This is a genomic window from Mesorhizobium sp. 131-2-1, assembly GCF_016756535.1.
Taxonomy (GTDB): Bacteria; Pseudomonadota; Alphaproteobacteria; order Rhizobiales; family Rhizobiaceae; genus Mesorhizobium.
Map to the genome: position 1 here is coordinate 1669042 of NZ_AP023247.1, position 56131 is coordinate 1725172.

A 56131-nucleotide genomic window follows, 5' to 3' on the forward strand; every position below is an offset into this window, starting at 1 on the left:
CGCACGCGCCGCCCGCACGCTGCGGATCGAGCATCTGCTCGACCGCAAGACCGACCGGCTGTCCGGCGGCGAGATGCAGCGCGTCTCCATCGGCCGGGCCATCGTGCGCAAGCCGCGCGTGTTCCTGATGGACGAGCCGCTGTCCGCGCTCGACGCGAAGCTGCGCGAGGCGCTGCGTACGGAACTCAAGAACCTGCAGATGCAGCTCGGCGCCACCTTCCTGTTCGTCACCCACGACCAGATCGAGGCGATGTCGATGGGTGACAAGGTCGGCGTGCTCAACCATGGCCGCATCGTCCAGACCGGTACGCCGCAGGAGATCTACAACAATCCGCGAGACACCTATGTGGCGAGCTTCGTCGGCTCGCCGCCGATGAACCTTATGGACGGCAAGCTGGTCGATAACCGGGCGGTGATGGCGCCAATGAGTTTCGAGCTGCCGCTTGCGGGGGGAGCCAAGACCGGCAATGCGGCCGACGGTCGCCCGCTCGTCTTCGGCATCCGTCCCGAGGACGTCTATCTGGAGAGCGGCGCGCCGGTCGAGGCACGCGTCCACGACGTCGAGAATCACGGCGTCGAAAAGATCGTAACGCTGAGGGTCGGCGACGCGATGCTGAGAGCCACCGTGCCGGCAAGGACCGCCGTCGAGATCGAGCAGCCGGTGCGCTTTGCCTGGAATCCGGACAAGGTGGTGATGTTCGACAAGGGCAGCGGCGTGAGCCTTAGGCACGCCGGTTAGACGGCCCCGTCAAGTTGCGCCTGGACTGGCGCATCGGCGCCTTTGCCAGGCTATTTCGGCAGGTAGGTCTGGTAGGGCGTGTCGTTGATCAGGAGGATCACGCACTCCGTGTCCGACAGAGGCAGGCATCGTCATGCATCTCATCGGCCTTCTGGGTCCAGTACGACCCGGGCGGCAACTTGACCTTGGTCGCTTCGCCGCCCTGCATTTGCCAGTGCGCCCACAGCCCCTTGATGACCACGGCGCGATAGTCGGCGGTGTGCGCATGGACCGGCGCGCGCCAGTTGCCGGGAACTTTCAGCAACGTGCCGGCCGGCCCCTTCGCCCGTTCGCCCCATAGCGGGCCGAGGCGCTGCGGCTGGTCAGGCGCTTCGACGACATAAGGGATCTTGTCGGCCGGCAGGTAGCTGTCTTCGAGAGCGAAGGCTCGTCCGGGAAGGACGGCGAGCGCGGCGAGCACAAGCGGTGCGAGACGATTGGCCATGGCGGTTTCCTCCGCCGGCCAGCTTATGCGGCCTCCGCCGGCCGGGAATGGCCCGTCGTCCAAAAGATTTGGCAATTCCTCCAGTCCGATGGGGCCTGCCGCCGCGACGTCAGGCGTGGTCGTCGCTGTCGCCTGTATTGCGCAGATGGCTCGGCGCGATCCCCATGACGCGCTTGAAGGCGCGGCTGAAGGAGGCTTCGGAATCGTAGCCCAGCTTCGCCGCGGCCACTGAAACGCGCATGCCGTCGCGGGCCAGCCATTGCCGCGCCTGGTGCATGCGTACGCTGAGCACATATTTGGCCGGCGTCTCTCCGACCACGCTGGCGAAGCGCTGGGCGAAGGCGGATCGCGATGCTCCCATCATGCGGGCCAGCGACTCGACCGTCCAGTCGCGGTCCGGCTGCAGGTGGATGGCGGCAAGCACCTTGCCGACATCGGGATTGCGGACGGCGGCGATCCAGCCGGTGGCGTCGCCGCAGCCGTTCTCCACCCAGGAGCGGATGATGGTGGCGGCAAGCACATCGGCAAGGCGGGCGAGGATACCGCCGGAGCCGACTCGGTCCATCGTCACCTCACCGGCCATGGCGTCGAGCAGATGCTGGATGCCCGGCGCGTTCGCCATCAGCTTATGCGCCTGCATCAGGTCGGGCATCATGTCGAGCAGCGGATGCGAGCCGTCGAGATTGAAATGCATGCTGCCGCAGAACAGCAGCGTCTTGCAGCCATCACAGCCGTTGGAGACGTCATAGATGTTTTCGCAGACCGGCTCGATCGTGTAGCGGCCGATCGGCACGGGAGGCACGCCCGGCGCGCTGGCCAATATGTGCTCGTCGCCGCGCGGGATCAGCAGCGCGTCGCCGACCGACAGTTGGGTCCATTCCTTCGCCGGCGTAAACAGCCAGCAGCCCTGCTGTCCAATGAAATGGAACCGCGCCGCCTTCTGCGCGGGAAAGGACACCGCCCAGGGTTCGCCGAGAACGCAACGGCCATAATCGACCCCGTCCAGGCGCAATCCCCGCAGCATGTCGGTGAGCGGATCGCCGGAAGCCGGCAGCGCTGTTTTGGACGAATTGTAATTCATTTCGGAGTTTTTAGCATGGAAACTCCAACCGGTCACTCCCTATGTTGCACTGCAGCCAAATGTTGCGCCGCAACCAGACCGAGCTGACGAGCCGTCCGCCAAGCATGTAACGGGTGGGAGCCCAGGCCGGTCATCTCTTAGGTGGCGCTGCAGACAGATCGGAGAATTTGCCATGACCGAACCCGCCACGGGCGTTGTCGACGCCGCTGTTCTCGACAGAATCGAACCGGAGGAACGAACGGAACCGGCATGGGGGGCGGTGGTGTCGCTGGCGCTCGGCGTGTTCGGCCTGGTGACGGCGGAATTCCTGCCGGCCAGCCTGTTGACGCGGCTGGCGCAGGACCTCGGCGTCAGCGAGGGCGCCGCCGGGCAAGCGGTGACGGCGACGGCCGTGGTCGGCGCGATCGCCGCGCCGACCATGGCCATCATCACCAAGCGGCTCGACCGCCGGCTGGTGATGTGGATGCTGACCATTCTGCTGATCGTTTCCAATCTGCTTGCCGCCTTTGCTTCCTCGCTCACGATGCTGCTTCTGGCCCGAGTGGTTCTCGGTGTCGCGCTCGGCGGCTTCTGGTCGATGTCGGCGGCGATGGCGCTCAGGCTCGTGCCGATGCGGCTGATGCCGCGCGCCATGTCGATCATCCTCACCGGCGTCTCGGTCGCCACCGTCACGGCGGCGCCGGTCGGCGCCTTTGTCGGCGATGTCTGGGGCTGGCGCACCGCCTTCATGATCGCGGCCGTTGTCGGCGCGCTGGCGCTGCTGGTGCAGCTTGCCACCATTCCACGGCTGCCGCCGGCCGGCGTTGCCAGCGTGCGCACCTTGCTGGAGGTGTTGAAGCGGCCGATGATCAGGGCAGCGCTGCTGGTCGTGCTGCTGGTCGCCTCGGGGCATTTCGCCGGCTTCACCTATGTGCGTCCCTATCTCGAGGTGGTTCCGGCGCTGCCGATCGAGACAATCTCGCTGGTGCTGTTCGGCTACGGCATTGGCGGGTTCTTTGGCAATTTCGCCGGCGGCTTCCTGGCCGAGCGCAACCTGAAGGCCGCGGTCGCCCTGGCGCCCCTGCTGATTGCCTTGTCGGCGCTGGTGCTGCTTACCCTTGGCGCTTCACCGGTGACGGCGGCAATCGCCGTCGCAGCCTGGGGCTTTGCCTTCGGCGCGGTGCCGGTCGGGCTGCAGACCTGGCTGGTGCGCGCCGCGCCGGACGAGGCCGAGAGCGCCGGCGGGCTGATGGTCGCCACGTTCCAGGTGGCAATCGCGCTCGGCGCCGTCTTCGGCGGCCTGCTGGTCGACAATGCGGGTGTTGCCAGCGCCTTTGCCTATTGCGGCATCGCCACGCTGCTGGCCGCCCTGGTGGCGCTCGTGATGGGGCCGAAGCGCGCGGACTAGCCAGCCCCCTGCACGATCATCCTTACGTCGGCCCGGCAACCGTTCGGGCCGACGTTGTCGTGATGGCCGCCACGAAACGCTTCAGGCTATGCTCGACATAGGCAGTGAGTTCCATGGCGTCAGGGTCGAAGCTCCACCACAGCAGTGAACCCTGCCAGTGGGCCGCCATCAGCAAGCCGATGTCCTCAGGCACGCCGGGAACATTGGCAAAGCAATCGGCGAGCACCTTGCTCAATGCCGCCTTCCAGGCGGCGCCGCGCGCCCGCAGCACTGGGTCGCGCAGATCCTCGCGCAGGACCAGCAAACCTTCGGCGTAGGATTCGATGTCGCCATAGCCGCTGGACAACGCGACCAGCAGTTGGATGGCGCCGGCCGGCGTCTTCAAGGCCGAACCGGACAGCTCCCCGGTTTTCCGGTCGAGCAAATCCCAGGCATAAAGCAGCGTGCGCTGCTTCAGCTGCGCCTTGCTCTTGAAACGCTGCACCAGTGTCGATCCCGAAAGGCCGCACGCCCGCGCAAGCCGCTCGAAGGTCAGCGCCTCCGGGCCTTCCGCATGCATCAGCCGGTAAGCCACCTCCAGCACCTGCTGGTCGGACTGGGTCTTCGGCCGGGTCATCTTGACATCCATTTATAAACGAATGATCATTTATAAATGAGGAGCGAGGCGGGCGCCAGCCCTCGTGTGGTGTTTTGTCTGGGAGGTTTCGATGACGCTTGAAGGAAAGGTGGCGCTTGTCGCCGGCGCGACGCGCGGCGCGGGCCGTGGAATCGCGGTTGAGCTCGGCGCTGCCGGCGCAACCGTCTATGTCACCGGGCGCACGACGCGGACGCAGCAGTCGGATTATCACCGTCCGGAGACCATCGAGGAGACGGCGGAGTTGGTCACGGCGCAGGGCGGCAAGGGCATTGCCGTCCAGGTCGACCATCTGATCGCCGACGATGTCCGCAAGTTGGTCGAACGCATCCGCGCCGAACAGGGCCGCCTCGACATCCTGGTGAATGATCTCTGGGGCGGCGAAAAACTGTTCGAATGGAACAAACCGGTCTGGGACCACAATCTCGAGAACGGCTTGCGCCTGCTGCGCCTGGCGATCGATACGCATCTGATCACCGCGCACCATGCGCTGCCGCTGATAGTCGAACGGCCGGGCGGGCTGCACATCGAAGTCACCGACGGCACCGCCGAATACAATGCCGACCACTACCGGCTCTCGCCCTTCTACGACCTTGCCAAGGTGGCGGCGACGCGCATGGCATGGGCCCATGCCAAGGACCTCGCTCCGCACGGTGCCACCTCGGTTTCGCTGACGCCCGGCTGGCTGCGTTCCGAAATGATGCTGGAAGCCTTCGGCGTCAGCGAGGAGAACTGGCGCGCGGCGACCGAACGGGTGCCGCATTTCATCATCTCGGAGACGCCGCGCTTCGTCGGCCGCGCGGTTGTGGCGCTGGCCGCCGATCCGGACCGGTCGCGCTGGAGCGGACAATCCTTGTCGAGCGGCGGGCTTGCGCAGATCTATGGCTTCACCGATCTAGACGGCTCGCGCCCCGATGCCTGGCGCTATGTCCCGGAGGTCCAGGATGCCGGCCGGCCGGCCGACGCTACGGGCTACCGATAGGTGGTTTCTAGGCCGAGCGGCCGTCGAAGTCGAAAATCTCGACGGCCGCGAGATCGAGGTCCTCAAGCCAATTGATGTTGACATAGGCGCTTCGCTCGCCGCCTTCGCCGACGTCCTCGGCAAAGGGATGGATGCCGCAGGTGCGGCAGAAGCGGTGGGCGATGGCGCGCCTGCCGAACGTGTACCGGCCAAGGTCGTCGCCCCAGGCGACGAGGTTCAGCCGGTCATGCGGCACGGCCCACAGCAGTGCGCCCTTGCGCGCGCAGATCGAGCAGTTGCAGCGCACGACTCCAGCCAGTTCGCCCTCGACCTCAAACGCCACCTTGCCGCAGTGGCAGCCACCTTTGTAGAGCATCGTTGCTTCTCTCCCTTCGGCCCGGTAGGTGCAAACTTGCCTCGGCCGGGTTATTGCTTCGCGCAAGCCAGATGCTGGCTCTGGCTTGGATCAGGATGACGTTGCGTTGAATCGTCATCCTGATCCAACTCTTGTTGGAGCATGATCTTTTCCGAAAACCGGTTCCCACTTTTCGCGATCATGCCCTAAAGACGTTGCAGCCATCCGGAGTCCGACACCGAAGTGCAGTCAGTCCGCGATCATCTCGAAATTCTGCTGTCGCGTCTCGCGGCTCGTGCGAACGACGAAAGCGTGTTCGTGAGACTTTATCCGGAGGCGGCGCGAGCAGCGGCCGACGCTAGCGATGCGCGCAAGCGGGCCGGTGTGACGCTTGGACCGCTCGACGGCACGATCGTCTCGATCAAGGATCTGTTCGACGTTGCCGGCGAGCCGACCACGGCCGGCTCACTGATGCTGAAGACCGCCGCGCCCGCCTTGCGCGACGCCGCCATCGTCAGCCGGCTGCGCCAGGCCGGCGCGGTCATCCTCGGCAAGACCAACATGACCGAATTCGCCTTCACCGCGATCGGCGATAACCAGCATTACGGTACGCCCGGCAACGCCACCGACGCCAGCCTGATACCGGGCGGCTCGTCATCGGGCGCCGGCGTTTCCGTCGGCGAAGGCACCTGTGACATCGCTATCGGCTCCGACACAGGCGGCTCGGTGCGCATACCGGCATCGCTCAATGGTGTCGTCGGCTTCAAGCCAACGGCACGGCGCGTGCCATTGGCCGGCGCATTTCCATTGTCCGCTACTTTGGATTCGATCGGCCCGCTGGCGCTGAGTGTCGCCGCGTGTGCCGTCGCCGATGCGGCAATGGCGGCTGAGGAGATGCCGCCACTACATCTGCCGTTGCCGCTTGCCGGGCTTCGTGTCGGCATCCCGCGCGGTGTTCTTTTCGACGATACCGAAGGCGAGGTCGCGACCGCCTTCGATCGATGCCTGGGCAAGGTCGAACAGGCCGGCGCGCGGGTCGCGGACCTGTCGATCGACGACCTGCTTGCCGAGATGCGTGCCGCGACCAGGCGCGGCACGATCGCCTCGATGGAGGGCGCTGAGGTCCACGCCGACTGGCTTGCGACAGGCGCTTCCGTGCCGGTCGATCCGCATGTCAGCGGGCCGTTGTCGCGCGCGCTGGCCATCCCTGCTTCGGTCTATATCAGGACAATCCGCCGCCGCACGGCGCTGGCCGCCGCGATGGACGAGCGTCTGGCCGCCGTCGACGTGCTGGCCCTGCCGACGACGCCGGTGACGGCGCCGACCATCGCCTCGATGGCAAGCGACACGGCGCTGCGCGATCGGACGGAAGGCCTGCTGCTTCGCAACACCCAGGTCGCCAATCAGTTCGATCTCTGCGCGATCTCGTTGCCGATGCCGGGAACGGCGCGCCCGGCCGGACTGATGCTGGTGGCGCGCAATGGCCATGACCGGCATCTGCTGCGCGTCGCGGCGGAAGTTGAGCGGCTGCTCGGTGCGTGACCGGTGTGCGTATCAGCGCGACGAACAGTGCTTGCGTTCGCTGTCCTTGGCGGTCCGTTCAATGCCGGTCGCGACCAGCGTCGGCAGCCAGTGTTGCTTGCCGTTGAAGGTCTGGGGCCGGTTCTCGATCGCGCCGGCAATCACGAGCTTGCCGGCATAGAGCTTGTCCTGGAGGTCGAGCGCCTTGTCTTCCTGCGGCAGGCCATCGACGTCGATCGCGACGCCCTTGATGATCTTGCCGGTGGCGAGGTCGAGCGCGCTGTTCGAAGGGCAGGGCGCCGCGATACAGCGAAGGCCATTGTCGCAGAACACATAGCCATCCTGCCCATCGGTGAAAGCCGGCGCAGTCGTTGCGCAGAGGCCGGCGGCAAGAATGAAGAGGCGGGCGATGGACATGACGGCAATGTCCCCGTCGAATCCGTGAAAATTGAGGCACCGCTTGTGACGGGTTACAGGTCGACCGGGAAGCGCCGCCGGTAGTGCTCCATCACCTCCGGGTTGCGCAGATTGAGCGGCAATTTGTTGGCCAGCACCAGCAGCGCCTCGCCGGCGGCGCCGACGCCCATGCGCATCATCGATTCCTCGGTGATCCCGGCCATATGCGGGGTGACGATGACATTGTCGAAGCCGAAATAGGGATGGTTTTGCGGCAGCGGCTGCGTCGCAAAGACATCGAGCGCGGCACCGCCGATGCTGCCCTTGCGCAAGGCTTCGATCAGCGCCTCGTCGTCGACCACCGGCCCGCGCGAGACATTGATCAGCAGCGCATTCGGCTTCATGCGCGAAATGCGCTCGCGGCTGATCAGGCCGCGCGTCTCCTCCGTCAGCGGACAGCAAAGCACGATGATGTCGCTCTGCTCGACCAGGGCGTCGATCGACAGGAAGCCGACCTTGTCGGGCGCCGGGCGCATGCTGCGCGTCGTTGCCACGACGTTGAGGTCGAAGCCATGCGCGGCGATATGGCCGACCGCCTGGCCGACGGCGCCGAGGCCGACAATGCCGATGGTCTTGCCGGCGAGTTCGGTGTTGGAGTTGGCGTGGTCGCGTCCGGCGAGCCAGCCATTGGCCCGCAAGTCGCGGTCGACCATGCGAAAACGCCGAAGCAGGGCCAGCGTCACGAACATCACGTGCTCGGCAACCGAGCGCGCATTGACCGCCGGCACGTTCGCCACCAGCACGCCGGCAGATGTCGCCGCCTCGACCGGGATCATGTCCAGCCCGGCGCCGTGACGGATCGCGGCGCGCAGCCTGGCCGCGCCCTGGAAAAGCTCCGGCGGCAGCGGCGCGCGGACGATGACGATGTCGGCATCAGCGGCTTCCGCCACCAGCGTCTTTGCATCCAGCGCCGAGGCGACGACCAGCTTGCCTGCCCCGGCCAGCATGCCGGTTGCGCGCGGATGCAGCGGATGCGTCGACAGGATTCTGGGCATCTGGCTCCCGTTTGTTTGCCGCATTTTTGCGACGCCAAGCGATGCCGCCTGGCTGCAAAATGCTCTAGGCCTTTTCGAGCGCCGGGCTTTTCGGCTCCGCCCCGCGGCCCTCGATCAGGCCCTTCCAGTAGCTCTCGGCGCCCTGCAGATGGGCGTTCATCAGCGCCTGGGCGAGGTTGCCGTCGCGGCGCAACAGCGCCTCGTAGATCTGGATGTGCTCGGCATGCGAGCGCACGCTGCGCTCGGGATCGTTGAAATAGATCGGCAGGCGCTGCTCGCCCATCAGGTAGTAGACGCTGCAGATATTGTGGAAGATGCCGTTCTTGGTGGCGCGCACGATCTCGAGGTGGAACTCGCGGTCCTCCTTGGCGAGGCCCTCGCCGGCGGCGATGCGTTCCTCCGAGGCTTTCAGGATCTCGCGCAGCCGCTCGAAATTCTCTTCGGTGGCGCGCGAGCAGGCAAGCTCGGCGGCCTTGATCTCGTGGATCTTGCGCAGCTCGACCGTCTCGTAGATCTGGATCGGGTCGAGCGGCAGGCCGGCGCGGGCGAAAAGGGCCAACGCCTCGACGCTCGCCTGCTTGGTGTCGACATAGATGCCGGATTTGGCGCGGCGCTCGACGATGCGCATGGCTTCCAGGATGGCCAGCGCCTCGCGGATCTGGCCGCGGCTGACGGCGAAATGCTCGGCCAGTTCGCGCTCCGACGGCGTGCGGCCCGTCTCCTTGTCCGAATTGGAGAACAGATAGGCAGCGAGTTCCGCGAGAAGGTTCTTTTCTTTCATGGTCAGCAGCGGTGCGCGTGCGCCTCCAGGAATCGCTCGGAAATTGTGAAACCCAATCCAGGCTTTTCAGGGATCGCTATCATACCGTCCTTCGCTTCGACAGTCTCTTCGATAAGATCGTGGATCATCGGGTTGGCGCCGAGCGAATACTCGACGGTGAAGCTCGCCGGCGAGGCCGCGCAGACGTGCAGGCCGGCGAAGAAGCACGGCGCGCCGGCCCACAGATGCGGGGCAAAGCGCAGGTTGAAAGCGCTGGCGATGGTGCCGATCTTCATCGCCTCGCTGATGCCGCCGCAGAAGGCGGGATCCGGCTGGAAGATGTCAGCCGACTTCAGAACGGCGAGGTCGCGGAAGGCGTAGCGCGTCGCCTCGCTCTCGCCGGTGGCGATCGGGATGGAGCTGGAGGCTCGTACTTCGGCCATCCCAGGCTTGTCGTCGGCGATCACCGGCTCCTCGAACCAGGCGAGGTCGAGGTCGCCGGCAAGCTGGATGAAGCGCTTCGCCTCGGCCACCGTATAGGTGCCATGCGCGTCGACCATCAGGTCGACGTCGGCGCCGAGCGCCACCCTCGCCGCGCGGACGCGTGCGGCGGAAATATGCGGAGCGCCATCCATGGCGCCGATGCGCATCTTCAGCGCCTTGAAGCCGCCCTTGGCGATGTAGGATTTGAGCTGCTCGCCGATGGTCTCAGCCGGCGCCCAGCCGCCGGAAGCATAGGCCTGCATGCGCTCGACCTTGCGGCCGCCGAGCAGCCGCCAGACCGGCTGGCCGAGCGATTTGCCGAGGATGTCCCAGAGCGCGATGTCGACGGCGCTGATGGCGGCCACGCTCATGCCGCGCCGTGCCAGTTGCGGCATGGCATGCCCGGCATGGGCCGCGGTGTGATGGCGCACGCCGTTGTAGAGCATCTCCCAGATGACGCCGATGTCGGCGGGGTCGCGACCGATGAGCTGCGGGCCGACCTCGTGGTTCAGCATGTGGACGAGCGCGCCGTAGCTGCCGGTGCTGCCGGCGGCGTTCTTGCCCTCGCCCCAGCCGACCAGGCCGTCATCGGTTTCGATGCGCAGGATGGCGGCGTCGAACGTCGTCACCTGACCGAAGTCGCTGCGATGCTGCTTCACCGCTTCGATCGGTATGCGAACCCACCAGGCTTGGACCGTCTTGATGCGCATGGTCATCCCCGGCCCCGCCGCCGTTCGGCGGAAGGGCGTCTTCCCTTGGACCGGCTACTTGATCAGCGGCAACAGCGTTTCGGCGGTGATGCGCATCTGGTCGGTGTAGAACTTCTCCGTCAGCACGCTCGAGCCGTGATCCTGGATGAATTTCAGCTGCTCGGGCGAGATGTCGACGGGATGGCGCTCGACCATGTCGGGATAGGGCGCGGCCGGCGTGCGGTCGACGGGGGCGACGAACTCGTTGGTCAGCGCGCCGTCATAGCCGATCTCCTTCAGCGTGCGCACGATCCGCGGCCAGTCGATCTGGCCGAGGCCGGCGGCGAAGCGGTTGTTGTCGGCGACGTGGAAGTCGAACAGTCGCTTGCCGACCTGCCGGATGGCGTCATAGACGTTAAATTCCTCCATGTGGATGTGATAGGCGTCGAGGCAGACGCCGCATTCCGGGCTGACCGCATCGGCAAGCGCGAGCGCCTGCGCGCCGCGGTTGAAGAGATAGGTCTCGAAGCGGTTGAGTGGCTCGACCGCGACCTTGACGCCGACCTTCTTGGCGTGAGCGAAACACTCGCGGGTGGCGTCGACCACCCAACCCCATTCCTCCGCCTCGGTGCCGTCGGGCACCACCTTGCCGACGGTGGCGGGAACCAGCGTGATGATCTCGCCGTCGAGCTCGCTGACCATGGTCAGCACGTCCTTGACGTACTGCACCGAACGTTCGCGCTGGCCCTGGTCCTTGGCGGCGAGGTTGCGTTCGCCCAGCATCAGCGTCACCGAGCCCCAGCAGCGGATGCCGTGCTCCTTCAAGAGCGCGCGCGTTTCCTTGGTCTTGTACTGCGCGGGCTCGCCGGAGATCTCGATCGACTCATAGCCGAATTTCTTGATGCGCTTCAGCGTCACCTCGAGCGGCTCCGCCCGCATCCAGTTGTGCGTCGAAAGGTGCATGGTCTATCCTTCCCAGAATTCGCCTGTCACGTTTCCCACGACGTGGCTCCAGCAGAACCCCGCCGCGCGATTCCTCCCCAAGGTGCTCCAGTGTCTTTTTGGCAAACTGGTTCGACCAATTGGGCCTGATGCGAGGTCTACCGCAATTTCAGCTGCACGGCAAGAAGTCGCGTGCGGCGATGCTAGTCTCTGCTTACTTCGTTGAATAATCTAACATATTTTCACAGTTTGTGACGAACGAAAGCGCTTCAGAGGGCTGTGCGGCCGCTTGACCAAATGTCGATATTTGGTCATACCAGAATGGCGGCGCGTGCTGGCGTCGACAGGAAAACACCAAACGGGCTGGCCCTGCTTTCAATCAGCGCTATGCTTGGTCGTGAAATGAGAGAGGGAGGATGCCGATGCCGTCGACGATGAAGGGCCCCGGTCTGTTTCTGGCGCAGTTCGCAGGCGATGCCGCGCCGTTCAATTCGCTGCCGTCGATCACCAAATGGGCGGCCGGCCTCGGCTACAAGGGCGTGCAGATTCCGACCTGGGACGCGCGGCTGTTCGACCTTGAGAAGGCGGCGACCTCCAAGGCCTATTGCGACGAGGTGAAAGGCATCTGCGCCGATGCCGGCGTCGAGATCACCGAGCTGTCGACGCATCTGCAAGGGCAACTGGTAGCGGTGCATCCGGCGTACGACGCGCAGTTCGACGGCTTCGCGCCGGCTTCGGTGCACAACAATCCGAAAGCAAGGCAGAAATGGGCGGTCGAGCAGATGAAGTTCGGCGCCAAGGCATCGAAGAATCTGGGGCTGAAGGCCTCGGTGTCCTTCTGTGGAGCGCTGGCCTTCCCTTACCTTTACCCATGGCCGCAGCGGCCGGCCGGCTTGATCGAGGAGGCCTTCGCCGAGCTCGGCAGGCGCTGGAAGCCGATCCTCGACGTCTATGACGAGAACGGCGTCGATATCGGCTACGAGATCCATCCGGGCGAGGATGTGTTCGACGGCGCCACCTTCGAGATGTTCCTCGACGCGGTCGGCGGTCACAAGCGCTGCAACATCAACTACGACCCGTCGCATTTCCTCTTGCAGCAGCTCGACTATCTCGAATTCATCGACATCTACCACGAGCGCATCAAGGCGTTTCACGCCAAGGACGCTGAGTTCAACCCGACGGGGCGGCAAGGCGTCTATTCCGGCTATCAGGGCTGGGTAAACCGCGCCGGGCGGTTCCGCTCGCTGGGCGACGGGCAGGTCGATTTCGGCGGCATCTTCTCCAAGCTCACCCAGTACGGCTACGATTCCTGGGCGGTGCTGGAATGGGAATGCTGCCTGAAGCATCCGGAGGATGGCGCGGCCGAAGGCGCGCCGTTCATCCAGCACCACATCATTAGGGTGACGGAGAAGGCGTTCGACGATTTCGCCGGCGGCGCGACCGACAAAAAGGCGCTGCGCGCGATGATGGGCATTTAGCATTTTACCCGCCCTTCGCGGGCAGGGCGATCCGAGACAGTAAGGAGGACAGGAATGGTCGGCGCATCGAAGTCGGAAACGGGAGGCGGCCCGATCCGCTACGGCATGGTCGGCGGCGGGCAAGGCGCCTTCATCGGCGCGGTGCACCGGATCGCGGCGCGCATGGACAACGACTTCGTGCTGGTGGCCGGCGCGCTGTCGGCGAACCCGGAGCGCGCCAAAGCTTCCGCCGCAGAGCTCGGGCTCGATCCGTCGCGCAGCTACGGCTCCTATGCCGAGATGGCCAAGGCCGAAGCCAAGCGGCCCGACGGCATCGAGGCGGTGGCGATCGTCACGCCCAACAACGTGCATGTGCCGGCCGCCAAAGCCTTCCTCGAGGCCGGCATCCACGTCATCTGCGACAAGCCGCTTGCTACCACGCTGGCCGAGGCGAAAAAGCTCGCGGCACTGGTCGAGAAGACCGGCAAGGTGTTCGTGCTCACCCACAACTACACCGCCTATCCGATGATCCGCCAGGCGCGCGAAATGGTGGCCAAGGGCCAGCTCGGCGACATCCGCATCGTGCAGTCTGAATATCCGCAGGACTGGCTGACGGAAGATCTCGCCGCAACTGGGCAGAAGCAGGCGGCGTGGCGTTCCGATCCCAAGCAGGCCGGCGCCGGTGGCGCACTCGGCGACATCGGCACGCATGCCTACAATCTGGCACGCTTCGTCTCCGGACTGGAGCTTGACACGCTGTCGGCCGACCTCGATGCCTTCGTGCCGGGACGGCAGCTCGACGACAACATCAACGTCATGCTGCGCTTCAAGCCGGTCGGCAAGGCGCATCCGGCCAAGGGCATGATCTGGGCGAGCCAGGTGGCTCCCGGCCACGAGAACGGGCTGAAGCTGCGCATCTATGGCTCGAAAGGCGGGCTGGAATGGGTGCAGGCGGATCCGAACTATCTTTGGTATACGCCGTTCGGCCAGCCGAAGCAGCTGTTGACCCGCGCCGGCGCCGGCGCGCTGCCGTCCGCAGGGCGTGTCACCCGTGTTCCGTCGGGTCATCCGGAGGGCTATCTCGAAGGCTTCGCCAACATCTACCAGGAGGCAGCCCGCGCCATCCGCGCCGCGCGCAGGAAGGGCGGCAAGCCGGCAAAGGATGTCGTCTTCCCGACCATCGCCGACGGTGTCGAAGGCATGGCCTTCATCGAGGCCTGCGTGAAGTCGTCGAAGAAGAATGGGGCGTGGACGAAGCTCTAAGGGGATCGATATTCAGGTGATGCCGGCCTGACCTGAATCTCGACGCCCCTTGTCGCGAAATCTAGGGGGGGGATGTCGATGAAAATCGGCATGTGCATGTTCCTATGGACGACCAGCGTCTCGAAGAAGCACGAGGCGCTGCTTCGCGACATCAAGGCGACCGGCTTCGACGGCGTCGAAATCCCGGTGTTTTCCGGCACGCCCGACGACTACAGAAAGCTCGGCGAACTGCTCGACCGCATCGGGCTGGAGCGAACGGCCGTCTCGGCCATGGGCGATCCGGCGATGAACCTGATCTCGGCCGATGCCTCAGGGCGCAGGGCCGGCATCGACTACATGAAATGGGCGATCGACTGCAGCGGGGCACTTGGCGCCAACCGGCTAAGCGGTCCGCTGCATTCGACGCTCGGCGCCTTTTCCGGCAGCGGGCCGACGGCCGCCGAGAAGAAGCGTTCGGTCGCCTCGCAGCGCGCCATTGGCGACCATGCCGGCAAGAAGGGCGTCACCATCGGGCTGGAGGCGCTCAACCGCTTCGAATGCTATCTGCTCAACACAATGGACGATCTGTCCGAGCATGTGGACGCGATCGACCGGCCGCATATCAAGGCCATGTACGACACTTTCCACGCCAACATCGAGGAAGCCGACCCGATCGGCGCCTATACACGCAACCGCAAGAATGTCGTCCACATCCATATTTCGGAGAACGACCGCGGCGTGCCGGGGCGCGGCAACATCCCCTGGAAGGAGACTTTTTCGGCCATTCGCAAGAGCGGCTATGACGACTGGCTGACGATCGAATCTTTCGGCCGCTCGCTGAAGGATCTGGCGGCGGCGACCAGGGTGTGGCGCGACTTTGCCGAGAGCCCGGAGGCTGTTTACCGGGACGGGTACAGGCATATCAGGGATGGGTGGAGGAAGGCGGCGTAGGGCGCTGCGCCTGGTCCATTTTCTATTTGCGTTCGTCGCGGTTGCCAGGTGGTTCCCCCACTCCGTCTCGGCTTCGCCGAGCCACCTCTCCCCCCTCCGGAGGGAGAGGAAGGGAGTCTGGTGGTTTGGGAGAGGAAGAAGCCTCCGCCTTGGAGGACAGGCATCGGCTCGGACGGCCTGGTGCCGTTCCTCTCCCCCGTCGATCGGGGGAGAGGTGTCGAGCGCAGCTCGACGGAGTGGGGGTCGACCCTTGGCGTGGCACCATACGATGCCAGCGCTTATGGGTCACAAGGTTATCCCTGCTCGGCCTGCAGCCTGTTGTAGTCGTGGATCGTGCGGCTCAGCCTGCGACGCAGGAAATTCGAGATGTTGTCGAAGACGAAGACGACGACCAGCGTCAGCAGCACCATGTAGAAGACGTTCGCCCAATTCGAATTGGTGCGCATCGCTTCCCAGAGCTTCAGGCCGATGCCGCCGGCGCCGACGGCGCCGATGATGGTGGCGCCGCGGGTGTTGGATTCCCACTGGTAGAGCGTCTGGCTGATGAACACCGGCACCACTTCCGGCAGAACGCCGTAGCGCTGCACAAGCAAGCCGTTGGCGCCGGTCGATTGCACGCCTTCGCGCGGCTTGTCGTCGATGTTCTCCAGCGCTTCGGAATAGGTTTTGCCGAGCGTGCCGATCTCGGTGAAGAAGATCGCAGCACTGCCCGCGAGCGGGCCGGGGCCGAAGGCGCGGGTGAAGAACAGCGCCCAGATCAGCATGTCGACCGAGCGCATGAAATCGAAGAAGCGCTTCAGCACCTGGCTGAGCAGACCGCTCGGCGTGATGTTGCGGGCGGCAAAGAAGGCGAGCGGGAAGGCGACGATGCCGCCGAGCAGCGTGCCGAGGAAGGCCATGACAATGGTCTGCAGAAGCTTCGTCCAGACATCGCCATGCTGCCACTGGGCATTGTTCCAGATGTTGTCGGCGGCAAGCGCGAGGTTCGATGTGCCGGGCTTCAGCTCAGGGCCGGAGAGGATCAGCGAGACCACTTCACTGGGCGACTTGCCGAAGAAGGGCGAGCGCGTGTCGAAGACGAAATTGGCCCAGCCGAGGAAGCGCTTGCGCACCTTGACGCGGTCGACGGTGACGCGCACCTCGCCGACAAAGCCCATCCTGGCGACGACTTCGTCGTCATGCGCGGTGATCCAGTTCGGCACCGGCCCGGCGATCACCGGCTTGCCGCCGGTCAGCGACACCTGCACGGTCTGGCCGTTGGCGACAATCGTCGCCCTCGTCTTGTCGAAGGTGACGGATTTGGCCGGCCCGTCGATCAGCACTGTGAAGGTGCCGTCCGGATTCTTGAGCACCCAGTCGGGGTTGGGATTCTCGCCAAGGGCTGAGAAGCGCGGATATTTCGGCGTGATCTCGGGCTGGTCGAGGCGGAACTCCGGCTGCAAATCGTAGCTGACCCACTGAGCCAGGAAGAGCGGCAGGCGCTCCCAATGCGATTCGCGCAGCACCTGCGGCAGGCTGAAGAACCACAAGGCATAGGCGAGATAGAGTATGGTGCCGGCTACCAGCAACAGGGGGCCGAAGCGCTTGTGGAGCGGGCGGCGGAACACCTGTGGGAAGCGTTCCTCGATCGCGTTGATCTCGTTGGCGGTCATCGCGGCCATATCAGGCACTCATCAGGAAGGCTTGCTCGCCGACGAGCTTGCGGCGCAGCCAGGCGGAGAATTGGTCGACGAGAAAGATGGTGGTGAACAGCAGCAGCACCAGCGCCAGCGTCTTGGCGCCGAAGCCGCGCGAGATGGAGAGCTTCAGTTCCTCGCCGATGCCGCCGCCGCCGACCGCGCCCATGATGGTCGAGATGCGCACGTTGATCTCGATCCTGAGCAATGTATAGGACATGAAATTGGGCAGCACCTGCGGCAGGGCGGCGAAGCGGACGCGCTCGAACCAGTTGGCGCCGACTGCCCGCAAGCCTTCCTCGGCGCGCATGTCGATGTTCTCGTTGATCTCGTAGAACAGCTTGCCGAGCGCGCCGATCGAATGCAGGCCGATGGCGATGATGGCGGCGACCGGACCGATCGAGACGATGGCCGCGAACAGGCCGGCAATGACGATCTCGGGGAAGGCGCGCAGCAATTCCATGAAGCGCTTGACGATGAGCCTCAGCGCCGGGCTCGGCGTCAGATTGCGCGCGGAGATGAAGGAGAAGGGCACGGCGAAGACGAAGCCGATGAAGGTCGAGACCAGCGCCACGTTCACCGTGGTCAGCATCAGCTCGAAATATTCGGGGACGTAGAAGCCGCCCCGGACATAGACGCGGCCGAGCGGGAAGTTGAATTCCTGCGTGCCGGTGTCATGCGGCGAGGCGACGTCGAACAGCGCCCGCCAGACGTCGTTCCAGTCCTTGGGGATCAGCCAGCTCAGGAAATCCAGCAAATGCGGCAGCCGGTCGAAGAAATGCCCGGCATTGGCCTCGTCGGCGAACCACATGGTCGCGCACATGGCTACGAACAAAAGGCCGACGCCGAGGGCGGTGTAAAGCCGGCGCACGGACGTCTGGCGCCGCCAGGCGTCGGCCGTGACGCGGGTCGCATTGGTGTGGAGAGTCGCTGAGGTCATGATCGTAGATGCAAAAAGGGCGGCGCTGGAGGACGCCGCCCCTTTTTCCTGATGCCGTCAGCCGCCGATCGCCGCTTTGCGGGCTTCCACGATGACGTTGTAGAAGTCCGGCTTGACCGGAACATAGCCGGTGAAGTCGCCGCCTTCGACGCCCTCGAAGCAGGGCTTGTCCTTGGCCGGCAGGGCGGTGAAGAAGGCGGTGAGCTTGGCGGTCATGTCGTCGCCGAGCGCGGTGCGCACGACCAGCGGGCCGTTCGGGATCAGGCCGGAGCGCCAGACCTCGACGAAGTCGTTAGGGTCGACGGCGCCCTTGGCGACTTCCTTGTGGAAGGTGCCGGAAGTGTAGCCGTTCTTGAAGTCGCCGATGCCCGAGGAGTCGTCCACCGCAACGTCGACCTTGCCGTCGCGGACGGCGAGGATGTTGTTCTCATGGCCGCCATTGAACTGGGTCGAGGCGAAGAAGGCCTCGTTCGACTGGCCGGTGTCCTTCGGGATCTGGGTCAGCGGGATCAGGTAGCCGGAGGTCGAATCCGGATCGGCGTAGCCGAGCTTCTTGCCCTTGGCGGACTTGATGTCGGTGATGCCGGAGGACTTCAGCGCCAGGCCGATCGAATAGTAGCCGGTGGCGCCGTCGGTCTGCTGGGTGGTGAGGATCGGGGTGACCGCCTTAGGGTCCTTGATATAGACGCTGGCATAGCCGGAAGCGCCAAGCTCGGCGAAGTCGAGAGTGCCGCCGAGCAGGCCCTGGATGACGCCGTCATAGTCGGCGGCCGGGAACAGCGACACCTTCTCGAAACCGAATTCTGCCTTCAAATGGTCGGCGAGGCACTGGTAGTTGCGCAGCCGGTCGGTCTCGTTCTCGCCGCCAAGGATGCCGACGCGGAATTCCTTCATGTCGGCCGCGTGGGCCATGCTGGTTGCCATGGCGAGCACCGAAACGGCGCTGAAAACCATCTTCCTGAACATTGATGTCTCTCCTGTATGGTCCGGCCCCGCGCCGGCAGCGTTCTTGGTTTTGAAGGGTGCCCTTGACGCGGGCAGTCGATCCAGGTGCGGCTCAGTAGCCGGGGAATGCGGGCTCGAGCGGTCCGGCGGATGCGGTGATCTTCGGCTTGAGGTTGACGCTGGTCGACGTGATGGCCTCGGAGATTTCGGCGCCGTTCGCGTCCGCGCCATAGACCAGGCGCACGGCGTCACGGTCGAGATCCTCGGGCGCGCCATCGAACACGACCTTGCCGGCGGCCATGCCGATGATGCGGTTGCAATAGGCCCGCGCCGTGTCCAGCGTGTGCAGATTGGTGACGACGGTGATGCCTTCGCGCAGGTTGATGTCCTGCAGGGAGTCCATCACAACCTTGGCGTTGAGCGGGTCGAGCGAGGCGATCGGCTCGTCGGCGAGCAGCACCTTCGGCTGCTGCATCATGGCGCGCGCGATCGCCACGCGCTGCTGCTGGCCGCCGGACAGCGTGCCGGCCGGCTGCAGCGCGGTGCGGGCGATGTCGAGGCGTTCCAGAGCCGCAACAGCCTCGGCGCACTCGGTGCGCGAGAACATGCCGAACAGGTTGGACAGCGTCGAGCGGTGGTTGAGGCGGCCGAGCAGCACGTTGGTCAGCACGTCGAGGCGCGGCACCAGGTTGAACTGCTGGAAGATCATGGCGCAGTCGCGCTGCCAGCGCCGGAGCGGCGAACCCTGCAGGCTGGACACCTCGGCGCCGTCAAAAAAAATCGACCCCTGGCTGGGGTCGATGAGACGGTTGATCATGCGCAGGAGCGTCGATTTGCCGGCGCCGGAACGGCCGATGATGCCGACCATCTGGCCCTGCGGGATCGAAAGGTCGACGGCGCTGACGGCGGTGTTCTTGCCGAATCGTCGGGTGACACCGCGGATTTCGAGCGTGGCGGATGTTGCTGACATGGGCAAGGCTCCAGTCCAGTCGCGCTTTGAAGGTCTGTTAACCTTGGCTAGCGCAACGCCATGAACCTGCCGTGTCGGATTGATGTCAGTTTTGTTACCGCCCACAGCTGCGCTGCAGCAGTCATCAACCGAGGACCAGAAGCTCCTCGAAATGCTTCATGTCGCGGAATGCGCAGAAGGCCGGCGGCCGGAGTTCGATGACCGGTGCCTCGCGCTCGAGGAAGGCTAGGCAATCGTCGAACAGCGCCTGCCAGGCGGAGGCGCGCTCGTCGGCGAGGCGGCGGGTCTGGTAGGCGAAAGTGATATGGAAGACGTAGGCGTCGTGGTCGGGGTGGCGGTAGCCGAACGGCACCGACAGCGCGTCACGCCAGGCGCGCATGATGGCCCTGTCTTCCTCCGAGGCGCCGGCGACGGTGAGGCCGTTGGGTGTAACGCCGATGGCTTTTATCCTGAACGTGCCGCTGCCCTCGAAGTTCTGCAGGCGCTCGAGATAGAGCCGGGTCATGTCGTCGATGCTCATGTCGAGCGCTACATCGGATGGCCAGTAAGGCAGCCGGCGGCGATACTCGATGATGCCCTGGAACAACGTCATGTGCAGGCTGGAGATTGGCGTGAAAGCCAACCGGCCGGCGTCGGGCATGGCGCGCATGCGCTCGCGCACCTCGATGACCGCCGCTTCGGAAGGCGAGCCGTTGACGAGGTGGCTGACGACGGTGTTGCCGGGTTCGAGGAGGAAATTGCCCGATGTGTCGTAGCGGGTGCCGAGATGCACCGGAGGCGTCGGATTGGTGCCTTCGAAGAAGGCGGTGAGCGAGGATCTTGGTTTGTCGAGCATGGCGGTCTCCTTGGGGAAGACTGCGACCTGTCCGAGTCATGTGTCAGCGATATGAAACTCCGGCGTCCGGCTTTGGCAATGACGCACACGTGAACATCGGTGAGGTCAGCCGTGTTTCTCCAGAAACGCCTCAGCCGAGAGCTCGCGGAAATCATCGAGCGCGGCGCGCAGTCTCGCATGGTCCCAGTCCCACCAGGCGAGTGCCTGGTAGCGCTCGGCGGTACGGCGGTCGAAACGCTCGCGGAGCGGTTTCGCCGGCACGCCGCCGACAATCGTGTAGGGCGCTACATCCTTCGACACCACAGCACCGGCGCCGACCGCGGCGCCGTCGCCCACCGTGACGCCGGGCAGGATGGTCGAGCCGTGGCCGAGCCAGGTGTCATGGCCGATGGTGACGCGTTTGGCGCGTCGCTCTGCGAAGAACTCGCTTTCATGCTCAGCGTCGTCCCAATAGTCGGAGGCGCGGTAGGTGAAGTGGTGCATCGTCGGCCGCCATGTCGGATGGTTGGTGGCGTTGATGCGCACGCTGGCCGCGATGTTGGAAAACTTTCGAATGGTTGTGCACCAGACGGCGCAGTCCTGCATCATGTAGGAGTAGTCGCCGAGCTCACTTTCCGAGACCCTGCTGCGGTCGGCGATCTCGGTCCAGCGGCCAAGCGTCGAGTTCTCGACCTGCGCCGTCGGATGAACCAGCGGCGTTTCCGAAAGTTTCCTTTTCATGCGGCGATCTTTCCGGTGGCGAAAGCGGTGACGTCGATGATGCGGTCGGCGACCGCTTCGCGCACGTCCTGGTCGTGGAAGATGCCGAGCAGGGCGACGCCCGCCGCCTTCTTGGCGGCGATCAGCGCCACCACCACGTCGCGGTTCCTGGCGTCGAGCGAGGCGGTCGGTTCGTCGAGCAGCAGGATCGGATGTTCGGTGATGAAGCCGCGCGCGATGTTGACGCGCTGCTGCTCGCCACCGGAGAAGGTCGCTGGCGGCAACGCCCAGAGTTTTTCGGGGAGGTTGAGCTGTGCAAGAAGAGCGCGCGCCTTGTCGCGTGCAGCCTCCCTGTCCTCGCCGCGCTCGACCAGCGGCTCGGCAACGACGTCGAGCGCCGAGACGCGCGGCACGGTGCGGAGGAATTGGCTGACATAGCCGATCGTTTGCCGGCGTACGGCAAGCACGGTGCGCGGGCTGGCACTGGCGAGGTCGATCAGGCCGTTATCGTGCTGGACGATGATCTGGCCTTCGTCGACGGCATAGTTGCCGTAGAGCATTTTCAGGATCGAGCTCTTGCCGGCGCCGGACGGACCGCCGAGCACGGCGCATTCGCCGGCGCGGATCGAGAACGACACACCGGCGACCACCGGCAGCCGGATGCCGTCGCGCAGATGCATGGAGAAGCTTTTGGCGACGTCGGAGACAACGAGAGGCGTCGGCATCAGAAGGTCCTCCAATCGTCAGTCGTTTGCGGGCCAACACCCCCCTCTGCCTTGCCAGGCATCTCCCTCTCAAGGGGGGAGATTGGCAGCCTCACCGCCTCGCCTTTTCTGCAACGTTGGAGAGTGGCGAAATCGGGAGTGACAGCCAATCTCCCCCCTTGAGAGGGAGATGGCCGGCAGGCCAAAGGGGGGTGACTTGGCGTCATCATCACACCTGCAAGATCGAAGAAACAAGCAACTGGGTGTAGGGCGCGCGCGGATCGTCGAGCACGCGGTCGGTGAGGCCACTTTCGACAACGCGGCCGTCCTTCATCACCATCATCCGCTGCGACAGAAGCCGCGCCACGGCGAGGTCGTGGGTGACGACGATGGCCGCCAGGCCAAGATCGGTGACCAGCCCGCGCAGCAGGTCGAGAAGGCGCGCCTGCACCGAGACGTCGAGGCCGCCGGTCGGCTCGTCCATGAACACCAGCCGTGGCCCGGTGACGAGGTTGCGGGCGATCTGCAGGCGCTGGCGCATGCCGCCGGAAAAGGCGCGCGGTTCATCGTCGATGCGGTCCTTGTCGATCTCGACCCGCGACAGCCAGTCGACGGCGGTGGCGCGGATCTTGCCGTAGTGGCGGTCGCCCACCGCCATCAGCCGCTCGCCGACATTGGCGCCGGCCGACACCGTCATGCGCAGCCCATCCGCCGGGTTCTGATGCACAAAGCCCCAGTCGGTGCGCATCAGGAAGCGGCGCTCAGCCTCGCTCATGCGGTAGAGCTCGCGGAACTGGCCGTCGCGCATGCGGTAGCTGGCGGTACCTGAAGAGGGCAGCAGCCGGGTCGACAGGCAGTTGAGCAGCGTCGTCTTGCCGGAGCCGGATTCGCCGACAACCGCCAGCACCTCGCCCGGCCAGAGGTCGAAGCTGACATTCTCGCAGCCGACGCGCGAGCCGTAGAATTTGGACAGCGCCGAGACGCGCAGCAGCGGTTCGTCGGTCATTCGGCCGGCTCCATGGTTTCCGGGGCAAGGTGGCCGCGATGGCCTTCGGCGCGCCGCTTCTCGCAGTGGTCGGTGTCGGAGCAGACGAACATGTGGCCGCCATGGTCGTCGAGGATGACCTCGTCGAGATAGACGTTCTCGGCGGCGCATAGCGCGCAGGGCTGGTCGAAGGTCTGCACCTCGAAGGGATGGTCCTCGAAATCGAGGCTGACGACATCGGTGAAGGGCGGCACGGCGTAGATGCGCTTCTCGCGGCCGGCGCCGAACAATTGCAGAGCCGGCGAACGATGCATTTTCGGATTGTCGAATTTCGGCGTCGGCGACGGATCCATCACATAGCGCCCCTCGACCTTGACTGGATAGGCGTAGGTGGTGGCGATGCGGCCATGCCTGGCGATGTCTTCGTAGAGCTTGACATGCATGAGGCCGTATTCCTCCAGCGCATGCATTTTCCGCGTTTCGGTCTCGCGCGGCTCGAGGAAGCGCAGCGGCTCGGGGATCGGCACCTGGTAGACCAGCACCTGGCCCGCGGTCAGTGGATGCTCGGGGATGCGGTGGCGGGTCTGGATGATCGAGGCTTTGGCCGTCTCAGTGGTGACGGCGACGTTGGCGACCTTTTTGAAGAAGGCACGGATCGAGACGGCATTGGTGGTGTCGTCGGCGCCCTGGTCGATCACTTTCAGCACATCATCCGGGCCGATGATCGAAGCCGTAACCTGGACGCCGCCGGTGCCCCAGCCATAGGGCATCGGCATCTCGCGTGAGGCGAAGGGCACCTGATAGCCGGGAATGGCGATGCCCTTGAGGATCGCGCGGCGGATCATCCGCTTGGTCTGTTCGTCGAGATAGGCGAAATTGTAGGTGGCGATGTCGGTCATGGCGATCACATCCGCTTCGTGCTACCGAATTGACTTGCAAGGCGTGGAAACCGGACCAGATCGAAATGAATTCTGCCGGATGGTTGCACCTCGGGATCGTGTTGCTGGCGTTCGCCGGCGCCATCGTATTCTTCCTTCGGAGCACGATTTTTCCGGCGCCAAGGGACGGTTCCCACAATTCCGAAAGTTGGTACGGCGGCGGTGGCTCCGAGGGCCAAAGTGGACATTCCCACGATAGCAGTGGGCACGCGGGTCACGGTGGCGGAGATAGCTGAGCTCACTGCGCGGCCTCCAGTTCCTTGGCGTAGCGCGCCAGCCGCTCAGCGAGCGTGCCGGTGTGCAACTCGAACATGCGGTTGTCGTCGTCGTAGAAATAAATCGAGCGGCCTTCGCCCTTGACGCGCGGGCGCGGCGGGCGCATTTCGAGGCCGAACTTCCTGACGCGGTCGGCGTAGCGGTCGAAATCGGCCTCGTCGATCTTGAAAGCGATGTGGTTGTAGCTGCGCTCGGGCAGCGGTTCGCCCTCCATGATGGCGATCCAGATGTCGCCGATCAGGAAGAATTTTTCGCGCGACAGTGAGAATTGCCGGGCACCGCTGTCATAGACCTCGCGCGCGTCGAAGATGCCGGTCAGGATCTCGCTCATGCGGTCGAGATCGCGCACGACGAAGGTCATGTGGGACAGGCCCTCGATCATTCGGCGGCCTCCCGCTTCTCCTCGCCCGTGCGGTGATTTTCGCGGGCGTCGTGCTCTGCGCGCATGCGGCGCACCAGGTCGAGCTCGGCCTGGAAGTCGACATAGTGCGGCAGCTTCAGATGCTCGACGAAGCCGGTGGCCTGGACATTGTCGGAATGCGAGATAACGAACTCCTCGTCCTGCGCGGCGGCGACGACGTCCTCGCCGAACTCGCTTGCCCGCAAGGCACGGTCGCAGAGCGCCATCGCCATCGCCTTGCGTTCGCTCTGGCCGAAGACGAGGCCGTAGCCACGGGTGAATTGCGGCGGCGCCTTGGCCGAACCCTTGAACTGGTTGACCATCTGGCATTCGGTGACACGGATAGAGCCAAGCGGCACCGCGAAGGGCAATTCCGGCACGTCGAGCTCCAGCTCGACCTCACCGATGCGGACCTCGCCGACAAAGGGATGGTTGCGGGCGTAGCCGCGCTGGGTGGAATAGCCGAGCGCCAGCAGAAAACCTTCGTCGCCGCGCGACAGCGCCTGCAAGCGGATGTCGCGCGCCATCGGGAACTGCAGCGGCTCGCGAGTGATGTCGCCGGGGACGTGGTCGCCGGGCATGTCGCCGTCAGCCTCGATCAGGCCTTCGCGGGCGAGGATCGCCGAGACGCGCGGCATGGGTTCGGCTTCGGTGCTGCGCTGGGCGGGGTCGGCGACGTCGCCGCCGGCGGCAAGTTCGGGGTCGAGCAGCCGATGCGTGTAGTCGAAGGTCGGGCCGAGCAACTGGCCGCCGGGCAGGTCCTTATAGGTCGCCGACACCCGCCGCTCGACCAGCATCGTGGCGGTGTCGATGGCCCTCGTGTAGCCGAAGCGGGGCAGCGTGGTGCGATAGGCGCGGATGAGGAAGATCGCCTCGATCATGTCGCCGCGCGCCTGGACGATGGCGAGCGCCGCCAGCTCGCGGTCGTGGAGCGATCCCTCGCTCATCACCCGGTCGACGCCGAGCGCCAGCTGCTCGACGATCTGGTCGAGGCGCAATGCCGGCACAGAGCGGTCGCCGCGCCGGCGATCGGCAAGCAGGCGGTGCGCGTTGGCAATCGCGGCCTCGCCGCCCTTCACCGCGACATACATGTCAGGCCTCCATCGTCTTGATGCGGGTGGTGCGCGGCAGGCAGGCGAGGCTATCTGGCGCGGCCAGGATGATGTCGACGCCGCGCGGAAAACGCTGGTTGTTCTGCTTCCATTGCTCGATGAAGTGGCGCGGCATCGCAGCCGGCGCGACCATCGCCATCTTCTCGATGCCGGGCCCTTCGAGCAGCAGAGGCACGCCCGAGACCAGATCGCCGACCGCGAGGATCAACGTCGTCGAGCGATCGGGATACTCCTGCGTGCCTTGCGAAAAGCCGTCCAGCGCCATCATCTCCGCCGGCCTGGCTACAATCGCGAAATGCGCGTCGGCCGGCGTGTTGGCTAGCGGCGCGCCAGTATGGAAGCCGAGCCAGGACTTGACCGATGGCTCGGCCTGCAAGGCCGGATCGAGCCAGAGCGGGGTGTCGTTGTCGCAGAGCGCCAGCGCCACCGCGCCTGACGTCGCCGACAGCGGCGCCGGCGGACGGGCAAGGGCTGGCAAGGGCTGCACGCTGCCAGGCCGCGCCATCGCGTCCATGATGGCGCGAAACACCGTCTGGGCATTGAACACCGGATCGGCGAAGCCGCCTTCGATCGATTGCGTCTCCATCAGTCCTCTCCGCGCACCATGGTGAAGAAATCCACTTTCGTCGCCGCCGTCTCGGCGCGGCGTTTCTCGCGTGCCCCGGCGAGCGCCTCCCGCAGCGGCGCGATCACTCTGGTCTCGACCGCCTCGCGATGGGCCGGGTCCTGCCAGAGCGCGTCGGCGATCGCGGCCAGCTTCGCCTTCTGCCTGTCGCGGCCGAGCGCATAGCAATGGCCGACCTGGCCGGAGGGCAGCCGCACCGTGGCGCGGGTCACCGTCGCCTCGCCGACATTGAAGGGCGCGCCGCCGCCGCCGATGCGGCCGCGCACCGTCACCAGGCCGGTTTCGGGGCCGCGCAGCAGCTCGGCTTCCAATGGCAGGCCGGCCTCGCTCCAGAGCCGGGCGAGATCGTCGCCGCTGGACTGCACCAGCGTCGCCATCGCCGCCTTGCGCCCGGCCTGCTCGCGCGCTTCCTGTCCTCGCATGGCAGCACTCCCTCGATTGGGTAAATTTGTCTATTGATATAGACAACTATACAAATTATACGCATTAGCTAGCGCGAGTCCATGACGGGTGGATGACACCTGCGAAAAGTCTGGGGCGGGTGGGAGAGCCGGGGGCGGAAATGAGTGGGCAGCAGGTGGCCAGCATCGAGCGGCGCAGCGGCGTTTCGTTGTGGCGGCAGATCGCCGATCAGATTTTGCAAGGGATCGCCGCCGGCGACTTCGCAGAGAACGCGGCGCTGCCGCCGGAAATGGCGCTCGCCGAACGCTACGGCGTCAACCGGCATACGGTGCGCAGCGCCATTGCGGCGCTGGTGCAGGAAGGCGTGCTCAGGGCCGAGCAGGGCCGCGGCACCTTCGTCTTGTCGCGCAAGCGGCTCTCCTACCCGATCGGCGCCCGCACGCGCTTCTCGACCGGCCTGCAAGGGCAGACGAGCGAACGGCATATTGCCTTGCTCGCCTCATCCGTCGAGCCCGCCAGCCGGCGCATCGCCGACGCCTTGAAGCTTGCCAGGGGATCGGGCGTGCTCCGCCTGGAGACGCGCGGCGAAGCCGATGGCCATCCGGTGTCACGCGCCACCGCCTGGTTCGACGCCAAACGCTTCGCCGGCATCGACGCCGCCATGGCGGAGACCGGATCGATCACTGCCTCGCTCAAGCGCTTCGGCATCAACGATTATCTCAGGCAGTCGACGGTGCTGTCGGCGCGCCATGCCGATGCCGCCGATCTTGTCGATCTCGACCTGCAGCCCGGCGCCATCGTGCTGGTCACGGTGGCGGTCAACGTCACGCTCGACGGTCAGCCGATCCAGTTTTCGGAGTCGCGGTTTCCGGCGGAGCGGGTCGAGCTCAAATTGTCGGCCAACGACTAACTGATGCCGTAAAACCGCGCGGCGGTGCCGCCGAAGACAGCGTCCTGTTCCGCCGGCGAAAGGCCTGCCAGAATCTCCTTCGCCGCGGCCAGCCAATTCTCGTAGGTGGCCGCCAGCTCGCACACCGGCCAGTCGCTGCCGAACATCAGCCGGTCCGGCCCGAAGCAGGCGAGAAGGTGGTCGGCGTAGGGCTTCAAGCCGGCGATCGACCAGTTCGGGCCGGCCTCGGTGACGAGCCCGGAGAATTTGCAGACGACCGACGGCCGCTTCGCCAGGGCCGCCATGTCGCTCGCCCAAGGTTCGAGGATGCCCTTGGCGATGAAGGGTTTTGCCGCGTGGTCGACAACGATGGGCAAGTCCGGCATGTGGTCGGCCAATGCCGCCACCACCGGCAGGTGGCGCGGCTGCGCCAGCGCGTCGAAACGCAGGCCGAGTTTCGGCAGAAGCTTCAGCGCCGCGAGCTGCTTTGGCTTCAGGATGTCGAATGTGTCGTCGATGTCCTGCAGCATCGGCCTGATGCCGCGGAATTTTGGCCGCGCCGCCAGCCGTCGCAACGTCGCTTCGACATCGTTGGCGTCGAGATCGACCCAGCCGACCACCGCCGCGATGCTGTCGTCCTCGTCGGCGAGGTCGAGCATGAATTCGGTTTCGGCGACGGTGGCTGCTGCCTGCACGACAACAGTGCGGGCGATGCCGGCGGCCTGCAGATGCGGCTTGAGGTCGGCCGGGAAGACGTCGCGCACGATCGGCGCGACATGCGGTCCCATCCAGGAATAGTCGCCGCGCGCGATCTCCCAGTAATGCTGGTGCGCGTCAATCTTCAGCATGGTCCTACCCGACTTCGATGACGGCCTTGATCAGGCCGGATTTCTCATGCGCCCATCTTGCGAGATCGCGGGGGGTGCCGGCAAGGGTGGTGCGGTGGGTGACGAGCTTGGCCATCGGCACCGCGCCGCCGCGGATCGAGGCCGCGACATGATCGAAGTCGGCGCTGAGCGCGTTGCGGCTGCCGATCAACGTCATCTCGCGCTTGTGGAATTCAGGGTCGGAGAAGGTGATGTCGTCCTTGACGACGCTGACCAGGACGAGGCTGCCGCCATGCGCGACGTGGGCGAAGGCCGACTGCACCGACTGCGTGTTGCCGGTGGCATCGAAGACCACGTCGAAACCTTCGCCGCCGGTCGCTTCGCGCACCAGGTCGGCCGCCGCTTGCCGCGAGCCGTCGAGCGATGCAAAGCCGAGCTCGCTTTCGGCAAAGCGCAGGCGCTCACTGCTCATGTCGAGCAGGCTGACATCGAGGCCGGCGATGCGGGCAAACAGCGCGGTGCCGAGCCCGATCGGGCCGGCGCCGATGACCAACGCCCTGGCGCCAGGCTCAGCCTGCACGCGGCGCACCGCATGCGCGCCGATGGCCAGGAACTCGACCGCGGCGGCATCGGCCAGCGACAGGCCGTTCGCCGGATAGAGATTTTGCGCCGGCACCAGGATCTCCTCGCACATGGCGCCGTCGCGATGGACGCCGAGCACTTCGATCCTGACGCAGCAATTCGGCTTGCCTTTGCGGCAGGCGATGCATTTGCCGCATGCGAGATAGGGATTGATAATGACCGCCTCGCCGACGCTCAGCGCGACACCTTCGCCGGTCTCGACAACCGTGCCGGAGACCTCGTGGCCCATGATGCGCGGATAGGCGAGGAACGGGTGCTTGCCTTCGAAGATGTGGTAGTCGGTGCCGCAGATGCCGACATGGCTGACGGCCACCCGCGCCCAGCCGGCAGGCGGCGCCCCCGGCGCCGGGCGGTCCTCGAGGACAAGATCGCCGGGCGAGCGGCAGACGACTGCTTTCATGCTTCAATCCAGTCTGTTGATGGGGCCGCCGGCACTCGAGCTGTCGCGAGGGCCGGCGGTCGAGGTCAGCCTACTTGCCGCGGCGGCGCAGCCCGTCGAAATAGACGATGACGATGATCAGCACGCCGGTGATGATGCGCTGCCAGAAGGCGTTGACGTTCAAAAGGTTGGCGCCGTTGTTGATGGTGGCGAGGATGAAGGCGCCGAGCAACGGCCCGTGCACGGAGCCGACCGCGCCGAACAGCGAGGTGCCGCCGATCACCGAAGAGGCGATCGCCTGCAGTTCCCAGCCCTCGGCCTGGGTCGGATTGCCGATGCCGATGCGCGAGGCGAGCAGCACGCCGACGAAAGCGGCGCACAGGCCGGACAGCGTATAGGCCATGTAGATGGTGCGCTGGACATTGACGCCCGACAGGCGCGAGGCCTCGGCGTTGGAGCCGACCGAGAACAGGTAACGGCCCCAGCGGCTGTGGTGCAGGAAGATGTAGGCCGGGATGCCGACCAGGATCACCATCCAGAACAGATTGGGGATGCCGACGAAGGAATTGCGCGAGAATTCCTGGAAGGCATCGTTGTTGATCGAGATCGAATTGCCGTTGGTCATCAGCAGGCCGATGCCGCGCAGCGAGGTCAGCGTCGCCAGCGTGATGATGAAGGGCGGCAGGCCCATCCTGACGATGCCGAAACCGTGAAACAGGCCGATGGCGACGCCGACCAGCAAGGTGATCAGGATCGCGGCGAAGACCGGCACGCCGGCATTGATCAGCATCGCCGTGATGACGGTGGCGAAACCGACCACGGCGCCGACCGAAAGGTCGATGCCGCCGGTGATGATAACGAAGGTCTGCCCGACCGCCAGGATGGCGATCATCGAACCCTGACGCAGCAGGTTGGAGATGTTGTTGGCCGAGGCAAAGCTCTGCGTCGTCACCGACAGGATGACCCACAACAGAACCAGCAGCGCCAGCAGCGTCAGCCCGAACAGGGCGTTGTAGTTGCGCTTCGGCTTTTCAGCCGCGATCGCCTCGGTGCTCATTTCTGTCCTCCCTGTTTTTCTTGTTTCTCGGCGAGCGCCTGAGAGAGAATGTCCTCATGATCCGCGGTGCGGAATCCATGCGTGGCGACCAGCTTGCCGCGCCGGAACACATGCAGCGTGTCGGCGAGCTCATAGACCTCGGGCAGATAGGAGGAGATCAGGATGATGCCGGCGCCGTTGGATAGCAGCGTCGAGAACAGGCGGTAGATCTCGGCCTTGGTGCCGACATCGACGCCGACCGTCGGCTCGTCGAAGATGAACAGCTTGGCGCCGTGCGCCAGCCATTTGCCAATGACGATCTTCTGCTGGTTGCCGCCGGACAGGCTGGAGGCGAGCGCGTTGCGTGTCGGTGTCTTGATCCTGAGGCCGGCGATCTGGCGGTCGGCCTCGGCCTTCTCCTGCGCGTTCGAGATCAGCAGATTGTTCGAGATGCGCTTGTAGATCGGCAGGTTGAGGTTGAGACCAACCGGCAGATTGAGGCAGAGGCCCTGGTCGCGGCGGCTTTCCGGCGCCAGCGCCATGCCGAGCCGGATCGCGTCATGCTCGGAGTTGACCTGCACCTCCTTGCCTTCCCACAGGATCTGCCCGGCCGACTTCTTGTGGCGGCCGTAGAGGGTGGTGACGAACTCGCTGCGGCCGGCGCCGATCAGGCCGTAGAGGCCGACGATCTCGCCGGCGCGGACGGCCATCGAGACATTCTCGAAGCCTTTCCCGGAGAGGTTCCGCGCCTCGACGATTGTGGCGCCTGGCGTGAAATGCTCCTTGTGGTAGATCTGCTCGATCGAGCGGTTGATCATCATCTTGACCAGTTCGGCGTCGTTGGTCTCCGCGATGTTGCGGGTGCCGACCAACGTGCCGTCGCGCAGCACCGAGACGCGGTCGGCGAGCTCGAACACCTCTTCCATGCGATGGCTGATGTAGATGATGGTGACGCCTTCGCCCTTCAGCCGGCGGATCAGCGTGAACAACTGATCGGCCTCCTTGCGGGTCAGGTAGGCGGTCGGCTCGTCGAAGATCAGGAACTTGGTGCCGCGCACCGTGGCGCGGGCAGCGGCGATCAACTGCTGCTGGCCGATCGTGAGATCGCCGAGCATGACGTGCGCCGGCAGGTCGAAGCCGAGGCCGTCGATGATCTTCTGCGCATCCTTGACCATGGCCCGCTGCTGCAGGATGCCGAAGCGCGAATTCTCCTCGCCGAGGAACATATTGGCGGCGACGGTGAGGTGACGGCAGAGCACGACCTCCTGGTGCACGGCATTGATGCCGAGCGCCATCGCCTCGTGCGGGGTCGCCAGCGCTTCCGGCTTGCCCTCCCAGATGACGTCGCCGGAGGTGCGCGGCATGACGCCGGTGAGAAGCTTGATGAGGGTGGATTTGCCGGCGCCGTTCTCGCCGACGATGGCGTGGATCTCGCCGGATTTGAAGGCGAGGTTGACGGGCTTCAGCGCGTGCGTGCCGGGATAGCGCTTCTCCAGCCCCCTGAGTTCGAGGATCGTCCTGCCGGGCTCCAGCGTGGGAGCCGGGTGCAGGTCCTGCGCCGTCGACGTCATGACAATCCTCCCAGATTGGCCCTACGATTGGCATGCAACGATGCGGCGGGGCCGTACCGTCAAGGGTAGTTCAAGCCTGCGGATTTCCAGATGCGCTGGTGTTTCCGGGGCAGCGAGGCCCCGGAAACTGTGCGCCTATCGCGATGCTTAGTCGAGCTTCGGATTGAGCAGCGCGTCGATCTTCGGCTCTTTCATGTTGGCCTTGGTGACGAGATTGGCGCCGGTGTCGACATTGGCCTCGACCTTCTCGCCCTTCGAGGCGGCAAGCGCGGTCTTGATGCCGTCATAACCCATCCGGTACGGATCCTGCACGACGAGGCCCGAGATGACGCCGTCATTGAGGAACTTGATCAGCTTCTCGTCACTGTCGAAGCCGATCAGCCCGACCTTGCCGGCCAGGTTGTTCTCGGCGATCGCCTGGCCGACGCCCTGCGCCATGATCAGGTTGGAGGCGAAGATGCCTTTCAGGTCCGGATTGGCGGTGATCAGGTCGGTGGCGATGTTGAGGCCGGTGGTGGCCTGACCGTCGGCATACTTGTCGGCGATCAGTTCGAGGCCGGGATATTTGGCCTTGAGCTGTTCCTTGAAGCCCTGGGCGCGCTGCTCGAGCGAGCCGGCGCCCGGCAACGCGGTGATCAGCGCAACCTTGCCCTCGACCTTGCCGCCATTGGCAGCGCCGATGGCCGCGGCAAGTCCGTCAGCGGCGACGCGGCCACCCTGGACGTTGTCGGTGGTGAGGAACGAGGTGAAGGCCTTGGAGTCGGCGCCGGAATCGATGCCGATGACCTTGACCTTGGTCGCGGCCTCGTCGATCGGCTTGCCGAGCGCCTTGGCTTCGGTCGGCGCGATGACGACGGCGGCCGGATTGCCGGCGACGGCGTTCTCGAGGATCGAGATCTGGCCGTTGACGTCGGTCTCGGCCTGGGCGCCGAGCTCCGGCACGTTCACGCCGAGGTCCTTGCCGGCCTTGCGGGCGCCGGCGAGCACGATCTGCCAGTAGAACGAGGTGGTGTCCTTGACGATGATCGGGATGGTCACGTCCGCCGCCGAGGCCGGCGCCGAATGCATGGCGCCTGCGAGCATCGATGCGGCGGCGAGCGCGACGAAGGCGCGGCGGTTGAGAATGCTGGTCACGAATTTCATGAGGGTTCCTCCCTAGATCGCCTGGTGAAGGTTACGGAAGCTCCGTTCGGATAGGCGCTGCCCAAACAGAACTTTATCAATAAAAAACATTTGCCGTTTTTTGATAGTGCATCGGCTCGGTCGACGCAAGCGCTGTTTCGCCCGTCGCCATGAGGCGGGCGTAAGAAACCTGCTCCGCCTGACCCTTATCCGAACGCTTCCGATCCTCCCTGACCGATATGGAATATTAATTCCATCTGCATGTCAATATGGAATATTCATTCTCTCAAGATCGTGAAGCTTCACAACGCATGCAAGTCACCCGCGCCGGTGAGCATTGCTCCTCAGCCGAGCGCCTGGACCACCGTGTAAGGATGGTATTTGGCGAATTCCGCCGGCGGCACCTCGATGTCGAGCAGTTCCAGATTGCGCGTCAGATTGGCAGGCTTGGCCGTGCCGGTCAGCACGGAAGCCACGACCGGCTCATGCAATGGAAACTGGAAGGCGGCGGCGGCCAGAGGATAGCCGCCTTGGGCGGCGATCCGCTCCATCGCGCCGACGCGGTCGAGGATATCCTTGCTCGCCGGCTGGTAGTCGAAATGCGCGCCATGCACGGGACCGGTCGCCAAAATGCCGGAATTGAAGACGCCGCCGATGATCAGAGACGTCTGCCGTTGCCGGCACAGCGGAAGCAACTCGGCCTCGGCGCTGCGGTCGAGCAGCGAATAGCGGCTGGCAAGCAGGATGCAGTCGAGCGGCGCGCGGCTCAGCACATCGAGGCAGATCGGCACCTCGTTGACGCCAAGGCCGTAGGCGGAAATCGTGCCGGACGACTTCAACTCCTCCAGCGCTCTCAGCCCGCCGTCCATGAACTGGCGGAAATGCAGCTTCGTCTTCTCGACGCCATGCGTGTAGACGCCGATGTCGTGGACAAACAGGATGTCTATCCTGTTCAGGCCAAGGCGCGCATAGCTGAACTCGACCGAGCGCATGATGCCGTCATAGGAATAGTCGTAGTCGAGCGCGAAGGGCAGCGGATCGACATAGGAATGATCCGGCACCTGGTCTTCCGGCACGGGACGGAACAGGCGCCCGACCTTGGTCGACAGCACATAGGACGAGCGCGGCTTCTCACGCAGGAAATCGCCGGTCCGCCGCTCCGACAGGCCAAAGCCGTAGAAGGGCGCGGTGTCGAAATAGCGCAGGCCGCCATCCCAGGCCGTCTGCAGCGTTTCCATCGCCGGCTCGCGCGGGCAGGCCCGGTAGAGCCCGCCGATCGCGGCGCCGCCGAAGCTGATTTCGGTAACTTCGAGCGCAGTGGTGCCGATCCGGCGTTTGTTCATGCAAAGCCTCCCGTGCCGGCTATCCGTTAGCCGGCCAATGTCTGATTGGTATTTATAGCGTCGCGCCGAGGTGCCAGGGCACGAACTCGTTGTCGCCGTAGCCGAAGGCCTCGCTCTTGGTCTTGCGGCCGGAAGCCGTCTCGACGATCAGCTCGAAGATCTCCCGACCCATGCCGGCAATGGTCTTCTCGCCGGAAGCGATGACGCCGCAATTGACATCCATGTCCTCTTCCATCTGATGGTACATGGTCGAGTTGGTGGCGACCTTGATCGACGGCGTCGGCCGGCAGCCGAAGCAGGAACCGCGACCGGTGGTGAAGACGATGACGTTGGCGCCGCCCGCAACCTGGCCGGTGGCGGAGACCGGGTCGTAGCCGGGCGTGTCCATGAACACCAGACCGTGGCCGGTGACCTTTTCGGCATAGCCGAAGACACCGTTGAGCGGCGTCTGGCCGCCCTTGGCGACCGCGCCCAGCGACTTTTCCAGGATGGTGGTCAGGCCGCCGCGCTTGTTGCCGGGCGAGGGGTTGTTGTCGATCGAGGCGCCGTGCTTGGCGACATGCTCCTCCCACCACTTCACAAAGCCGTCGAGCTTGGCCGCGATCTCGGGGCTTGCCGCGCGGTAGGCCAAGAGATGCTCGGCGCCGTAGATCTCCGTCGTCTCCGAGAGGATGCCGATGCCGCCGACGCCGGCGAGGATGTCGACTGCCGCGCCCAGCGCCGGATTGGCGGTGATGCCGGACATGCCGTCGGAGCCGCCGCACTGCAGGCCGACGACGATCTCGCTGACCGGGATCGGCTCACGCTTGAGATGGCCGACCTCCTCGGCGATCTCGGCGAGCACGCCCATCGCCTTCTCGACCGATTTGCGCGAGCCGCCGGCATCCTGGATGTTGAAATGGCGTTTTCCCGCGGCGACACCCTTCTGGCCGTAGAGGGTCAATTGATTGACCTCGCAGCCCAGCCCGACCATCATCACGCCGCCGAAATTCGGATGCCGGGCATAGCCGGCGAGCGTGCGGTGCAGGACCATCATGCCGTCGCCAGTGCCGCTCATGCCGCAGCCCTGGCCATGCACGATCGGCACGAAGCCGTCGATGCCCGGGTATTTCGGCAGAAGCGTGCGGTTGGCCTCGTCGGCGATGGCGTGGCAGACGGTGGCCGAGCAGTTGACGCTGGCGATGATGCCGATGAAGTTGCGGGTGCCGGCGCGGCCATCGGCGCGGCGGTAGCCCATGAAGGTGCGGGCACGGTCAGCCTCGGTCGCGTGCTCGGCCTCACTTGGCGGCACCACCGGCAGGCGGCCGCTCTCGAAGACCAGATTGTGCGAATGGACATGCTCGCCCGGCGCAATGTCCTGCGTAGCGCGGCCGATCGCCTGGGCATATTTCACCACCGCCTCGCCGGCCGCGATCGGCTTGATCGCGACCTTGTGGCCGGGCTCGATCACCGTCATCGCAGTGGCACCGCCCGGCAGCGCCGTGCCGATCTCGATGCGGCCATTGGCGACCGCGACGTTGTCGGCGGGAGACAGGAGGATGCTGTTTGCGGCGTTCACGGGCGGTTTCCTGGGATGTTCCTGGGGGCGCGGGCGGATTGACACGCGTCAGTTAATGGATAATGTCTTTTATCGTGAAAAAACATTTTTGCGTCAAATGTTTTTTTTCGCGAGAGCGCCGTTTGTGAGAGGCGCAAGGGCCAGTCCGGCCGGCGTCCCAAAAGCGATTCCGCTTTCCGGAAGCATACGTTAGGAACATATCGCGCTTGAGGCCGGCCACTGCAAGCCCGGCGCGCAACGGGGCGGGGATGTCGAAAAGCAACAACGTCTACAAGGATGCCTACAACCGCTGCCTCAGGCTGCTCGACGAGACGCAGAGCCTGCCGTCGGAGCCGGAGCTGGGCACTCTGCTCGGCGTCAGCCGCACCACGGTGCGCAGCATCCTTGCGCGCATGGCGGAAACCGGGCTGATCACCTGGAACAAGCGCAGCAAGACGGTGCTGCGCGCGCCGCGGCCGGACGACTTCTTCCCCGATGAGGAGACCGACACGCTGGCCGAGATCATCGAGCGCTCCTTCATGCGCCGGCTGCTTGCCGGCGGCGCCGAGGCCGGCATGCAGATCAACGAGTTGGAACTGGCGCGCGAGATCGGCGTCGGCACCACCAGCGTGCGTGAGTTCCTGATCCGCTTCTCCCGCTTCGGCCTGATCGAGAAACGGCGCAACAGCCACTGGGTGCTGAAAGGCTTTACCCGTGCTTTCGCGCTGGAGCTGACCGAAATCCGCGAAATGTTCGAGCTACGCTCGGCGGCCGCCTTCGCCGCATTGCCGGAGGACAGCCCGGTCTGGGCCGACCTCGACAGACTGGAGGACGAGCACCGCCAGCTGGCGCAAGAGATCGCCACGCGCTTCACCGCGTTTTCCGAGCTGGACGAGCGCTTCCACCGGCTGATCCACCGTGCCTCGCGCAACCGCTTCATCGTCGATTTCTACGACGTCATCGCCATGATCTTCCACTACCACTACCAGTGGAACAAGGCGCAGGAGCGCGAGCGCAACGAGGTCGCCGTCCAGGAGCATCTGGCCTATATCGCGGCGCTGAAGTCGCGCGATCTCGGCAAGGTCGATGCCGCCTGCCGCAAGCACCTGAAGTCGGCGCGCCAGACGCTGTTGACCTCGATTCCCGAGGGCCGGCAGCCGCAGCACGCCTGAACGGAATCATCCGGGGAGCCTCGACCCTCGTGCGGGTGCGCCAGTCGCGCCGCGTTGCCGCAGCCCTGATTTGGCGATTTTCGCCCCGTTGGCAGCGTGCTAGGTATCTGCCGTTGCTGCGTGGAGAGGCAGGCCTTGGACATCCGGCGGAGACGATGGAGCATGAGGATCGCGTTCGCCGCGGCCTTGATGCTTTTGCTCCAGTCGGCACTTGGCGCCTTTGCCGCAGGGCCGGATGCCGCCCAGCTCGACGCATTCGGCAATGTCATCTGCACCCATGAGGGCGCTGCTCAGCTTCCCGGTGGCGATCCGCATCAGCAGCACATGCCTGCCTGCTGCGTGCTCGGCTGCAGCATGGTTTCAGCGGCTCACGCGCCGCCCGACGCAGCCGCACCGACCCGTAGCCTCGCCCTCGAGGCCGTGGTGTTCGCGCCGCCGGCTTTCACCCATATCGATTTCGCCCGCGACCGCTCTCCATCGAACCCGCGCGCGCCGCCGGCGGCGGCCTGATCCGCCCCCGGCTCGCCTCGCGGAACCTTTCGCGGGCGCATTCATCCAACACTCGAACCGTCCGCGACGCCGCGGCGGTGCGATCATCGTATCATGGAGCAACCATGTCTTCTTTTTCCGCAACGCAGGCCAGCGCGCCCGGCCGCAGGAACCGAGCCCCGCGCTGGCAGCGCGTCGGCATCGTTCTTTCCACCCTCGCCATGTTGTTCGCAGGCGCTCCCGCCACCTTCGCACATGAATTCAAGGCCGGCGATCTCGAAATCGTGCATCCCTGGTCGCGCGCGACGCCCGCCAGCGCCAAGGTGGCCGGCGGCTATTTCACCATCATCAACAAAGGCAGTTCGCCGGACCGGCTGCTGTCGATTGCCTCCGACATTTCCGAGAAGGCCGAACTGCATGCGATGGGCGTCAAGGACGGCGTCATGACCATGCGGCCGGTCAGCGGCGGCCTCGAGATTCCGGCCGGCGGCAAGGTCGAGCTCAAGCCCGGCGCCTATCATCTGATGTTCTTCGGGCTGAAGCGGCAGCCCAAGCAGGGCGAGAAGTTCCCGGCGACGCTGACCTTCGAGAAGGCTGGCAGCGTCGCCGTCGAGTTCGCCGTCGAAGGCATGGGAGAAACCGGCGGCATGGAGACGGACCATGCCGACTGAGCCGGGGGGAATGACGATGCTCAGACATGCCTTGCCGGCTTGCGTGGCCCTTGCCTTGGGGACCAGTGCCGCCTTTGCCCATGTCACGCTTGAGACCCAGGAATCGCCCGTCGGTTCGACCTACAAGGCGGTCCTGCGCGTGCCGCATGGCTGCGACGGCAAGGCGACGACGGCCGTGCGTGTGCAGATCCCGGAAGGGGTGATTTCGGTGAAGCCGATGCCAAAACCCGGCTGGACGCTGCAGACCAAGAAGGGCAGGTACGAGAAGTCCTACCAGCTCTGGGGCGAGACGCTGACTACCGGCGTTAAGGAAGTCGACTGGAGCGGCGGAAATCTGCCGGACGAGTTCTATGACGAGTTCGTCTTCCGCGCTTCCCTGGCGGCGGACCTGCCTGCCGGGCAGATGCTCTACTTCCCGGTGGTGCAGGAATGCGACGGCGCCGCCGCGCGCTGGATCGAGATTCCGGCAGCCGGGCAAGACGAGGATGCGCTGGAGAATCCGGCGCCCGGCATCAAGCTGTTGCCGAAGAAATGATTTCCTGGCGGCGCGCACCGATCCAAGGCGCGCGCCGCCTGCTTCGCGATGGTGGCATGAGCGCTGGATCCTCCCCAAGAACCTCATTGCTCGGCAAGCGGGCCGGCAGGCTTGCCATTGGCCTGCTGGCAGCGCTCGTTCTGCTCGGGGCACTCGGTCTGCCGGGCCGGGCCTTCGCGCATGCGGCGCTGATCAACGCCTATCCCGCTGACGGCGCGGTGCTGGCGCAAAGCCCGGCAAAATTCGCGCTGACCTTCAGCGAGCCGGTATCGCCGCTGGTGCTCAACCTGGTGAGGCCGGATGGCACGTCGGTTGCGCTGACCGCCTTCCGCCTCGACGGCCAGACGGTAGACATTGACAATCCCGAGGCGCTGAAACCCGGCACGCATGTGCTGAGCTGGCGGGTGATTTCGGAAGACGGCCATCCGGTCGGCGGCTCGGTGCTGTTTTCCATCGGCGCACCGAGCACGCCGCCGGTGGTCGCCGAGGTGGTGGACGGGAACCTGCGCGCCGCCATCTGGATCGGCAAGATCCTGCTCTATGTCGGGCTGTTTCTCGGCGTCGGCGGTGCCTTCGCACTCGCCTGGCTGGCCAAGGGCGGGCGCTGCGGCCAGCGCTTCGTCGCCGCCGCAATCCTGTGCGGCCTGGCTGCCGCGCCGTTCTCGCTCGGTCTGCAGGGGCTGGATGCGCTCGGCGCGCCGCTTGCCCGGCTGGCGCAGCCGGTGATCTGGCAAACCGCGTTCGGCACCAGCTTCGGCTGGACCGTCCTGATCGCGCTGATTGCGCTCGGCCTCGGCGTGCTGTCGCTGGCCGGGCCGCCCGGCGGCCGCAAGCCGCTCGCCCTTGCCGGGCTGGCTGGTGTCGGCGCCGCGCTCGCCGCCAGCGGGCATGCCAGCGCCGCCGAGCCGCAATGGCTGACGCGGCCGATGGTGTTCCTGCACGGCGCGGGCATCGCCTTCTGGGCCGGTGCGCTGGTGCCGCTCGGGCTTTCGGTGAGGCGGCAGTCGGCGGATGCCGGGGCTTTCCTGCACCGGTTTTCGCGCGCGATCCTGCCGGTCGTCGTCGTGCTCGCCATGGCCGGCATCGTGCTTGCCGTCATCCAGGTACAGACGCCCGCCGCGCTGGTTGGCACCGCCTATGGCAGGCTCCTGCTGGTCAAGCTGGTGCTGCTCCTCTTTCTCTTCACGCTCGCGACCATCAACCGCTGGACGCTGACGGCTCCGGCCGAAGCCGGCGCCACCGAGGTGCAGCGGCGCCTGGTCCGTTCGATCGGCGCTGAAGTGCTGATCGTGGTCGCCATTTTCGCGGTCGCCGCGGGCTGGCGCTTCACGCCGCCGCCGCGCGCGCTGGCGATCGCTGCCGCGCAGCCGGTGTCGATCCACATCCACACGCTGCAGGCCATGGCCGATCTAAGCATCACGCCAGGCCATGCCGGGCCAGTCGCCGCCTCGATGGTGATCATGACCGGCGACTTCGGCCCGCTCGACGCCAAGCAAGTGACGCTGGTGCTGTCGAAGCCCGACTCCGGCATCGAACCAATCAAGCGTCCGGCGACAAAGCCCGGCGATGGAACCTGGCGCATAGACAATCTGGTCATCCCGGTTCCGGGCCGCTGGACGGCACGGCTCGACATCCTCGTCTCGGACTTCGAGATGGTGAAGATAGAGGCACCGATCGACATCCGCGCCGAGTGATACTCAGCCGGCCTGCGAACGGCAATTTTCTGCGTTTCAGCCGAGTTCCTGCGCGAGTCCGATGAGATGCCCTTCAGGCCCGCGGATGTAGCAGAGCCGATACACGTCTTGGTAACGGACGACTTCGCCGACAAGCTGCGCGCCGCGCTTGCGGAGCCTTTCAAGCGTCTCGTCGATGTCGTCCACGGTAAACATGACGCGGAGGTAGCCTAGCGCGTTCACCGGGGCGTTACGATGATCCGCGACGACAGGCGGCGTGAGGAAGCGGGAGAGTTCGAGCCGGCTATGACCGTCCGGCGTGCGCATCATGGCAATCTCAACGCGCTGATCGCCCAGTCCGGTGACACGTCCGGACCATTCGCCTTCGATCGTCGCCCGCCCTTCGAGCTCGAGGCCGAGCTCGCGAAAGAAGGCAATCGTCTCTTCGAGGTCCTCGACGACGATTCCAACATTGTCCATCCGTTTGACTGCCATATGTCCAACCTAACGCCGTATGTTCAATCGGCAAGGCGTCACCTGGCCTCCCAACGGACCCTTCTCGACTCGGCCCTGTCCTGAATCTGACCGACACAATTCGGCGAGGCGGTTGACGCGGCGCGAAAGGCCCGTCAATCATCCCGGCAAAACGCGACCTCAACAAAATTCGGAAGCAGGGAAGAAACGATGGAAAAAGCCGAAATCGGCCTGATCGGCCTTGGCACGATGGGCTCCAACCTGGCGCTCAACATTGCCGAGCATGGGCACCGCATCGCCGTCTTCAACCGCACGGCCGCGCGCACCGACGCTTTCGTCGAGAGCGCCGGGCCGCTGAAGGACATGGTCGTGCCCTGCTACAGCCTCGAGGAGCTCGCGGCGGCGATCCGGCCGCCCAGGCCGATCATCATCATGGTGCTGGCCGGCAAGCCGGTGGACGAGCAGATCGCGGCGCTTCGCGGCGTTCTCGCCAACAACGACATCGTCATCGATGCCGGCAACGCCAATTTCCGCGACACGATGCGGCGCTTCTCCGAGCTGTCAGGCTCCGGCCTGACCTTCATCGGCATGGGCGTGTCCGGCGGCGAGGAAGGTGCGCGTCACGGGCCCTCGATCATGGTCGGCGGCACCGAGGAGTCCTGGAAGCGCGTCGAGAAGGTGCTCACCGCCATCTCCGCCAAGTTCAAGGACGAGCCGTGCGCGGCCTGGCTCGGCACCGACGGCGCCGGCCATTTCGTCAAGACCATCCACAACGGCATCGAATATGCCGACATGCAGATGATCGCCGAGATCTACGGCATTCTGCGTGACGGCCTCGGCATGGGGCCGAAGGAGATCGGCGCCGTCTTCGCGGACTGGAACAAGGGCCGGCTCAATTCCTACCTGATCGAGATCACGGCCAAGGTGTTGGCCGCCGACGATCCGAAGACCGGCAAGCCGGTGGTCGACATCATCCTCGACCGGGCCGGGCAGAAGGGCACCGGCAAATGGTCCGTCATCGAGGCGCAGCAGCTCGGCATCCCGGCGACCGCGATCGAGGCGGCGGTCGCGGCGCGCGTGCTGTCGTCGATCAAGGACGAGCGGCAGGCGGCGGAAGCGGCCTATGGCAATATCGGCGTGGCCAAGATTGCCGGCGACAGAGCTGCCTTGCTCAAGGACCTGGAGCTGGCGCTGTTCGCCGGCAAGATCGCGGCCTACGCGCAGGGCTTCGCGGTGATGAGCGGCGCCTCGAAGGAGTTCAACTGGAACCTGCCGATGCCGACCGTCGCCAAGATCTGGCGAGCCGGTTGCATCATCCGCTCGCAGATGCTGGACACGATGGCGGAGGCCTTTGGGTCAGGCAACGCCTCGACCAACCTGCTGATGGCGCCGGCCTTCATCGCCATGATGCAGGAGGCGCATCCGTCGTTGCGCAGGATCGTGGCGCGGGCCTCCGAGGCCGGGTCGCCGGTACCTGCGCTGTCGTCGGCGCTCGCCTATTTCGACAGCTACCGTCAGGGCCGCGGCACTTCAAACCTGATCCAGGCGCAGCGCGACTTCTTCGGCGCGCACGGCTTCGAGCGCATCGGCGAGCAGGGTGCGTTCCATGGACCCTGGGGCAGCGGCGCGGGGCATTAGGCGCGATAGGGCAGGACTTCGCTCGGCTTACTCAGCGATTGCAATGAGCCTGGATCGGCGCCGCCGATCCAGCCGAGCACGGCGCGCGCCAGCTCGGAGCCGGCAAGCCGGAAGTTCTCGTTGACCACCAGCAGTTCCCGGCGGAACAAATGCAGCAGCTCGGACGACTGCTTCGACACCACGTCGACGTCGCGACCAAGCTTCAGACCGGCATCCTCGATGCCGGCGACGACGGCGAGCGTCGCCGCGGCGGCGCAGCTGATGAAACCATCCGGCCGGTCCCGGCGCCGCATCAGCTGCGCGGTCCGCATCCTGATCTGCTCGATAGACTGGTCGATGGAAACGGTGTTGAACGGCACCTCGCTGGCGCCGACTTCGCTCAACGCATCGGCAAAGCCGTTCAGCGTATGGCCATAGTAGGTGAGTCCGACCGGTGGTGTCACAAGGGCGAGTCGGCTTCGGCCCATGCCAGCGAGGTAGCGCACCGCCTCGCCCGCGAAGGCGTAATTGTCGAAGTCGTGGAAGGGATGCACCAGCCCCATGTCGGTGCGGCCATGCGTGGCAAAGGGGATACCGCGCTCCAGCATGTAGCGGGCGCGCGGATCGTTGGGTTGCGTGCGTGAGATGATGACGCCGTCGGCGGAGCCCGTCTCGACCAGATAGCGTATCGGATCCAGCGGATCCTGCGAGCGTGAATATGGCGTGACGATCAGGTGATAGGGCGTGTCGGCGATCACCTCCGAGACACCGTAGATGATGTCCGAGACAAAGCTCATGATCTCGCGCTCGGTGTTGAGCACGAGGCTGATGACATTGGTTTTGCCGGTCCTGAGGCGCACGCCGGCGCGATTGGGCCGGTAGCCGATCTGCCTGGCGACAAGCTGCACGCGCCGCCTGGTCTCGGCGCCGATCTCGGGGGCATCCTTCAAGGCGCGCGACACGGTGGTGACGCCCAGCCCGGTCATGAAGGCAAGCGTCTTTAGCGTCGGCCGGCCCGGCGCCTCGCCATCCCTGTCTGTCTGGTCCCTGTCCATATCGTCCCGCCCGTCAGGCGCATAGCAGTCGCCGGGCGAGCCGGCAATCGCCGCATTCGTCAGGCGAGGCAGCTTCCCGCCTAGCAACCCCATATACTGAAACGTTACAGATTGTCACGACCGTTGTCCGGTGCGGTCGCTGGTCAAGGCGTTCCAGGCGGGTGTCCCGGCAGGGAAAGTCGTTGGAAATCAGCGAGGAAGCTGTTTAGTGCAAGTTTTTTGCCAGCTTTCCTCATTTTGCAGCGCGACTTTGCGTGTTGCGCTGCACAATGCATGTCCGGTGGAATTATTTTGTTCGCGGCTCGAAAAATATCGAGGTGGCGTTTTCGTCAGGGGTTGCGCATGCCGCGCAATTGCCGTATCGAAAATCTGTAACGTTTCAGATTCTGGGAGGAACCGAAATGCGATATAAACTCTTGACTGCTGCGCTGGCGGCGACGGCCGCGCTGCAGTTCGCCGGTCCGGCGGCCGCGACCGATCTGGAAGTCACCCATTGGTGGACGTCCGGCGGCGAGGCGGCTGCTGTGGCGGAACTCGCCAAGGCCTTCGATGCGACCGGCAACCACTGGGTCGACGGCGCCATTGCCGGTTCCGGCGGCACGGCGCGGCCGATCATGATCAGCCGCATCACCGGCGGCGACCCGATGGGCGCCACCCAGTTCAACCACGGCCGCCAGGCTGAGGAACTGGTGCAGGCAGGCCTGATGCGCGACCTCACCGATATCGCCACCAAGGGCAAATGGACGGAGGTCGTGCGGCCGAAGAGCCTGCTCGACAGCTGCACCATCGACGGCAAGATCTATTGCGTGCCGGTCAACATCCATTCCTGGCAATGGCTGTGGCTGTCGAACGCGGCCTTCGAAAAGGCCGGCGTGCCGGTGCCGAAGGACTGGAATGAATATGTGGCGGCAGCTCCCGCGCTGGAGAAGGCCGGCATCATCCCGCTCGCCGTCGGCGGGCAGCCCTGGCAGTCCTCCGGCGCCTTCGACGTGCTGTTGGCGGCGGTCGGCGGCACCGACACCTTCCTCAAGGTCTACAAGGACAAGGACGCGAAATTCGCGGCCGGGCCCGAAGTCGCCAAAGTGTTCAAGGCCGCGGACGATGCCCGCAAGATGGCGAAGAACACCAATGTGCAGGACTGGAACCAGGCGACCAATCTCGTCATCACCGGCAAGGCCGGCGGCCAGATCATGGGCGACTGGGCACAGGGCGAATTCCAGGTCGCCGGCCAGACCGCCGGCAAGGACTATACCTGCCTTCCGGGCCTCGGGCTGAACGAAGTGATCGCCACCGGCGGCGATGCATTCTACTTCCCGCTGCTGAAGGACGCCGACAAGTCCAAGGCGCAGGAGGTGCTGGCCGAAACGCTGCTCGATCCCAAGACGCAGGTTGCCTTCAACCTGAAGAAGGGTTCGCTGCCGGTGCGCGGCGACGTCGACCTGCAGGCGGCGAATGACTGCATGAAGAAGGGCCTCGACATCCTGGCCAAGGGCAGCGTCATTCCGTGGACCGACCAGTTGCTGTCGCAGGACAGCCAGAAGCAGAAGGAGGATCTGTTCTCCGAATTCTTCGCCAAGCCGGAGCTCACCGTGGAAGACGCGCAGAAGCGCTTCGCCGACATCATCGCATCGGCGGACTGATTACCGGCGCCCCCGCCAGCTCCCGGCCCCAGCCTATCCGGGGTCGGGAGCGCGATGTCCTCATTGCCCCAGCCCGGTTGTCGAGATGAGCAAGAGCCAACGCCCCAACCAGCTTTTCCGCAACCTCAATGCGAAGGTCGCCTCGATCCCGATGATCCTCACCGCGCTGGTGGTTTTCGTCGGCGGCACCGCATGGACGGTGCTCTATTCCTTCACCAACTCGAAACTGCTGCCGCGATTGAATTTCGTCGGGCTCGACCAGTATTACCGGCTGTGGGCGACGCCGCGCTGGCTGATCTCGATCGAGAACCTCTTGATCTATGGTGTCATATCGCTGGTGTTCTCGCTGGTGATCGGCTTCATCCTCGCCGCGTTGCTCGACCAGAAGATCCGCTTCGAGGACACATTCCGAACCATCTTCCTTTATCCCTTCGCGCTCTCCTTCATCGTCACCGGTCTTGTCTGGCAATGGCTGCTCAATCCGGACTTCGGCATCCAGGGCGTGGTGCGGAGCCTCGGCTGGACAAGCTTCAGCTTCGATCCGCTCTACAATTCCAGCATCGTCATCTACGGCATATCGATCGCGGCACTCTGGCAAGGCACCGGGCTGATCATGTGCCTGATGCTCGCCGGCCTGCGCGGCATTGACGAGGATATCTGGAAGGCCGCGCGGGTCGACGGGATCCCGATGTGGAAGACCTATCTGTTCATCGTCATCCCGATGATGCGGCCGGTCTTCATCACCACGCTGGTCATCATCGCCGCGGGCATCGTCAAGGTCTACGACCTGGTCGTGGCCCAGACCAGCGGCGGGCCGGGCATCGCCTCCGAAGTGCCGGCGAAATATGTCTACGACTACATGTTCTTCGCCCAGAACCTCGGCCAGGGCTTTGCCGCCTCGACCATGATGCTGCTGTCGGTGATCATCGTCATCGTGCCGTGGGCCTACCTCGAATTCGGAGGCAAGAAGCGTGTCTGAGCTTGCCGTCCCCCTGCCCAGCACCGCCGATCCTCTCAGTCGCGAAGCCACGGGGCCGAGCGGGCCGAAGCCGCGGCATGTGTTCTCGCGCCGCAACATCTTCCTCTATGGCACGCTGATCGTGATGGCGGTCTACTACCTGCTGCCGCTCTATGTGATGGTCGTCACCTCGCTCAAGGGCATGCCGGAGATCCGCCTCGGCAACATCTTCTCGCCGCCGCTGGAGATCACCTTCGAGCCTTGGGTCAAGGCGTGGTCGCAGGCCTGCACCGGCCTCAATTGCGACGGGCTCTCGCGCGGTTTCTGGAACTCGGTGCGCATCACCGTCCCCTCGGTGATCCTGTCGATCGCGATCGCCTCGGTGAACGGCTACGCGCTCGCCAACTGGCGCTTCAAGGGCGCCGACACCTTCTTCGTCATCCTGATCGTCGGCGCCTTCATCCCCTATCAGGTGATGATCTACCCGATCGTCATCATCCTGCGCGAGATCGGCCTCTACGGCAGCCTGAGCGGCCTGGTCATCGTGCATTCGATCTTCGGCATGCCGATCCTGACGCTTCTGTTCCGCAACTATTTCTCGTCGATGCCGGAAGAGCTGTTCAGGGCGGCGCGCGTCGACGGCGCCGGTTTCTGGGGCATCTATCTGCGCATCATGCTGCCGATGTCGCTGCCGATCTTCGTTGTCGCCGTCATCCTGCAGGTCACCGGCATCTGGAACGACTTCCTGTTCGGCGTCGTCTACACGCGGCCGGACACCTATCCGATGACGGTGCAGCTCAACAACATCGTCAATTCGGTGCAGGGCGTGAAGGAGTACAACGTCAACATGGCCGCCACCATCCTGACCGGCCTCGTGCCGCTGATCGTCTACTTCATTTCCGGCAAGCTTTTCGTGCGCGGCATCGCCGCCGGCGCGGTGAAAGGATGATGATGACGGATATCGCCAATCCCAGCGTGTCGATCCAGGACCTGTCGCTGAATTTCGGCGCGGTGTCGGTGCTGCAGACGCTCAACCTCGACGTCGCCGAGGGCGAGTTCATCGTGCTGCTCGGGCCGTCCGGCTGCGGCAAGTCGACTTTGCTCAACTGCATCGCCGGCCTGCTCGACATTTCGGAGGGCCGCATCTTCATCAAGGGCAAGAACGTCACCTGGGAAGAGCCCAAGGACCGCGGCATCGGCATGGTGTTCCAGTCCTACGCGCTCTATCCGCAGATGACGGTGGAGAAGAATCTGTCCTTCGGCCTGCGCGTCGCCGGCGTGCCCAAGGACGAGATCGCCCGCCGCATCGCGCGCGCCGCCGAGATCCTGCAGATCGAGCCATTGCTGCAGCGCAAGCCGTCGGCGCTCTCCGGCGGCCAGCGCCAGCGCGTGGCGATCGGGCGGGCACTGGTGCGCGATGTCGACGTGTTCCTGTTCGACGAGCCGCTTTCCAATCTCGACGCCAAGCTGCGCTCGGAACTGCGCGTCGAGATCAAGCTCCTGCACCGCAAGCTCGAGAACACGATGATCTACGTCACCCACGACCAGATCGAGGCGATGACGCTCGCCGACCGCATCGCCGTCATGAGGGGCGGGGTCATCCAGCAGCTCGATGCGCCGCAGACGATCTACAACCGGCCAGTCAACCGCTTCGTCGCCGGCTTCCTTGGTTCGCCGGCGATGAATTTCCTCAAGGGAGAGTTGGAAGTCGGCGCCGGCCCCGTGTTCAAAGCCGACGGCGTGTCGGTGCCGGTCGGCCGCTATCAATTCGAGGGCGATGGTGGCCGTGCCGCCAAGCCTTGCATCTTCGGCATCCGGCCTGAGCATATCGCCTTCGGTGACGCTGCCGTGGGAATGCCGTTCACCGCCGAGTCGACCGTCGAGATCGTCGATCCGATGGGCTCAGACACGCTGGTGTGGACCAAGCTCGGCGGCCAGATCATCTCCTTCCGCGTCGAAGCGGATAAGACGCTGCGCAACGGCGAAGCGATTCGCATCGGCTTCGATCCGGCACGCGCTTCGCTGTTCGACGCCCAAACAGACAACCGCCTTTAACCTCCCAAGCACCTACCCCCCAATAGAACGGACAGAGACGATGGACTGGTCATTCCAACTTTACAGCGCCCGCAATTTCCAGCCGTGGGAGGGCGTGCTGCAGATGCTCGGCAAGCTCGGCTACAGCCAGGTCGAAGGGTTCGGCGGCGTCTATGACGACCCCAAGGCGTTCCGCGCCGAGCTCGACAAGAACGGGCTGGCCATGCCGACCGGGCATTTCTCGATCGACGCGCTGGAGAAGGACTTCGACGGTGTGCGCAAAATCGCCGACGTGCTCGGTGTCACGCTGCTGATCTGCCCCTATCTGCTCGCCGAGCAGAGGCCGGCGGATGCCGCCGGCTGGCGCGGTTTCGGCGAGCGGCTGGCCAAGGTCGGCGAAACGGCGAAAAAGGCCGGCTACGGCTTTGCCTGGCACAATCATGATTTCGAGTTCAAGGCGCTCGCGGATGGGTCGGTGCCGCAGGACCATATCCTGTCCGCCGCACCCGACATCGGCTGGGAAATGGACTTGGCCTGGGTGGTGCGCGGCGGCGCCGACCCGCTGCCCTGGATCGAAAAGCACGGCAAGCGCATCAGCGCCGTTCATGTCAAGGATATCGCCAAGCCGGGTGAAGGACTCGACGAGGATGGCTGGTCGGATGTCGGCCATGGCACGATCGACTGGGCCGGCCTGATCAAGGCGTTGCGCGCCAAGAGCGCGGCGAAGTACTTCGTCATGGAACAGGACAACCCAAACAACATCGAGCGCTTCGCCAGCCGCTCGATCGCATCCGTCAAGAGCTACTAGGAACAATCGACATGGCAAAGAAACTGGGTATCGGCGTCATCGGCTGCGGCAACATCTCGAAGGCGTATTTTTCGCTGGCGCCGCTGTTCCGCGGCATCGAGATGCGCGCCTGCGCCGACATCAACATGGACGCCGCGAAGGCGCGGGCGAAGGAGTTCAAGCTCCGCGCGGAGACCGTCGACGATCTGCTCAAGGCCGACGACATCGACATCATCGTCAACCTGACAATTCCGGCGGTGCACTATGAGGTGTCGAAGCAGATCCTCGACGCCGGCAAGCATGTCTATTCGGAAAAGCCGTTCGTGCTGTCGATCAAGGAAGGGCTCGATCTGAAAGGCCGGGCCGAGAAGAAGGGGCTGCGCATCGGCTCGGCGCCCGACACTTTCCTCGGCGGCGCGCACCAGCTGGTGCGCAACCTGATCGACACCGGTGCGCTGGGCAAGATCACCAGCGGCACCTGCCATGTGATGGGTCACGGCATGGAGCACTGGCACCCCAATCCGGATTTCTTCTTCCAGCCGGGCGCCGGCCCTGTGCTCGATATCGGACCCTACTACATCACCAACCTGATCCAGTTGATCGGGCCGGTGAAGCAGGTGGCGGCCTTCGCCGCGACACCGGCCAAGGAACGAACGATTTCGTCGAAGCCACGCGCTGGCGAAAAAATCCCGGTCAACACGCCGACCACCATCCACGGCCTGCTGGAATTCGAGAACGGCGCGGTGGTGACGCTCAACACCAGCTGGGACGTCTGGAGCCATGGCCATGCGCCGATGGAGCTCTACGGCGAGGCGGGAACGGTGTACGTGCCGGATCCGAACTTCTTCGGCGGCGACGTGCGCTTCACCGAGGCGACGAAACCGGTCAAGAAGCTGCCAAAATGGAAGCACCCGTTCGGCGTGCCGAACGAGATGCATTCGCAGGGCATGATGGCCAACTACCGCACCGCCGGCCTGGCCGATATGGCGCTGGCGATCGCCGAGGGACGGCCGCATCGCTGCTCGATGGAGTTAGCGCTGCATGCCGTCGACGTGATGACCAGCCTGCTGCGCTCGGGCGAAACGGGCAAGTTCGTCCCCATGCAGACGACTTGCGAGCGGCCGGCCGCACTTGGCGTCAAGGAAGCCAAGGAACTGCTGGCGAAGAAGAAATAGATCGCCACGATTATCGATAATCTTGATCAACCCTCTCCCCCTTCTCCCGGGGAGAGGGTAAAGGGTGGGCCGCAGGGCATGGTCATCGCGTTGCGGTGAAGCCATGCCCATTCCGTTCAGATGCGAGGATTTCCCATGCCCTATGTCGCCGCCGAAAACCGCTATGAGAAGATGATCTACAATCGCTGTGGGCGATCAGGCCTGAAACTGCCGGCCATCTCGCTCGGGCTGTGGCACAATTTCGGCAACGACACGCCGCACAAGACCAAGCAGGCGATCGTTCGCCGGGCTTTCGACCTCGGCATCACGCATTTCGACCTCGCCAACAATTACGGTCCGCCGCCCGGCTCCGCCGAAACCGCCTTCGGCGAAATCATGCGCACCGACTTCGCCGGCTACCGCGACGAGCTGATCATCTCGACCAAGGCGGGCTACGAGATGTGGGCCGGTCCTTACGGCGAGTGGGGCAGTCGCAAATACGTGCTGGCCAGCCTCGACCAGAGCCTGAAGCGGATGGGGCTCGATTATGTCGACATCTTCTATTCGCACCGCTTCGACCCCGATACGCCCTTGGAAGAGACGATGGGCGCGCTCGACCATGCCGTGCGCTCGGGCAAGGCGCTCTATGCCGGCATCTCCTCCTACAATTCGCAGCGCACGCGCGAGGCGGCCGACATACTGAGGCAGCTCGGCACGCCCTGCGTCATCCACCAGCCGAGCTATTCCATGCTCAACCGCTGGGTCGAGGAGGACGGCCTGCTCGACACGCTGGAGGGGTTGGGCATCGGCTCGATCGTGTTCTCGCCGCTGGCGCAAGGCATGCTGACCGACAAATATCTGGGCGGCATCCCCGAGGGCAGCCGCGCTTCCCAGGGCAAGTCGCTGCGGCCGGCCTTCATCAACGACAAGAGCGTCACCAACATCAAGGCGCTGAACGCCATTGCCGGGCGGCGCGGCCAGACGCTGGCGCAGATGGCGCTGGCCTGGGTGCTGCGCAAGGGCCGCGTGACCTCGGCGCTGATCGGCGCCAGCCGGCCGGAACAGGTCGAGGATTGCGTTGGTGCGCTGAAGGCGCTCGACTTCAGCGATGCGGAACTGGCCGAGATCGACAGCTACGCGCGCGAGGCCGACATCAACCTGTGGGCGGCCTCGGCCGAGCGCAAGGGTCCGCCGCGAAAGTAGGCGCGGGCGCCAGACGGAATCGCCGGCAAATCATCGAAAAGAAAACGGCGGGCTTTTGCCCGCCGTTTTCCATCGAACTCAGGGCTTGGCCGGCTTCTGAGCGGTACCGACACCCGCCTTGGGCTTTACCGGCGTCGGCGTGGTCTTCATCTTCTCCTCGATCCAGCCGGTGTAATTGGCGAGCCGTGTGTAGATGCCGTAGGCGTTTTTGTGGCCACAGGCAGCGCTACCGTCATTTGGACCTTCTCCCCAGGAGACGACACCGACCTGGACCGGGCCGTCGGCGGCCGCCATGAACAGCGGCCCGCCGCTGTCGCCGTTGCAGGCATCGCGTTCACCGCTGGCGGTGCCGGCGCAGATCATGTTGTTGGTCAGCGGGTCGGACATGTCGGCGGCAATGGCGCTGGCGGCCGCATCGATGCCCTTTTCCGAATAGCGCATGCGGTGGGAGAGATCGCCAAGCGCGGCCTTCAGGTCGCGCGCATAGATGTCCTTGATGCCGCTGTTGCAGGTCGCGTTCGGCTGCAGATCGAGATCGGCGACCATCAGCGCCGTCGGGAAGGTTCCATCCTGCATCTTGCCCCAACCGGTGACCGTGGTCTTGCCGGCATCGGGGGTCGCTTCGTGGGCAACCTTGATCGTTGGCGCGTCCGCCGGCTCGGCCAGCCGGATCAGGCCGAGGTCGTTGTCCATCGTCTGCTCGCTGTAGCCTTCGTTGACGATGACCTCCACCGCCTTGTAGCGCTTGCCTTCGCCGAGATCGGTGGCGCCGGTGAGCACGGTGACCGCGCCCGCCGGGATCGGCCGGCCGCTGTCGACGAGGCAGTGCGCGGCCGTCAGCACCCATTGCGGGGCGATCAGGCTGCCGCCACAGAACTGCGCGTCCGGCTGCGATGCCGGGCTGTCGTCAAGCCTGTCGCTCGTCAGCAGCGCGACCTGGAACGGATAGGCGCCTTTCTCGGCCTCCTTGCCGCCATAGACGCGATCGGCGCCGTCGGGGTTCTCGGCCTTAGCCTTCGCCCGTTCTTCCGCCACCCGCTTCATCGGCGAGACAGCCGCTTCCGGCCGGGCAGGCCCGTCGGCCGCGTGGATGGCGTTGAGCGTCGCGAGCGCCGCCGTGCCGGCCAGCAATGCGATGGCGAGCGGCTTGAACCGATGGATGATGTTCACCTTGACCTCCTGAGACGAACGTTCCCGAACGGGGCCGGCCCGGCGCAAGATCTGCGGTCCGTGGCACTTCGAACGACCGGCCGCGCAGCCCAGATCGGCGCGCGACCGGTCACAAAACCGAGTGCCACTTCTGCTAATCGTGCCCGCGAGCAGAACCCGCTCAAAACCCTATAGCCCCCCACGGGCTACGTGGAAGCGATTTGTCGTTGCCAATGTTGGAATATTTTAGGCAGTATATCGCGCGGATGTTTTGGCGGGGGCCTCGTTTGACCGCAGCGGGCAATGAACTGGCACGGGGGTAACCGAAGCCGGTGTTGGCCTCACCACGATCTCGACAATATTTCTGTATCTTGATCCAGTCCTTGCTGACTTTTGGGAGAGTCTCACCGTGACAAAACTGACAAACACCATCATTGCGTCCGCGTTGCTTTCCAGCGCGATGTGGGCGGTGCCTGCCTTCGCCGCCGATCCCGGCACTGCCAATACCGGCAATGGCGAAAGCATGCGCGATGCTGGATCGGGCGACTACACGCCGGGGCGGGCAAAGCCGATCGCGCCGCCGAAGCTAACCGAGGACGAGGCCAGCCGCGCCGCGCCGCTCGCCGACGAGGATGCGGCGGTCAAGTCCTATGGCGTCGTCGGGCGTTCCGCCGACGGCAAGGAGATCAAGATCGAGGCAAACGAGGCGCTGAAGCAGTTGATCATCGAGGAACTGAACGCGCCGGCCGACGGGCAGGGGTCCGACGCTTCCGGTCCGCAGAACACCGAAGATCCCGGGCTGACGGAGGGCGAAGCCGGCCGCCAGGTCTTCGGCACCGACGACCGCGAGCAGGTCAAGAACACCAAGACCTATCCGTTCTCGGCCATCGGCTACCTCGAAGCCAAGTCGCCCAAGACCGGCAAATACGGCAGTTGCTCGGCGACGCTGATCGGCCCGCGCACCGTACTGACCGCCGCGCACTGCCTCTACAGCCATGAGGACGGCGCCTGGCTCGACGAATACCTGTTTGTACCGGGCCTCAATGGAAGCACCGCCGACGACGCGCCGTATGGCGCCTTCACCTATGAGAGCGCCTATATCCTGCAGGGCTTCATCGACAACTACCAGGGCTTTTACGGCTCTGTCGTCCCATGGGATCTCGGCATCGTCACGCTGAAGCAGGATATCGGCACCAATCTCGGCTGGCTGGGCTATGCCAATTACGAGGATCTCGGCGATTTCACCGCCAACATCGTCGGCTATCCCGGCGACAAGCCGATGGGCACGATGTGGAAGGCAGGCTGCGAAGTGCACGCTGAAAACATCGGCACGGACTATTTCCAGTATGATTGCGATACGTTCCCGGGTTCGAGCGGCAGCTCGGTCTACGCCTACGATAATGCCGCGAAGGAGCGAGTCATCACCGGCGTGAATGTGGCCGAGAGCCCGGAAGCGAACACCGCGGTCAGGCTCAACGCTGCCAATATCGAATGGATCAACAGCCTCTACAAATGAGGTCGACTCAAATCTGCCTGACGGCTGCATTCAAAAAAAGGCGGCGGGAGCGATCCGGCGCCTTTTTTATATCCGGCGCCGATCGCCTGGCCGCTACTTGGACTGCGCGGGTTGTCCCCGGCGCACATAGGCCTCGATCGCCGAGGCGAAGTTGGCGGAGCCGGCCTTGCGCTGCTTTTCGATATAGCCGGCAAAGTAACTCCAGAACGAGACGGCATAGTCGCGGAAGTAGGAGTCTGCCACCTTGTGTGAACACAGGTCGCTCTCGACGCAGATGGAGAGGCGGTTGAGGAAATAGACGATGCGGTCGAAGTGATCGCTGAAATCGGCAAGCGGCATGGTGCCGCCATCGGCGGTCATCGCCTCGATGCCGATGCGCTGCCTGAACACCTGCTCCTCGGTGGGCGTCGGATTGGCGCTGAGCAGATTGTCATATTTGGCGTTGAGCCCCGTCAGCCGCTCCTTGAGCGCCCGTTGCGCCTGCTGCAGGTCCTTGCTCTCCCAGAGCTCGACCAGCGACATGGTCTGCTCGACACGCTTCTGGTCCTGGTTGGCCAGGAACTGGAAGACGGAGAAAAGGAGGGTGAAGATGATCACCAGGCGCACCAGAAGGCCCGACCAGGCATAGGCCAGCATGCGCCAGTCACGATCGGTGAAGGGGTTCGATTCCTTCTTGATCTCGTGGCTGCTCGGCCACGGGAAGCCCTCCGTGGTCTCAGGCAGCGCCTCAGCCTTCTTGGCCGCCGGCGGCTCGGCCTTAGTCGACGCCGTCGCAGGCGCTGCTTGTTCCGTCACCTTGCCCCCCGGCCCATTCATCGGCAGCTGTCCAGGTCGATGGTGGCGGACGGGTCGAGAACGACACCGGGCGCCTCGAGCTTTTTCTTCAGGCAATCGAGCTGCAAGCGCGAAATCATGAACTGCACATCCGGCTCGGCTGGCGCCTTGTTCGGCGAGGGCAGGGCCTCGACCACGCCGCGCGAGGCGCAGCCGCTGAGATCGACCACGACGGCCTCATTGCCGGTCTTGGCGATCTGGTCGTACTGGTCGAGAAAGCAGCTCGCCAATTCGGAATTGGTCACGATCTGCTTGGCGCAGAGGCCGCAGGTCTCCTCCGCCGCGGCATGGGCGAACGACAGCCCCGCGGCAAGAAGGCCCGCTCCGAGCCAGCAAAGCACATTGGTTTTCACGAGCGTCCTCATCCTTTCCGCGCCGCGCCAGAATGTCCACATACCGAGCCTGTCGCGCAAGAGCCGATACGGCGGCTGCGACAGGCTTTTGCGGCGGCATGCCTTTCAGGTGCGGGGCACCGTCTCCATCGGAAAAATCATCACCGCACCCTTCGGCCCGCTCCTGTCGGCCAGTTTCATCACCGAGCGCGTTGAAGGCGCCATGCCGATATCGGTCAGCATGTCGGAGAAGCCGGAGCCGCCGACCGCGCGGGTGACCGAGGGCACGCCGTCCTGCGCCAGGAAGCTCAGGTCCTCTTTCTCGCTCTGCGGCGGCGCCTCGGTCAGCACGGCGATCATCCGCTCCATGCCGAAGCTGGAGTCGGTGAAGGCGAGCAGTCCTTCCCGCAAGCCGGCATCCGGCGAGCCGTTGGCGGGCGCCAGCCGTTCGGCGACGATATGGGTGATGGAGAAGTCGCTGCCGACATAGAGCACGTTGATGTCGACATACTTATCGGAATCATTCCTGGCCCTGATGTGCACCTCGTCGCCCGGCGAGACGCGCGGCACGGTCGAGGCCTGCAGCGGCTCCAGCGCGTCGCCACCCTTGCGCCTGATCTCGAACTCGACGCTCACTTCTTCCAGCCGGTAGTCGGACGCGGCCGCCAGCCTGGAGAGGCCGGTGGCGCGGAAGATGGTGGTCAGGTTCCTCGCCGCCGCCTCGGCCAGCTTTGCCGGGTCATCCGGATGGATGATGATCAGCGGCGGCCGGCCGCCGTCCTTCAGTGTCACGTCGCCGGACGCCGGGAGGAACCAGAGCGCCGGCTTGTCGGTCGCGTCAGCGGCCG

Annotated in this window: 55 protein-coding genes and 2 pseudogenes (2 of these 57 running past the window's edge); 22 read left to right on the top strand and 35 right to left on the bottom strand. The window is 64.9% G+C overall.

Features of this window, described 5'->3' with window-relative positions:
• A pseudogene (locus tag JG743_RS08190) lies at positions 1-739 on the top strand (ABC transporter ATP-binding protein); its annotated part reaches 26 nt to the left of the window's first position; the annotation flags it as partial.
• 50 nt (positions 740-789) lie between these two features.
• Here the strand turns inward: JG743_RS08190 and JG743_RS08195 are convergent.
• Both JG743_RS08195 and JG743_RS08200 read right to left on the bottom strand, forming a co-directional pair.
• A pseudogene (locus JG743_RS08195) lies at positions 790-1223 on the bottom strand (DUF4437 domain-containing protein).
• 109 nt (positions 1224-1332) lie between these two features.
• Positions 1333-2304 (bottom strand): AraC family transcriptional regulator, encoded by a 972-nt coding sequence (locus JG743_RS08200; RefSeq protein WP_202299276.1) that lies wholly within the window; start codon positions 2302-2304, stop codon positions 1333-1335.
• 172 nt (positions 2305-2476) lie between these two features.
• Between JG743_RS08200 and JG743_RS08205 the strand changes: the two genes are divergently transcribed.
• Entirely contained in the window at positions 2477-3691 is a 1215-nt protein-coding gene (locus JG743_RS08205; protein WP_202299277.1) for an MFS transporter, read from the top strand.
• 22 nt (positions 3692-3713) lie between these two features.
• Here the strand turns inward: JG743_RS08205 and JG743_RS08210 are convergent, their stop codons facing one another.
• On the bottom strand, positions 3714-4307 hold the full coding sequence (locus JG743_RS08210; protein WP_202299278.1) for a TetR/AcrR family transcriptional regulator: 594 nt from the start codon (positions 4305-4307) through the stop codon (positions 3714-3716).
• Between the two features lie 91 nt (positions 4308-4398).
• On the opposite strand from JG743_RS08210, the gene JG743_RS08215 reads away from it, so the two are divergent.
• Complete coding sequence (locus tag JG743_RS08215) at positions 4399-5307, top strand: SDR family oxidoreductase (protein ID WP_202299279.1); 909 nt, start codon at positions 4399-4401, stop codon at positions 5305-5307.
• Between the two features lie 7 nt (positions 5308-5314).
• On the opposite strand, the gene JG743_RS08220 is transcribed toward JG743_RS08215, so the two are convergent.
• Positions 5315-5662 (bottom strand): GFA family protein, encoded by a 348-nt coding sequence (locus tag JG743_RS08220; protein WP_202299280.1) that lies wholly within the window; start codon positions 5660-5662, stop codon positions 5315-5317.
• 222 nt (positions 5663-5884) lie between these two features.
• Here JG743_RS08220 and JG743_RS08225 point away from each other — a divergent pair, with 222 nt between their 5' ends.
• Positions 5885-7183 (top strand): amidase, encoded by a 1299-nt coding sequence (locus tag JG743_RS08225; protein ID WP_202299281.1) that lies wholly within the window; start codon positions 5885-5887, stop codon positions 7181-7183.
• A gap of 12 nt (positions 7184-7195) precedes the next feature.
• On the opposite strand, the gene JG743_RS08230 is transcribed toward JG743_RS08225, so the two are convergent.
• The 5 genes from JG743_RS08230 to JG743_RS08250 form a co-directional block, all read right to left on the bottom strand.
• The gene (locus JG743_RS08230; protein ID WP_202299282.1) at positions 7196-7579 is read right to left on the bottom strand and encodes a hypothetical protein; all 384 of its coding nucleotides are present in this window, start codon (positions 7577-7579) and stop codon (positions 7196-7198) included.
• Between the two features lie 53 nt (positions 7580-7632).
• On the bottom strand, positions 7633-8613 hold the full coding sequence (locus tag JG743_RS08235) for a hydroxyacid dehydrogenase (protein WP_202299283.1): 981 nt from the start codon (positions 8611-8613) through the stop codon (positions 7633-7635).
• A gap of 64 nt (positions 8614-8677) precedes the next feature.
• A complete protein-coding gene (locus JG743_RS08240) occupies positions 8678-9394 on the bottom strand; it encodes a FadR/GntR family transcriptional regulator (protein WP_202299284.1) in 717 nt (238 codons plus the stop codon).
• Positions 9395-9396: 2 nt separating this feature from the next.
• The gene (locus JG743_RS08245) at positions 9397-10566 is read right to left on the bottom strand and encodes a mandelate racemase/muconate lactonizing enzyme family protein (protein ID WP_202299285.1); all 1170 of its coding nucleotides are present in this window, start codon (positions 10564-10566) and stop codon (positions 9397-9399) included.
• A 54-nt stretch (positions 10567-10620) separates the two neighbouring features.
• Complete coding sequence (locus JG743_RS08250) at positions 10621-11508, bottom strand: sugar phosphate isomerase/epimerase family protein (RefSeq protein WP_202299286.1); 888 nt, start codon at positions 11506-11508, stop codon at positions 10621-10623.
• Positions 11509-11909: 401 nt separating this feature from the next.
• On the opposite strand from JG743_RS08250, the gene JG743_RS08255 reads away from it, so the two are divergent.
• The 3 genes from JG743_RS08255 to JG743_RS08265 all read left to right on the top strand — a co-directional run bounded on the left by JG743_RS08255 (position 11910) and on the right by JG743_RS08265 (position 15137).
• Complete coding sequence (locus JG743_RS08255; protein WP_202299287.1) at positions 11910-12965, top strand: sugar phosphate isomerase/epimerase family protein; 1056 nt, start codon at positions 11910-11912, stop codon at positions 12963-12965.
• Positions 12966-13019: 54 nt separating this feature from the next.
• Positions 13020-14207 carry a Gfo/Idh/MocA family protein gene (locus JG743_RS08260; protein ID WP_202299288.1) on the top strand — a complete coding sequence of 396 codons (1188 nt, stop codon included), beginning with the start codon at positions 13020-13022 and terminating at the stop codon, positions 14205-14207.
• A 78-nt stretch (positions 14208-14285) separates the two neighbouring features.
• Complete coding sequence (locus tag JG743_RS08265; RefSeq protein WP_202299289.1) at positions 14286-15137, top strand: sugar phosphate isomerase/epimerase family protein; 852 nt, start codon at positions 14286-14288, stop codon at positions 15135-15137.
• Positions 15138-15430: 293 nt separating this feature from the next.
• On the opposite strand, the gene phnE (JG743_RS08270) is transcribed toward JG743_RS08265, so the two are convergent.
• The 13 genes from phnE (JG743_RS08270) to phnG all read right to left on the bottom strand — a co-directional run bounded on the left by phnE (JG743_RS08270) (position 15431) and on the right by phnG (position 26664).
• The gene (gene phnE, locus JG743_RS08270) at positions 15431-16798 is read right to left on the bottom strand and encodes a phosphonate ABC transporter, permease protein PhnE (protein ID WP_202299291.1); all 1368 of its coding nucleotides are present in this window, start codon (positions 16796-16798) and stop codon (positions 15431-15433) included.
• A gap of 1 nt (position 16799) precedes the next feature.
• Positions 16800-17753: a phosphonate ABC transporter, permease protein PhnE gene (gene phnE / locus JG743_RS08275; RefSeq protein WP_202299293.1), complete on the bottom strand. Its 954-nt coding sequence runs from the start codon at positions 17751-17753 to the stop codon at positions 16800-16802.
• 57 nt (positions 17754-17810) lie between these two features.
• A complete protein-coding gene (gene phnD, locus JG743_RS08280) occupies positions 17811-18719 on the bottom strand; it encodes a phosphonate ABC transporter substrate-binding protein (protein WP_202299301.1) in 909 nt (302 codons plus the stop codon).
• A 91-nt stretch (positions 18720-18810) separates the two neighbouring features.
• Positions 18811-19668 carry a phosphonate ABC transporter ATP-binding protein gene (gene phnC / locus JG743_RS08285; RefSeq protein ID WP_202299303.1) on the bottom strand — a complete coding sequence of 286 codons (858 nt, stop codon included), beginning with the start codon at positions 19666-19668 and terminating at the stop codon, positions 18811-18813.
• A gap of 124 nt (positions 19669-19792) precedes the next feature.
• A complete protein-coding gene (locus JG743_RS08290; RefSeq protein ID WP_202299305.1) occupies positions 19793-20503 on the bottom strand; it encodes a DUF1868 domain-containing protein in 711 nt (236 codons plus the stop codon).
• A gap of 105 nt (positions 20504-20608) precedes the next feature.
• A complete protein-coding gene (locus JG743_RS08295; protein WP_202299307.1) occupies positions 20609-21223 on the bottom strand; it encodes a DapH/DapD/GlmU-related protein in 615 nt (204 codons plus the stop codon).
• Positions 21220-21927, bottom strand: a complete 708-nt coding sequence (gene phnL, locus JG743_RS08300) for a phosphonate C-P lyase system protein PhnL (RefSeq protein ID WP_202299308.1) — start codon at positions 21925-21927, stop codon at positions 21220-21222. The genes JG743_RS08295 and phnL overlap by 4 nt, the downstream gene beginning before the upstream one ends.
• 208 nt (positions 21928-22135) lie before the next feature.
• Entirely contained in the window at positions 22136-22912 is a 777-nt protein-coding gene (gene phnK / locus JG743_RS08305) for a phosphonate C-P lyase system protein PhnK (protein ID WP_202299310.1), read from the bottom strand.
• Positions 22909-23790 carry an alpha-D-ribose 1-methylphosphonate 5-phosphate C-P-lyase PhnJ gene (locus JG743_RS08310; RefSeq protein WP_202299312.1) on the bottom strand — a complete coding sequence of 294 codons (882 nt, stop codon included), beginning with the start codon at positions 23788-23790 and terminating at the stop codon, positions 22909-22911. The genes phnK and JG743_RS08310 overlap by 4 nt, the downstream gene beginning before the upstream one ends.
• Positions 23791-24067: 277 nt before the next feature.
• Positions 24068-24487 (bottom strand): FosX/FosE/FosI family fosfomycin resistance hydrolase, encoded by a 420-nt coding sequence (fosX, locus tag JG743_RS08315; protein WP_210388520.1) that lies wholly within the window; start codon positions 24485-24487, stop codon positions 24068-24070.
• On the bottom strand, positions 24484-25596 hold the full coding sequence (locus JG743_RS08320; protein WP_202299313.1) for a carbon-phosphorus lyase complex subunit PhnI: 1113 nt from the start codon (positions 25594-25596) through the stop codon (positions 24484-24486). The genes fosX and JG743_RS08320 overlap by 4 nt, the downstream gene beginning before the upstream one ends.
• 1 nt (position 25597) lies before the next feature.
• Positions 25598-26203, bottom strand: coding sequence for a phosphonate C-P lyase system protein PhnH (phnH, locus tag JG743_RS08325; protein WP_202299315.1), 606 nt, complete (start codon positions 26201-26203; stop codon positions 25598-25600).
• A complete protein-coding gene (gene phnG / locus JG743_RS08330) occupies positions 26203-26664 on the bottom strand; it encodes a phosphonate C-P lyase system protein PhnG (RefSeq protein WP_202299317.1) in 462 nt (153 codons plus the stop codon). Before phnG ends, phnH begins: the two co-directional genes overlap by 1 nt.
• Positions 26665-26804: 140 nt before the next feature.
• Between phnG and phnF the strand changes: the two genes are divergently transcribed.
• Positions 26805-27554, top strand: a complete 750-nt coding sequence (gene phnF / locus JG743_RS08335; RefSeq protein WP_202299319.1) for a phosphonate metabolism transcriptional regulator PhnF — start codon at positions 26805-26807, stop codon at positions 27552-27554.
• On the opposite strand, the gene JG743_RS08340 is transcribed toward phnF, so the two are convergent.
• The 7 genes from JG743_RS08340 to JG743_RS08370 form a co-directional block, all read right to left on the bottom strand.
• Positions 27551-28381, bottom strand: a complete 831-nt coding sequence (locus tag JG743_RS08340) for an amidohydrolase family protein (RefSeq protein WP_202299320.1) — start codon at positions 28379-28381, stop codon at positions 27551-27553. The two genes, phnF and JG743_RS08340, sit on opposite strands and share 4 nt — an antisense overlap.
• 4 nt (positions 28382-28385) lie before the next feature.
• The gene (locus JG743_RS08345) at positions 28386-29402 is read right to left on the bottom strand and encodes a zinc-binding alcohol dehydrogenase family protein (protein WP_202299322.1); all 1017 of its coding nucleotides are present in this window, start codon (positions 29400-29402) and stop codon (positions 28386-28388) included.
• A 70-nt stretch (positions 29403-29472) separates the two neighbouring features.
• Complete coding sequence (locus tag JG743_RS08350) at positions 29473-30438, bottom strand: ABC transporter permease (RefSeq protein ID WP_202299324.1); 966 nt, start codon at positions 30436-30438, stop codon at positions 29473-29475.
• The gene (locus JG743_RS08355; RefSeq protein WP_202299325.1) at positions 30435-31988 is read right to left on the bottom strand and encodes a sugar ABC transporter ATP-binding protein; all 1554 of its coding nucleotides are present in this window, start codon (positions 31986-31988) and stop codon (positions 30435-30437) included. Before JG743_RS08355 ends, JG743_RS08350 begins: the two co-directional genes overlap by 4 nt.
• A 147-nt stretch (positions 31989-32135) precedes the next feature.
• Complete coding sequence (locus JG743_RS08360; RefSeq protein ID WP_202299327.1) at positions 32136-33131, bottom strand: ABC transporter substrate-binding protein; 996 nt, start codon at positions 33129-33131, stop codon at positions 32136-32138.
• Between the two features lie 323 nt (positions 33132-33454).
• Positions 33455-34453, bottom strand: a complete 999-nt coding sequence (locus JG743_RS08365) for an aldo/keto reductase (protein ID WP_202299329.1) — start codon at positions 34451-34453, stop codon at positions 33455-33457.
• A 52-nt stretch (positions 34454-34505) separates the two neighbouring features.
• Positions 34506-36011, bottom strand: a complete 1506-nt coding sequence (locus JG743_RS08370; RefSeq protein WP_202299331.1) for a UxaA family hydrolase — start codon at positions 36009-36011, stop codon at positions 34506-34508.
• Positions 36012-36259: 248 nt separating this feature from the next.
• On the opposite strand from JG743_RS08370, the gene JG743_RS08375 reads away from it, so the two are divergent.
• The 5 genes from JG743_RS08375 to JG743_RS08395 all read left to right on the top strand — a co-directional run bounded on the left by JG743_RS08375 (position 36260) and on the right by JG743_RS08395 (position 40551).
• Positions 36260-37162, top strand: a complete 903-nt coding sequence (locus tag JG743_RS08375) for a GntR family transcriptional regulator (protein ID WP_202299332.1) — start codon at positions 36260-36262, stop codon at positions 37160-37162.
• Between the two features lie 162 nt (positions 37163-37324).
• Complete coding sequence (locus JG743_RS08380; RefSeq protein WP_202299334.1) at positions 37325-37672, top strand: DUF2946 family protein; 348 nt, start codon at positions 37325-37327, stop codon at positions 37670-37672.
• 104 nt (positions 37673-37776) lie between these two features.
• A complete protein-coding gene (locus JG743_RS08385) occupies positions 37777-38322 on the top strand; it encodes a copper chaperone PCu(A)C (protein WP_202299336.1) in 546 nt (181 codons plus the stop codon).
• A 16-nt stretch (positions 38323-38338) separates the two neighbouring features.
• Positions 38339-38857, top strand: a complete 519-nt coding sequence (locus JG743_RS08390) for a YcnI family copper-binding membrane protein (RefSeq protein WP_244673180.1) — start codon at positions 38339-38341, stop codon at positions 38855-38857.
• A 56-nt stretch (positions 38858-38913) separates the two neighbouring features.
• On the top strand, positions 38914-40551 hold the full coding sequence (locus JG743_RS08395; protein WP_202299340.1) for a copper resistance CopC/CopD family protein: 1638 nt from the start codon (positions 38914-38916) through the stop codon (positions 40549-40551).
• Positions 40552-40587: 36 nt separating this feature from the next.
• On the opposite strand, the gene JG743_RS08400 is transcribed toward JG743_RS08395, so the two are convergent.
• Positions 40588-41025, bottom strand: a complete 438-nt coding sequence (locus JG743_RS08400) for a VOC family protein (protein WP_202299342.1) — start codon at positions 41023-41025, stop codon at positions 40588-40590.
• Positions 41026-41214: 189 nt separating this feature from the next.
• Between JG743_RS08400 and gndA the strand changes: the two genes are divergently transcribed.
• Positions 41215-42642 (top strand): NADP-dependent phosphogluconate dehydrogenase, encoded by a 1428-nt coding sequence (gene gndA, locus JG743_RS08405; protein WP_202299344.1) that lies wholly within the window; start codon positions 41215-41217, stop codon positions 42640-42642.
• On the opposite strand, the gene JG743_RS08410 is transcribed toward gndA, so the two are convergent.
• Positions 42639-43676, bottom strand: coding sequence for a LacI family transcriptional regulator (locus tag JG743_RS08410; RefSeq protein WP_202299347.1), 1038 nt, complete (start codon positions 43674-43676; stop codon positions 42639-42641). The genes gndA and JG743_RS08410 overlap by 4 nt on opposite strands.
• 401 nt (positions 43677-44077) lie before the next feature.
• On the opposite strand from JG743_RS08410, the gene JG743_RS08415 reads away from it, so the two are divergent.
• The 7 genes from JG743_RS08415 to mgrA all read left to right on the top strand — a co-directional run bounded on the left by JG743_RS08415 (position 44078) and on the right by mgrA (position 51452).
• Entirely contained in the window at positions 44078-45316 is a 1239-nt protein-coding gene (locus tag JG743_RS08415) for an ABC transporter substrate-binding protein (protein ID WP_202299349.1), read from the top strand.
• Positions 45317-45401: 85 nt separating this feature from the next.
• Positions 45402-46295 carry a carbohydrate ABC transporter permease gene (locus JG743_RS08420; protein WP_202299356.1) on the top strand — a complete coding sequence of 298 codons (894 nt, stop codon included), beginning with the start codon at positions 45402-45404 and terminating at the stop codon, positions 46293-46295.
• Entirely contained in the window at positions 46288-47223 is a 936-nt protein-coding gene (locus JG743_RS08425; RefSeq protein ID WP_202299358.1) for a carbohydrate ABC transporter permease, read from the top strand. The genes JG743_RS08420 and JG743_RS08425 overlap by 8 nt, the downstream gene beginning before the upstream one ends.
• 2 nt (positions 47224-47225) lie before the next feature.
• A complete protein-coding gene (locus JG743_RS08430; RefSeq protein ID WP_202302516.1) occupies positions 47226-48329 on the top strand; it encodes an ABC transporter ATP-binding protein in 1104 nt (367 codons plus the stop codon).
• Between the two features lie 40 nt (positions 48330-48369).
• Positions 48370-49116 carry a sugar phosphate isomerase/epimerase family protein gene (locus tag JG743_RS08435; protein ID WP_202299360.1) on the top strand — a complete coding sequence of 249 codons (747 nt, stop codon included), beginning with the start codon at positions 48370-48372 and terminating at the stop codon, positions 49114-49116.
• Positions 49117-49127: 11 nt separating this feature from the next.
• Entirely contained in the window at positions 49128-50270 is a 1143-nt protein-coding gene (locus JG743_RS08440) for a Gfo/Idh/MocA family protein (protein ID WP_202299362.1), read from the top strand.
• A 135-nt stretch (positions 50271-50405) separates the two neighbouring features.
• Entirely contained in the window at positions 50406-51452 is a 1047-nt protein-coding gene (mgrA, locus tag JG743_RS08445) for an L-glyceraldehyde 3-phosphate reductase (protein WP_202299364.1), read from the top strand.
• 78 nt (positions 51453-51530) lie between these two features.
• Here the strand turns inward: mgrA and JG743_RS08450 are convergent, their stop codons facing one another.
• Complete coding sequence (locus JG743_RS08450; protein WP_202299373.1) at positions 51531-52622, bottom strand: S1 family serine peptidase; 1092 nt, start codon at positions 52620-52622, stop codon at positions 51531-51533.
• 388 nt (positions 52623-53010) lie between these two features.
• Between JG743_RS08450 and JG743_RS08455 the strand changes: the two genes are divergently transcribed.
• Positions 53011-54117 (top strand): trypsin-like serine peptidase, encoded by a 1107-nt coding sequence (locus tag JG743_RS08455; RefSeq protein ID WP_202299375.1) that lies wholly within the window; start codon positions 53011-53013, stop codon positions 54115-54117.
• A 93-nt stretch (positions 54118-54210) separates the two neighbouring features.
• Here the strand turns inward: JG743_RS08455 and JG743_RS08460 are convergent, their stop codons facing one another.
• The 3 genes from JG743_RS08460 to JG743_RS08470 form a co-directional block, all read right to left on the bottom strand.
• Positions 54211-54933, bottom strand: coding sequence for a DUF4760 domain-containing protein (locus JG743_RS08460; protein WP_202299377.1), 723 nt, complete (start codon positions 54931-54933; stop codon positions 54211-54213).
• A complete protein-coding gene (locus tag JG743_RS08465) occupies positions 54930-55304 on the bottom strand; it encodes a hypothetical protein (protein WP_244673087.1) in 375 nt (124 codons plus the stop codon). The genes JG743_RS08460 and JG743_RS08465 overlap by 4 nt, the downstream gene beginning before the upstream one ends.
• A 105-nt stretch (positions 55305-55409) precedes the next feature.
• Positions 55410-56131: the final stretch of a caspase family protein gene (locus JG743_RS08470; protein WP_202299380.1), read on the bottom strand. 1495 nt of this gene lie beyond the right edge of the window; 722 of the gene's 2217 nt are visible here — the last part of the coding sequence; its start codon lies beyond the right edge, outside the window; its stop codon occupies positions 55410-55412.

Coding starts and splice junctions, on each gene's coding strand:
- phnE (WP_202299291.1), bottom strand. CDS start 16,798: ATGGCCGCGATGACCGCCAACGAGATCAACGCGATCGAGGAACGCTTC.
- JG743_RS08440 (WP_202299362.1), top strand. CDS start 49,128: ATGGCAAAGAAACTGGGTATCGGCGTCATCGGCTGCGGCAACATCTCG.
- JG743_RS08340 (WP_202299320.1), bottom strand. CDS start 28,381: ATGCTGAAGATTGACGCGCACCAGCATTACTGGGAGATCGCGCGCGGC.
- JG743_RS08245 (WP_202299285.1), bottom strand. CDS start 10,566: ATGCGCATCAAGACGGTCCAAGCCTGGTGGGTTCGCATACCGATCGAA.
- JG743_RS08240 (WP_202299284.1), bottom strand. CDS start 9,394: ATGAAAGAAAAGAACCTTCTCGCGGAACTCGCTGCCTATCTGTTCTCC.
- JG743_RS08360 (WP_202299327.1), bottom strand. CDS start 33,131: ATGAAATTCGTGACCAGCATTCTCAACCGCCGCGCCTTCGTCGCGCTC.
- JG743_RS08235 (WP_202299283.1), bottom strand. CDS start 8,613: ATGCCCAGAATCCTGTCGACGCATCCGCTGCATCCGCGCGCAACCGGC.
- JG743_RS08260 (WP_202299288.1), top strand. CDS start 13,020: ATGGTCGGCGCATCGAAGTCGGAAACGGGAGGCGGCCCGATCCGCTAC.
- phnD (WP_202299301.1), bottom strand. CDS start 18,719: ATGTTCAGGAAGATGGTTTTCAGCGCCGTTTCGGTGCTCGCCATGGCA.
- JG743_RS08395 (WP_202299340.1), top strand. CDS start 38,914: ATGAGCGCTGGATCCTCCCCAAGAACCTCATTGCTCGGCAAGCGGGCC.
- JG743_RS08265 (WP_202299289.1), top strand. CDS start 14,286: ATGAAAATCGGCATGTGCATGTTCCTATGGACGACCAGCGTCTCGAAG.
- phnG (WP_202299317.1), bottom strand. CDS start 26,664: ATGCGAGGACAGGAAGCGCGCGAGCAGGCCGGGCGCAAGGCGGCGATG.
- mgrA (WP_202299364.1), top strand. CDS start 50,406: ATGCCCTATGTCGCCGCCGAAAACCGCTATGAGAAGATGATCTACAAT.
- phnK (WP_202299310.1), bottom strand. CDS start 22,912: ATGACCGACGAACCGCTGCTGCGCGTCTCGGCGCTGTCCAAATTCTAC.
- JG743_RS08255 (WP_202299287.1), top strand. CDS start 11,910: ATGCCGTCGACGATGAAGGGCCCCGGTCTGTTTCTGGCGCAGTTCGCA.
- gndA (WP_202299344.1), top strand. CDS start 41,215: ATGGAAAAAGCCGAAATCGGCCTGATCGGCCTTGGCACGATGGGCTCC.
- JG743_RS08320 (WP_202299313.1), bottom strand. CDS start 25,596: ATGTATGTCGCGGTGAAGGGCGGCGAGGCCGCGATTGCCAACGCGCAC.
- JG743_RS08390 (WP_244673180.1), top strand. CDS start 38,339: ATGCTCAGACATGCCTTGCCGGCTTGCGTGGCCCTTGCCTTGGGGACC.
- JG743_RS08350 (WP_202299324.1), bottom strand. CDS start 30,438: ATGAGCACCGAGGCGATCGCGGCTGAAAAGCCGAAGCGCAACTACAAC.
- phnF (WP_202299319.1), top strand. CDS start 26,805: ATGAGTGGGCAGCAGGTGGCCAGCATCGAGCGGCGCAGCGGCGTTTCG.
- phnL (WP_202299308.1), bottom strand. CDS start 21,927: ATGCCGACGCCTCTCGTTGTCTCCGACGTCGCCAAAAGCTTCTCCATG.
- JG743_RS08420 (WP_202299356.1), top strand. CDS start 45,402: ATGAGCAAGAGCCAACGCCCCAACCAGCTTTTCCGCAACCTCAATGCG.
- JG743_RS08460 (WP_202299377.1), bottom strand. CDS start 54,933: ATGAATGGGCCGGGGGGCAAGGTGACGGAACAAGCAGCGCCTGCGACG.
- JG743_RS08290 (WP_202299305.1), bottom strand. CDS start 20,503: ATGCTCGACAAACCAAGATCCTCGCTCACCGCCTTCTTCGAAGGCACC.
- JG743_RS08215 (WP_202299279.1), top strand. CDS start 4,399: ATGACGCTTGAAGGAAAGGTGGCGCTTGTCGCCGGCGCGACGCGCGGC.
- JG743_RS08210 (WP_202299278.1), bottom strand. CDS start 4,307: ATGACCCGGCCGAAGACCCAGTCCGACCAGCAGGTGCTGGAGGTGGCT.
- JG743_RS08435 (WP_202299360.1), top strand. CDS start 48,370: ATGGACTGGTCATTCCAACTTTACAGCGCCCGCAATTTCCAGCCGTGG.
- phnE (WP_202299293.1), bottom strand. CDS start 17,753: ATGACCTCAGCGACTCTCCACACCAATGCGACCCGCGTCACGGCCGAC.
- JG743_RS08365 (WP_202299329.1), bottom strand. CDS start 34,453: ATGAACAAACGCCGGATCGGCACCACTGCGCTCGAAGTTACCGAAATC.
- JG743_RS08220 (WP_202299280.1), bottom strand. CDS start 5,662: ATGCTCTACAAAGGTGGCTGCCACTGCGGCAAGGTGGCGTTTGAGGTC.
- JG743_RS08295 (WP_202299307.1), bottom strand. CDS start 21,223: ATGAAAAGGAAACTTTCGGAAACGCCGCTGGTTCATCCGACGGCGCAG.
- JG743_RS08345 (WP_202299322.1), bottom strand. CDS start 29,402: ATGAAAGCAGTCGTCTGCCGCTCGCCCGGCGATCTTGTCCTCGAGGAC.
- JG743_RS08385 (WP_202299336.1), top strand. CDS start 37,777: ATGTCTTCTTTTTCCGCAACGCAGGCCAGCGCGCCCGGCCGCAGGAAC.
- JG743_RS08200 (WP_202299276.1), bottom strand. CDS start 2,304: ATGAATTACAATTCGTCCAAAACAGCGCTGCCGGCTTCCGGCGATCCG.
- JG743_RS08400 (WP_202299342.1), bottom strand. CDS start 41,025: ATGGCAGTCAAACGGATGGACAATGTTGGAATCGTCGTCGAGGACCTC.
- phnC (WP_202299303.1), bottom strand. CDS start 19,668: ATGTCAGCAACATCCGCCACGCTCGAAATCCGCGGTGTCACCCGACGA.
- JG743_RS08415 (WP_202299349.1), top strand. CDS start 44,078: ATGCGATATAAACTCTTGACTGCTGCGCTGGCGGCGACGGCCGCGCTG.
- JG743_RS08250 (WP_202299286.1), bottom strand. CDS start 11,508: ATGCACCTTTCGACGCACAACTGGATGCGGGCGGAGCCGCTCGAGGTG.
- JG743_RS08375 (WP_202299332.1), top strand. CDS start 36,260: ATGTCGAAAAGCAACAACGTCTACAAGGATGCCTACAACCGCTGCCTC.
- phnH (WP_202299315.1), bottom strand. CDS start 26,203: ATGGAGACGCAATCGATCGAAGGCGGCTTCGCCGATCCGGTGTTCAAT.
- JG743_RS08230 (WP_202299282.1), bottom strand. CDS start 7,579: ATGTCCATCGCCCGCCTCTTCATTCTTGCCGCCGGCCTCTGCGCAACG.
- JG743_RS08310 (WP_202299312.1), bottom strand. CDS start 23,790: ATGACCGACATCGCCACCTACAATTTCGCCTATCTCGACGAACAGACC.
- JG743_RS08410 (WP_202299347.1), bottom strand. CDS start 43,676: ATGGACAGGGACCAGACAGACAGGGATGGCGAGGCGCCGGGCCGGCCG.
- JG743_RS08355 (WP_202299325.1), bottom strand. CDS start 31,988: ATGACGTCGACGGCGCAGGACCTGCACCCGGCTCCCACGCTGGAGCCC.
- JG743_RS08205 (WP_202299277.1), top strand. CDS start 2,477: ATGACCGAACCCGCCACGGGCGTTGTCGACGCCGCTGTTCTCGACAGA.
- fosX (WP_210388520.1), bottom strand. CDS start 24,487: ATGATCGAGGGCCTGTCCCACATGACCTTCGTCGTGCGCGATCTCGAC.
- JG743_RS08430 (WP_202302516.1), top strand. CDS start 47,226: ATGACGGATATCGCCAATCCCAGCGTGTCGATCCAGGACCTGTCGCTG.
- JG743_RS08380 (WP_202299334.1), top strand. CDS start 37,325: ATGAGGATCGCGTTCGCCGCGGCCTTGATGCTTTTGCTCCAGTCGGCA.